This is a genomic window from Mesorhizobium sp. f-mel (assembly GCF_053850215.1).
This window is the reverse complement of the sequence record NZ_JBSPTO010000018.1, coordinates 1-55338: the sequence shown is the minus strand read 5'-3', so window position 1 is coordinate 55338 and position 55338 is coordinate 1. Positions and strand designations below refer to the sequence as shown.

The window sequence follows — 55338 nt, the reverse complement described above, 5'->3', positions numbered from 1 at the left end:
GGGATGCACGGCCCGTACCTGCCTGACGATCTCCGCCATCGGCACGACACAAAAGGCCTCGAAAGACACTTCGTCGAGCACGCCGGACCACGAGTCAAAAACCTGCACCACATCGGCGCCTGCTTCGATCTGGCGGATGAGATAGGCGGCCGAGTAATCGACAAGTACGTTCAGCAGCTGCAGGAAAGCCGCCGGCTCGCGATAGGCGAACAGCCGCGCCGGCGCTTGGTCTGAGGTGCCGTGGCCGGCGATCATATAGGTCGCCACCGTCCACGGCGCGCCGCAGAAGCCGATGAGCGTCGTTTCATCAGGCAGTTTTGTCCGCAGCCGTCTGACCGTCTCGTAGACCGGTTCGAGATTCACGTGAAACGTTTCGCCGTCGAGAGCCGCAATCTCCGCCGCCGAGATCGGCGTCAACAGCGGCCCGCGTCCCTCCTCGAAACGCACGTCGCGGCCCAGCGCATGCGGCACGACCAGAATGTCGGAAAACAGGATCGATGCATCGAAGCCAAAGCGTTCTATCGGCTGCAGCGTTACCTCCACAGCAAGATCGGGATCGTAGCAAAGATCGAGGAACGATCCGGCCCGCCTGCGTGTCTCCCGATATTCCGGCAGATAGCGGCCGGCCTGGCGCATCATCCAGAGCGGCGGCGGAAACGCAGCCTTGCCCTTCAACACGTCCAGCATGATCCGGTTTTCGGGCATTCAGCGCTCGCCTCTCCAGGCTTCTCTATAATTAAATATTCTATTTCTAGGAATCTTATGATTCTAAGAGTCTGTTGGTATCGGTGGTTGTCTCCTGTCCCGCTTTGCCCCGGAAAATGCCAGCCAGCATATTGTCGCGTGCTTCTTCTGCCGGGTAGGAGGGGATTGGGGACAGTTGGAAATTTCGGATTTGGGTCAATGCGTTATGGGCCGCGCAAAGAAAACGGGCCTGTGGATGAGGCAGAGTCAAAAAAGCCCGTCCCCGAACTTGTCCCCAGCCGCCCGACGAAGCCGACAGCGCAACGAATTGTGGACAAACTGGCATCTGATACAGTCGCCTCCGACCGGCCGATCTTTCCGACCGACCTTATCCACATCGGCCCACAGCTTGGAACGAACCCCTGTGAACAAACCCCAGAGCTTCTTTCACCTTCACCTGATTTCCGATGCCACCGGTGAAACGCTGCTGGCGGCCGGCCGCGCGGCCTCCGCGCAATATAAGGATGCGCGCGCCATCGAGCATATCTACCCGCTCATCCGCACCGAAAAGCAGGTGACGAAAGTGTTCGAGGACATCGAGGAGGAGCCGGGCATCATCCTCTATACGGTCGTCGACCAAAAGCTCGCCCGCGGTATCGACGAACGCTGCGCCGCCATGGGCCTGCCTTGCGTCTCCGTGCTGGAACCGGTGCTGACTGTGTTCCAGTCCTATCTCGGCACGCCGGCCGGCCGCCGCGTCGGCGCCCAGCATGTTCTCGACGCCGAATATTTTCGCCGCATCGACGCGCTCAATTTCACCATGGAGCATGACGACGGCCAGCTGCCCGCCAATATGGACGACGCCGACATCGTGCTCGTTGGCATTTCGCGCACCTCGAAGACGCCGACCAGCATCTATCTCGCCAATCGGGGCATCAAGACCGCCAACATCCCGATCGTGCTGGGCGTGCCGGTACCGGAAAGCCTGGTCAACGCCACGAAACCGCTGATCGTCGGGCTGATCGCCACCGCCGAGCGCATCTCTCAGGTCCGCCAGAACCGCATCCTCGGCAACACCAGCGCCTACGAGCCGACCGACTATGTCGACCGCGCCGCGATCGCCGAAGAGCTCGCCTATGCCCGCCAGATCTGCACCCGGCATGGCTGGCCGATGATCGACGTCAGCCGCCGCTCGATTGAAGAGACGGCGGCGGCTATCGTTGCCCTGCGCGGCAAGACGCGCTAGGGCGTGTGATATTCAGGTGATGCCGGCCTGCAAACGGCGGCTTCCTGCGCTTCCGGTGCTCACGTACGAAAAGTACGCTCCGCTCCGGTTCTCGGAAGCCACAATTTTCGACTCGGCCTGACCTGAATCTCGACACACGCTAGTGAGCGTCAGGACTCGGGCGATAAAAATGGCCGAAAAAATCATCCTTGCCTCGGGCAGCCCGTTCCGCAAGGCGCTGCTTGTCAATGCCGGCGTGGCGGTCGAGGCGGTTCCGGCGGAAGTCGACGAGCGCGCGCTTGAGGCGCCACTGAAAGACAGCGGTATCTCGCCTGAAGACGTCGCCTTGGTGCTTGCCGAGGCCAAGGCCACCGAGGTCAGCGAGCGAAAGCCCGGCGCCCTGGTGCTTGGCTGCGACCAGACGCTGTCGCTCGGCGACGAACTGTTCCACAAGCCGGTCGACATGGAAGGCGCGCGCCGCCATCTCTTGGCGCTGTCGGGAAAGACCCATCAGCTCAACAGCGCCGTGGTGCTGGCCCGCAACAGTGCGGTTCTGTGGCGGCATGTCGGCATTGCCAGCCTGACCATGCGAAAGCTCGATCCGGCCTTCATCGGCCGCCATCTGGCGCGGGTCGGCGCCAAGGCGCTGTCCAGCGTCGGCGCCTACCAGATCGAAGGCGAAGGCATCCAGCTGTTCGAAAGAATAGAAGGCGACTACTTCACCATCGTCGGCCTGCCGCTTCTGCCCGCTCTGGCCAAGCTGCGTGACCTCGGCGCCATCGATGGCTGAGGCTGCGAAAAAGGCATTCGTCACCGGCCACCCGGTCGCGCATTCCCGGTCGCCGAAGATCCATTCCTATTGGCTGGCGAAATACGGTATCGACGGCAGCTACCGGGCCATCGACGTCGCGCCGGAGGCTTTTGCCGAATTCGTGAGAACGCTCGAGGCGACTGGCTACCGTGGCGGCAACGTCACCATCCCGCACAAGGAAGCCGCCTTCGCGCTGGCGACGCACCGCGACGATGCGGCCGAACAGATCGGTGCCGTCAACACGCTGTGGTTCGAGGGCGGAAGTCTGTGCGGCGGCAACACCGACGCCCATGGCTTTGCCGCCAATCTCGACGAGCATGCGCCGGGCTGGGCCGCAAATAGCCCGGCCGTGGTGCTCGGTGCCGGCGGCGCCGCCCGCGCGGTCATCCATGCGTTGATGGAACGCGGCATCAGTGACATCCGCATCGTCAACCGAACGCTCGCCCGAGCCGAGGAATTGCGCCACCGCTTCGGCGCCGGCGTCTCGGCCCATGGCACGCACGCGACCGGCGAGCTGCTTGCCGATGCCGGCCTGCTGGTCAACACGTCAGCGCTCGGCATGCATGGCCATGGAGGCCTGTCCGCCGATCCCCGCAGGCTGCCGGACCATGCCATCGTCACCGACATTGTCTATGTGCCGCTGGAAACGCCGTTGCTGGCCGCAGCCAAAGCGCGGGGCCTGAAGACCGTAGACGGCCTCGGCATGCTGCTGCACCAGGCGGTGCCCGGCTTCGAGCGCTGGTTCGGCATCAGGCCGGAGGTCACTGCCGAATTGCGGCAGATGATCGTCGCCGATCTCGGTGCCCAAGGAATGACTTAGGAGTGAAAGGCATGATCGTGCTCGGCCTCACCGGATCGATCGGCATGGGCAAGTCGACTACGGCCAGGATGTTTGCCGAAGCCGGCGTGCCCGTCCACGATTCGGACGAGGCTGTGCATCGCCTCTACGCCGGCAAGGCGGCTCCGTTGGTGGAGGCAGCTTTTCCCGGAACCACAAAATCCGGGTCGGTCGATCGCACGAAGCTGGCCGAGCGAGTGCTCGGCGATGCCGCGGCCTTGAAACAGCTGGAAGCTATCATCCACCCGCTGGTCCGCGCCGACGCCGACGCCTTCCTGGCCCGGAACCGTGCCGCCAGCGCGCCGCTTGTCCTTCTCGACATCCCGCTGCTGTTCGAAACCGGTGGCCGCGACCGCGTCGACAAGGTCGTGGTCGTCACCGCCTCGGCCGAAATCCAGCGCGCCCGCGTGCTGGCGCGGCCGGGCATGAGCGAAAAGAAGCTGGCGTCGATCCTGGCCAGGCAGGTTCCCGACGCCGAAAAGCGCAAGCGCGCCGAATTCATCATCGACACTGGACAGGGCTTCGATGCGGCGCGCGCGGCGGTCAATGCGATCGTCGCCGAACTGGTGGGGGATAAGGCCGGCAAGCCTCCTTAACGCGCTTGCATCGGGCGGAATATGTTGCCAATTTGTTCCCATAATGATTCGGCTGGAATAACGCCGGACCCAACGGAATGATTCGATGCGCGAGATCATCTTCGACACGGAAACCACCGGTCTCGATTTCCGCGATGACCGCGTCATCGAGCTTGGCTGCATAGAGCTGGTCAATCGGTTCCCGACCGGCCGCACCTTCCACCATTACATCAATCCGCAAGGACGACCGATTCATGCGGAGGCGCAGGCCGTTCATGGCATCAGCGCCGCCGATCTCATGGGAAAGCCGACCTTCAGCGACATCGCCGAGGAGTTTCTTGCCTTCATCGACGGCGCCAAGCTGGTCGCCCACAATGCGACTTTCGATATCGCTTTTCTCAATGTCGAATTCGGCCGGCTTGGCCATCCGCTCGTTGACCCCGGACTTGTCGTCGACACCCTGGCGCTGGCGCGCCGCAAGCATCCGATGGGACCCAATTCGCTTGACGCGCTGTGCCGGCGCTACGGCATCGACAATGCCCGTCGCACCAAGCACGGCGCCTTGCTCGATTCGGAATTGCTGGCCGAGGTCTATATCGAGCTCATCGGCGGCAAACAGGCAGCCCTCATCCTCGACAGTGCCACGGCGCCCGCCGGCGGCAGGAGAAATGTCGACGATATCGACATCAGCATCGGCGCTCGGCCGATTGCACTGCCGTCTCGCCTGACCGCCGCAGAGCGTAGCGCGCACGCGAGCATGGTCGGCACATTAGGCGAAAAAGCGCTCTGGCTGCGCGTCGCCGCGGAAGCAAGTTCCGCGGCATAGCTATTTTGACGGGTAGGAAGGCGATCGGCAACGAACGTCGATTGTTCCGTTTCCGTGGCAATCTCAGTGGCAGGTCGCAAGCCGTCGAGATTAGCCGAAGCATCCCTCCCTTCGTCATCCCAGGGCGGAGCAGGAGCGAAGCGACGTCGCGCAGACCCTGGGATCCATGCCGTGACATCAGCCGAAGAATGCAGCGGCTCAGAACGGCGCTTGCATCCGCAACGGTGCGGGCTACCCTTCAACCATGACCGGCTATGCCTACATGACCGCGAGCCAGAAGCGTGGCACGATCTACATCGGTGTCACCAACGATCTCGGCCGCCGCATGCCAGAGCACAAATCCGGCCAAAGCTCGCGCTTCACCAGCCGCTACGGCGTGCAGCGTCTGGTCTGGTACGAAGAACATTTCGATATCCGCGATGCCATCCAGCGCGAGAAGTCGCTGAAGCGCTGGCCGCGCCAGTGGAAGATAGAACTGATCGAGAAGACCAATCCAGAGTGGTTCGAGCTTTTTCGCGGAACGGGGTGGTAGCGTTCGGTTCTGGTCCGCTGGAGCACTGCCGCGAGGTAACGGCATGGATCCCAGGGTCTGCGCCGCGTCGCTTCGCTCCTTGCTCCGCCCTGGGATGACGAACGGAGGGGTGTTTCGGCTAATCTCGAAGGCGACCTGCCATTGAGATTGGCCGCGGACAGTAACTATCGACGGTTGCTGCGGATCGGCTTCCGACCTGTCAGGATTGAGGAGCTCGTCTCAAAGCAAAAAAACCCGGCGCGAGGCCGGGTTCTTCAAAGGCTGCGCAACACCAGCCTCAGCTCACCTTAACCTTGCCGGCGGCCTGGTCCTCAGCCAGCTTCTGCTGGAACATCTGCGCGAAATCGATCGGATCGAGCATCAAGGGCGGGAAGCCGCCATTGCGCGTCGCCTCGGCGATGATCTGCCTGGCGAACGGAAACAGCAGCCGCGGGCATTCGATGAACAGCAGCGGCAGCATGTGCTCCTGCGGGAAGCCGCTGATGGCGAAAACGCCGCCATAGACCAGCTCGACGTTGAACAGCACTTCCTTGTCGAAGGACGCCTTGGCGTTCAGCGTCAGATTGACGTCGAACTGCTTGTCCGAAAGCGGGTTGGCGTTGACATTGACGTTGATGGCGATGCCAGGGGCCTTGTCGCGGCCGCGCAGCGAGTTCGGCGCGCCGGGGCTTTCGAAGGAAAGGTCCTTCACATATTGGGCAAGCACATTGAGCGAGGGCTGCGTCGCGTCGCCGTTGCCACTGGCCGCGCCGGTCGGCGCGTCGTCTTTGCTGGCCATAAGCCTTTGTCCTTTTGCCTGGGCAGCGTTGCTGACCGGATTGAAATCGGGCGTTCGCTACCATGGCCGGCATGACAAGACAAGGTTTGCCGACCTACTCGTCCCGGAGGCGTTTGCCGACCTACTCGTCCCGGAGGCGTTTGCCGACCCTACTCGTCCTCAAGGCGAGCTACTCGTCCTTGAGGCGGCGCCATGGAGAATCGTGATCCGGGCCGCGCTTGTAGTCGTCGCCGCGCGAATAGTCGCTGTCGTCAAGGTCGATGGTCTTGTCGCGTTGCCGGGCCCTGAACCCGCCGGTGCTGAAATTGGTCGCCAGCACGATGCGGCCTTTCAACAGGCGCCAGGCAAGGTCGCGAACCGGCGGCAGGAACAGCAGAATGCCGAAAATGTCAGTAATGAAGCCGGGAATGATGAGCAGGATCGCGGCCAGCACGATCATGGCGCCATGCGCGAGCTGGCGGCTTGGATCACGGCCGGCGTCCATCTCGGCCCGGACCCGGGTCATGACGCCGAAACCCTGGTATCGCAACAACAGCGCGCCGGCGATGCTCGAAGCCAGCACCAGGCCGACCGTCGCCAGGGCGCCGACCTGGCGGCCGACAACGACGAAACCAGCGATCTCCAGCAGCGGAAGCGCGAGGACGAACAGGGGAAGCAGCGAAATGCGCAAATCTTGACCGATCGTTTCCATGTTTTGCCGGCCTGCGGGCAATCGCCGCTGGCACTGGCTCTTTTAGATAGGTATGCCTGCCTTTAATTTGAATGATTGCACCTTGCGTTCTATATGCTTTGGATGTTGAACGCTATGCGACCGCAGCCATTGCCTGGCCGGGCGGTCCGGCCGGAGTAGGGACTGATTGGCGGAAGATATGGGATTCTTCGACTTCGGCACGATTTTCTTTCTGGTTGCGGCGGTTGTGATCTTTTTCCAGCTGCGCAATGTGCTCGGCCGCCGCACCGGCAGTGAGCGCCCGCCCTTCGATCCCTATACGGCGGGCCGGACGCGCGACGACACCCAGAAGCCGGAGAATGTGGTCTCGCTGCCGCGCAAGCGAGCGCCGGGAGAGCCGGCAATCGACGCCTATGCGGCGATCGACGCCTTCGCCAAGCCTGACACCGATCTCAACAAGGGACTGCGCGCGATCAAGGACAATGATCCGGCATTCGACCCGAAGACCTTCGTCGATGGCGCCAAGATGGCCTATGAAATGATCGTGATGGCCTATGCCGATGGCGACCGCAAGACGCTGAAGAACCTGTTGTCGCGCGAGGTCTATGACGGCTTTGTCGCGGCCATCGGCGACCGCGAGGCGAAATCGGAAAAGATCCAGTCCTCCTTCGTCGGCATCGACAAGGCCGACATCGTTTCCGCCGAGATGAAGGGCAGCGAGGCGCATATCACGCTGCGCATCGTCAGCGAGCTGATTTCGGCGACGCGCGACAAGGCCGGCGCCGTCATCGACGGCGATCCCGAAACCGTCGCCGAGGTCAAGGATGTCTGGACCTTCGCCCGCGATACGCGCTCGCGCGACCCGAACTGGAAGCTCGTTGCCACCGAAGAAGAAGACTGAGCCCGGACCACGGCGAGGCTCCGGTGTCGCTATCTCAGGCGTTCCGCGAAAAATCCTTTGACGATCTGCCCGGTTGGGACGAGGACGACCATCTGGCCGCGTTCGCGGCTTTCCGGCGCTCGGCTTTTCATGTCCTGACAAAACCCTATCGCTCCGGCGGGCTCGGCGTCGATTTCAATGCCTTCACCGAGGCCTACGCTGCAGCCCGCACCGTTTCGCCAACCGACCGGGCGCAAGCCCGCGCCTTCTTCGAGCATCATTTCATCCCGGCGCACATAGGGGGCGAAAGCGGCGGCACCGGCCTCGTCACCGGCTTCTATGAACCGGTGGTCGACGCTTCATCGGTGCGAACCGAACGATTTGCGGTGCCGCTGCTGTCGCGCCCGGCCGATCTCGTCGACATCGACGACGTCAACCGGCCGCCCGGCATGGATCCCTATCTCGCCTTCGGCCGCGCCACGCCGAACGGGCCGGTCGAGTATTTCGACCGCGGCGAGATCGAGCGCGGCGCGCTCGTCGGCAAGCGTTTGGCTGGCAAGGGTCTGGAAATCGCCTGGCTAGCCGACAAGATCGACGCCTTCTTCATTCACGTGCAAGGTGCAGCCAGGCTCACCATGACCGACGGCCGGTTTTGCCGCGTCACCTATGCCGCCAAATCCGGCCAGCGCTTTACCGGACCCGGCAAGATCCTGAGTGAATTAGACGAAATCCCGCTCGAAGCGGTGACCATGCAGTCGGTCCGCGCCTGGTTCAAGGCGCATCCGGATCGCATCGACGAGATCCTGTGGCGCAACCGGTCCTATATTTTCTTCCGCGAGGCGGCTGTCGACGACCCGGAACTCGGGCCGATCGCTGGCGCAAAAGTGCCGCTGACGCCGGGCCGCTCCGTCGCTGTCGACCGTCTGCTGCATACATTCGGCACGCCGTTCTACATCGATGGGCCGTCGCTGACCGCTTTCGACGACAAGCCGTTCCGGCGACTGATGATCGCGCAGGATACCGGCTCGGCCATTACCGGGCCGGCCCGCGGCGACCTGTTCGCCGGAACGGGACATGCGGCCGGCGAGATCGCCGGCGTTGTCCGCAACCCTGCCGATTTCTACGCGCTGATACCGCGCCCGCTTGTACCGGGAGCGGGGCGATGACACGGCGCATCGACAGGCTGAGCGAGGACGATCGGGTCCTGTGGAACCTGGTGGCGCGCACGGCCAAGCCGCTGAAGGGCAAGTCCGCCAGCGACATCCCGGCTATCGGCCCGGACGTCGGTGATGACACGAAGCCACCGCCGCGTGTCCAGGCGATGGCTCCTGCTGCGGCCACGAAAGCAAAGGCGCAGCATGTCTCGCATGTGATCGACGAACCGACGCTGGAAAAACTGTCGAAGGGCCGATTGCCGATCGAAGGCCGCGTCGACCTGCATGGCCTGAGCCAGGACGAAGCCTATTCGCTGCTGTTTTCCTTCCTGCACCGGGCGCATGCCGGGGGCATCCGTTATGTGCTGGTCATCACCGGCAAGGGTTCGTCGTCGGGCGGCGACGGCATCTTGCGGCGCGCCGTGCCCGCCTGGCTGTCGACACCCGCTTTCAGGCCGCTTGTCTCCAGTCACGACCATGCTGCCCGCAACCATGGCGGCTCGGGCGCGCTCTATGTCCGCCTGCGGCGTGGGCGCTAATGAGGATGCACCCCATGAGGATGCACTCGTGACCCCGTTCGGCGAAAAGCTTCGCGCCCTGCGAAGCCAACGCGGCGTCAGTCAGAAGGCCATGGCCGAGGCGATCGGCGTCAGCGCCGCCTATCTGTCGGCGCTGGAGCATGGTCGCCGCGGCGCGCCGACCTGGACGCTGATCCAGAAGATCATCGGCTATTTCAATGTCATATGGGACGATGCCGAAGAACTCGAGCGGCTGGCCGACACCTCGCACCCACGGGTGAAGCTCGACACGTCGGGCCTCAGCCCCGCCGCCACCGAGCTTGCCAATGTTCTGGCCGAAAACATCGAAAAACTCGACGAAGCGGAGCTTCGCCGCATCACCGCATCGATCCGCGCCGCGCTGAAGCAGCCAAAGTGACGGCCTGCTACTGAACCGCGCCGACCAGAACCGGCTGGCCATCACGGATCGAGACCCAGCGGCCGGTATTGTCGATCGCCTGCCGCTTGAGGAAGCGATAGCCGGTCCGGTCCCACGAGCGGACCTTTCCGTCCAGATTGTCGAGGACGTAGTCGCCCTTGCTTGTGCGCACGGTCAGCACGGCGTGGCCCTCACCGTCCGGCTTGCGCACGACGGTCATCAGAAGATTGGCGTAGGAAACGCCCAAGCGGTTCAATTCGCGGCGCTTTTCCAAGACATAGTCCTCACAGTCGCCAACGCCCTTGACGGGATAGGCCCAGACCTCGTCCTTGCCATAAATGTCGATGTCGCTTATCGGCTTGACGGCGGCGTTGACCCTGGCGTTGACGCTGAGCATCTTGCGCCAGAGCGCACCGCTCATGGTGGCCGGGGCGAGATTGCCCGGATGGATCGAGCATTCGGCCGGACTGGTCTTGCAGAAATCGTAATGGCCGATCGGCTGCGATGTCGGCCCGCCGGTTGCCATTGGTCCCGCCGAAGCCGCCGTAGACCAGCCTGCCGCAAGTGCCAGCCCTAACAGGGCGCACGCGCGCAGCCTTCTCGCCATTGGTGAGGAAATCATTGTCCCCCTCGTCCCTTGTTGTTAATGAAAGGTTAAGGGCGATCTACAGTCTCTGTCAATTATACCAACGGCCAGATTTGCGACATGGTTACCCGGGCGGCCGAAACAGCGGCTATTGTGCAACAGGTCGACTTGAACTGGGCTGCCATCCGGGACTCACAAGGCTATATCTTTACTTTTTGGCGGTGCGAACCAGCTTCGGCCTCACCGCAACGCGGGTCTGGCGGCCATAGCTGGTGATGAAGTCGACGATGCGCGGCACGATTTCGGAGCGGAAGCGCGAGCCGTTGAAGACGCCGTAATGGCCGACCGCCGGCTGCATGTAGTGAGCGTGCCTGTCCGCGGGGATGTTGATGCAGAGGTCGTGCGCGGCCTGGGTCTGGCCGAGACCGGAAATGTCGTCGTTCTCGCCCTCGACCGTGAACAGGGCGACATTGCGGATATCGGAGGGGTCGATGGCGACGCGGCGATGCATCATTTCGCCCTTGGGCAAAGCATGGCGGACAAACACGGTGTCGACCGTCTGCAGGTAGAACTCCGCCGTCAGATCCATTACCGCCATATATTCGTCATAGAAGTCGCGGTGCTTTTCAGCATTGTCGCCATCATGCTTCACCAGATGCATGAAGAAGTCCTTGTGGGCGGTGATGTGGCGGTCGAGATTCATGCTCATGAATCCCGAAAGCTGCAGGAAGCCGGGATAGACCTCACGGCCGAAGCCGGGCACCGGCCACGGCGCCTGCATGATGACGTTTTCGCGGAACCAGTCGATGCCCTTTTCCTCGGCCAGAAGGTTGACCGCGGTCGGATTGCGGCGGGTATCGATCGGCCCGCCCATCAGCGTCATTGTCGAGGGAACGAACGGGTCGCCGCGCGTTTCCATCAGCGCCACCGCCGCCAGCACCGGCACCGAAGGCTGGCATACAGCCATGACATGGGTATCGGGTCCCAGAGCATGCAGCATGTCGACGATGTAGTCGATGTAGTCGTCGAGGTCGAAACTGCCATCCGCCAGCGGCACCATGCGGGCGTCGACCCAGTCGGTGATGTGCACGTCGGCATGGGGCAGCATCGCCTCGACCGTGCCGCGCAGCAGCGTCGCATAGTGGCCCGACATCGGCGCCACGATCAGCAGCTTCGGATCGGGCCGGCGGCCGGCGGGAACCGCCCGCTCGAAACGGAGGAGATTGCAAAACGGCCGCGACCACACGGTCTTTTCGGTGACATCGACGCTTTTCCAGTCGACCACCGTCTTGGTCAGGCCGAATTGCGGCTTGCTGTAGCGGCGCGTCGTGCGCTCGAACAATTCGGCCGTTGCCGCGATCGAGCGGCCCCAGGACGTGTGCGTGAATGGATTGAGCGGATTGGTGTAGAACATACGCACCGCATCGGCATAGAGGCGGGCCGGTTGCACGGCGGCGTGGTTCAATTCGTAGAACTGGTAAAACATCGAGAACCCCGCTGCTGCGACCGAAGGGACGACAGCAGTGCCGAGCCTTGAATCTCGCGGGGGAGGTTAACAACAAACTGCTGCGATGCAATACGTCAAGTGCCGTGATTTATGCTGATACTTTCGTCTAAGCTGTTGAAAACCGGCTTGAACGGCGGCAGCCGGCTTATTGTGCGGTTGCGAAGGCGTAACGAGGCTGAGCGTGTCCGGCTTCTGGCCGGACACTACAAGCATCACACGCGGTCGGTGCACACGGAAGTATGGCCCGAACTGATGAAGCCGAGCCGCCTGGCGGCGCCCTTCGACAGATCGATCACGCGCCCCTTGATGAACGGGCCGCGGTCGTTGATGCGCACGACGACGCTGCGGCCGTTCTTGCGGTTGGTCACCTTCAGCTTTGTGCCAAAAGGCAAGGTACGGTGCGCGGCGGTCAGCGCCGACGGGTTCATCCGCTCGCCGGAAGCGGTCTTCGAGTACAGCGCGTACCAGGAGGCGCGGCCGCATTGCGCGGCGGCAGGGGAGGTGGATGCGCCGACCATCAGGCCAGCCGCGATCGTCGCCGCGACAAGCGCGGTCCGGTTTGGTTTCGTCATCTGTGGCAAGTGGCTCCGTTTGACAGACCCGGCCGTTAAGGATCGAATGTGGCACGAAATGCGGCAGTCATCTGGCGGTTCCATGACTACAGTACACGTTTGGAGTCGGCGGGAAACACTTTGTCAGAGGTTATTCGGCGTCGCCGCGTATCCCCGATGGTCTTTGTCCCGAAATCCGATGTCGATATACAAGCAGAAGCGAATACGATCGGGTCGCCCTCCTTTCGCTTTGCCATCGCGGTCATGGCTGAATTGAGGATCGACTTGGAAAGGAAGTTCCGGCGATGAGATTGATCAAGAATCTGCTGGCGTTGGTCGTGCTCGCCCTCGGCGCGCTGTGGTCGCTGCAGGGCAGCGGCCTCGTAGGCGGCAGCTTCATGACCGGCCAATCGCAATGGCTCTATATCAGTATCATCACTGCGCTGGTCGGCCTGGGCGGCCTGGTGTGGGCGAACCGTTCGCGCCCCTGACACTCTAACCACCTCAGGGCTTGGTGGCGTTCGGTCGACCGGCGAATGTGCGCCCGCCACAAACAAGCATCTCCTGTTTTGCGCCCACCTTGGGCAAATCAATGCTGCGAATGGCCGAGGATTTGAAAACCGGTCCCTGTATTCGGGGTTAGTATAGTAGTCTTATCAACATTGCCGGAGAACGATTAGCGATGTCCATATCGCGGCGATCGCCTGAGCATGATGTCGAGCGCTGGCTGTCCAATTGGCGTTCTCGCAGGAGGAAGAACGTCCGGCAAATAGCCTCAACGGCTGAAAACGAAGCAAATTCAACGGTGCCCGGCTTGTATATCATGTTACTAGAATTTATGTGTCATACAGGCTTGGACGCGGTGGGACGCACGCCAGGCGCTTCGCAACCGCTGCCCCTGCGCCATCGCACGACAGGAAAACGTTCGGTCTATGCTCACGAAAAAGGGCAAGTACGGCCTCAAGGCGCTCGTCCATCTTGCGCGGCTGCCGGTTGGACAGCTCGCCTTTGTTGGCGATATCGCCACCGCAAACAACATCCCGAAGAAATTTCTCGATGCCATCCTGGTCGAGCTGCGCAACGCCGGTTTCGTCCAGAGCCGCAAGGGCAAGGAGGGCGGCTATCGCCTGGCGCGGCCGGCGGATGAAATCAAGATCGGCCACGTCGTGCGCGTGCTCGACGGGCCGCTTGCCCCCATTCCCTGCGCCAGCCGCACCCGGTATCAGCGCTGTGAAGACTGCAACGAGGCGACATGCCAAGTCCGACATCTGATGCTCGAGGTCCGGCAAGCGATCGCCGAGGTGCTGGATCAGCGCAGCCTCGCCGAGATGCGCGATATCGCCGGCGACGAAGACCTTTCGGCTGCGTTGAAAATCCAGGCCTGAGCCGGAACCGACGGCTCCCGAGACAATTGGTGCGCTCATGACCGGGCGCGCAAATTCGACCGTCCCGAATTCTATCGTTATCGTTGGCGGCGGCGCCAGCGGCGTCGTCCTTGCCGCGCATCTGTTGAAATCGCCCAATCCGGATCTTCGTGTCACCCTGATCGAAAAGCGCCCGCATTTCGGCCAGGGCATCGCCTATTCCACGCTGCTGTCGGCGCATGTGCTGAATGTCAGCGCGGCCGGCATGAGCGCCTATGCCGACGATCCCGGCAATTTCTGGCGCTGGCTGCTTGAATGCGGCCTGGCAACCCCGGAGCAGGCGCCGGTCTACGCGCCGCGCAGCGTCTATGCCCGCTACCTGAAGGAGCTGCTGGACGAGCTCGAGGCTCGCGAGACGGGGCGTCTTCGCCTGGTCCGCGAGGAAAGCCTGTCGATCTCGCCGACCGGGTCCGGGGCCGAGGTGACGCTGGCCAACGGCACCAGCGTCGTCGCCCACCTTGCCGTGCTGGCGACCGGGCACGACGAGGAGCCGGGCGCCGGCCAGGGCCATGCAATCAGGATGGGATCGGAAGCCGACACCGCGCTCGACCCGGAAGCCCGAGTCCTGGTGCTGGGCACCGGCTTGAGCATGGTCGATGCGCTCCTGTCGCTCGAACAGCGCGGCCATCGCGGTGAGATTATTGCGGTGTCACGGCGCGGCCTGCTGCCTTCGCCGCACCGCAAGGGCAATCCGATCAAGCTCGACGTCGCCGACATTCCGCTCGGCACCCAGCTTTCTTATTTTGTCGGCTGGTTTCGCGACCTGATCCGGGAAAACCAGAAGGCCGGCATCGACTGGCGCGACGTCGTCGATGGGCTCAGGCCATTCAACCAGAAGATCTGGCAGAACTGGCCGTCTTCGGCCAAGCGCCGCTTTGTCGAGCACACCAAGGCATGGTGGGACATCCACCGCCATCGCATGGCGCCACAGGTCTACGCCCGCGTCAGCGAGGCGGTTCAATCGGGCCGCATCCGGCTTGTCGCCGGGCGTGTCGTCGGCATCGCGGCGGGCGACGAATTCACCGTGCAAATCCAGTCGCGCCACACGCAGCGTCTCGAAACATGCGACGTCGCCCGCATCTACGACTGCACCGGCATCGCCAGGGACATCTCGACCACCTCGAACAGCGTGGTGCGGTCGCTGGTAGACCGCGGGCTGGCCCGGCCGGATCCGCTGCGCCTTGGCCTCGACGTATCAGACAATTGCGAGGTCATCGCCAGCGACGGCACCGTATCGGCCAAGATCCTCGCGGTCGGGCCGCTGACGCGCGGCACCTTCTTCGAGATCGACGCCATTCCCGATATCCGCGTCCAGTGCGCGCGTCTGAGCAAGCGGTTGCTGGGGTGAGGCAGAATCTGTTGATGGCAGAGGGGATGGGAAGGATTGCTGCAGAAGGTGTTTGGGTTGAGACCACCAGCAGCTGAAGACTGGAATCCCATTCCCCGTCTGGCCAACGGATTGGCACGATCTATCTTCTTTCAGACTGCGAACGGCTGGAAAAGACGATAGGCTGACAGCCTGCCCAAGGCGGTCGCTTGACCATGGAGCATCTGATATGAGCAAGCATAAGATCGCCGCACCCGACAGTTCCCCCTCGGGCAGTGCCCATTCGGACAGTGCATCGTCTCGTCTGCGTCCGCCCTATGCATCGGTTCTCGACCTGATCGGGCAGACGCCGGTCATCGAGCTAACCAAATTCGACGTCGGCAAGTGCCGACTGTTCATCAAGCTCGAAAGCCAGAATCCCGGTGGCTCGATCAAGGACCGCATCGCGCTGTCGATGATTGCCGCCGCCGAAAAACAGGGCAAGCTGAAGCGCGGCGGCACCATCGTCGAGGCGACCGCCGGCAACACCGGTCTCGGCCTCGCCCAGGTCGGCATCCCCAAGGGCTACCGCATCATCCTGGTCGTGCCCGACAAGATGTCGCGCGAAAAAATCCAGCATTTGCGGGCGCTCGGCGCGGAAGTGCGCATGACCCGGTCCGATGTCGGCAAGGGTCACGCCGAATACTATCAGGACATGGCCGAAAAGATCGCCGCCGAGCTGCCCGGCGCCTTCTATGCCAACCAGTTCGCCAATCCGGCCAATCCGGACGCCCATGAAACCACGACCGGTCCCGAGATTTATTCGCAGCTCGACGGCGACGTCGACGCGGTGGTCGTCGGCGTCGGTTCGGGCGGCACGCTGACCGGGCTTGGCCGCTACTTCGCAAAGGTCTTGCCGAAGACCGAGATGATTCTCGCCGATCCGGTCGGCTCGGTGCTGGCGCCGTTGATCAAGACCGGCAAGATGCAAGAGGCCGGAAGCTGGACCGTGGAAGGCATCGGCGAGGATTTTGTGCCGCCCAATGCCGATCTGTCGCTGGTCAAGAAGGCTTACTCGATCACCGACAAGCAGAGCATGCTGGCGGTGCGCGACCTGCTGTCCAAGGAGGGCATCCTCGCCGGCTCGTCGTCCGGCACCCTGCTTTCGACGGCGCTTCGCTATTGCCGCGAGCAAACCGTGCCGAAGCGGGTCGTCACCTTCGTCTGCGACAGCGGCAACAAATATCTGTCGAAAGTGTTCGACGACTTCTGGCTGATCGAGCAGGGCCTCGCCGAGCACGAGCAGCATGGCGACCTGCGCGATCTGGTGATGCGCACGCACCGCACCGGCGACATCGTGTCTGTCGGCCCGGACGAAAGCCTGCTCAACGCCTATGGCCGCATGCGCCGCTCGGATGTCTCGCAATTGCCGGTGCTGGACGACGGCAAGCTGGTCGGCATCGTCGACGAAAGCGATATCCTCGCCCACGTCGAAGGCCCCTATGACAGCCGCTGGGACCGCTTCAAGGCCCCGGTGCGCACGGCCATGACCGCCAATTTGCACACGCTGCAGGCCAGCCAGACGCTGGACGCGCTGCTGCCGGTGTTTGACCGCAACGAGGTCGCGATCGTCTTCGACGGCGACGAATTCATCGGCCTGATAACCCGCATCGACCTGATCAACCATCTGAGGCGCCGCGCACGATGACCATCAAAGCCACCGTATCGGGCAGGAACCGTCTGGCCTTCTCGACGCGCACGATCCATGGCGGCCAGAGCCACGACCCGACGACGGGCGCGGTGATGGTGCCGATCTATGCGACCTCGACCTATGGCCAGCAGAGCCCGGGCGTGCACAAGGGTTTTGAATATGCCCGCAGCCAGAACCCGACCCGCTTCGCCTTCGAGCGCGCGGTGGCCGATCTCGAAAGCGGCGCAGCCGCCTTCGCTTTCGCCTCGGGTCTGGCGGCGATCGCCACCATTTTCGAACTGCTCGATTCCGGCGCCCATGTCGTCGCCACCGACGACATCTATGGCGGCACCTTCCGGCTGCTGGAGCGGGTGCGCAAACGCTCGGCCAACCTCCAGGTCGACTTCGTCGACTTCACCGATCTTGACGCGGTCGAAGCGGCGATCCGCCCGGAAACCAAACTGCTGTGGGTTGAGACGCCGACCAATCCACTGCTGCGCGTCGTCGATCTCGAAGCTGTCGCGGCACTGGCCAGGCGCAAAGGTGTGCTCTCGGTCGCCGACAACACCTTCTGCAGCCCCTATCTGCAGCGGCCGCTGGAGCTCGGCATCGACATATCAGTCCACTCGACGACGAAATACCTCAATGGCCATTCCGACATGGTCGGCGGCGTCGCCGTGGTCGGCGACAACAAGGATCTCGCCGACCGGCTGAAATTCCTGCAGAACGCCATCGGCGCCATTTCCGGGCCGTTCGACAGTTTTCTGGCGCTGCGCGGCCTCAAGACGCTGGCGCTGAGGATGGAGCGCCATTCGTCAAACGGCCAGAAGATCGCGCACTGGCTGGAAAGCCGCCCCGACATCCGCCGGGTCATCTATCCCGGTCTCACCAGCCACCCGCAGCATGCCATCGCCAGGCGCCAGATGCATGCCTTCGGCGGCATGATCACAGTCGAGCTCGACCGCGACCTTCTCGGGACAAAACGCTTCCTCGAACACACGCAGCTGTTCACCCTCGCCGAGAGCCTCGGCGGCGTCGAAAGCCTGATCGAGCACCCGGCGCTGATGACGCACGGCTCGATCCCGGCGCAAAAACGCGCCGAGATTGGAATTTCTGATTCGCTGGTGCGGTTGTCGGCGGGGATCGAGGATGGCGATGATCTGATTGCGGATCTTGATCAGGCGTTGGCGAGTTGAGCGGAAGCAGTCGTGTCGGAGGACTTGTGCTGAGACGGACAATTGTCGATATCGGCGCTGCCCCTCACCTGCCTGCCGGCAGAAATGCCCGGCAGGGCAATGAGGGCGGCGCCGACGCTCCGGAATAGGTAATTGACCTGAGCCGCATCTGGGCGGAATTGTAGCGCCACGATGCCTCAGTTCGCCTGACTCCGAAGCAATGAACAACCGACAGCACCACCAACCGACGGCTGCCGACCCCCTGACCTTCGCCGTGCTGGTCTTCCCCGGCTTTCCGATGATGGCGTTCAGTTCGGTCATCGAGCCGCTGCGCGCGGCGAATGTGCTGGCGAAGCGGGAATGCTACCGCTGGATCATCGTCGGCGCCGCCGAGGGGCCGGTCGAGGCCTCGAACGGCGTCGTCATTCAGCCCGGCTTCTTCGCCGAAAATGCGCCGAAGGTCGACCGCGTCGTCGTCTGCTCGGGCGGCAATGCCGATCATCTCGTCGCCGACAATGCCGTGAGCTGGATCCGCAGGAGCCTGCGCGGCGGCGCCCATATCGGTGCGGTGGCGGATGCCGCGTTCTTCCTTGCCCGCGCGGGCCTGCTCGACGGCCATGCCTGCACCCTGCACTGGACCAGCCAGGCCGCCTTCACCGAGGCCTTTCCGGATATCGAGCTCAGGCGCGATCTCTACGTCATCGACCGCAAGCGCTTCACCTCGGCCGGCGGCGTCGGCAGCCTCGACATGATGCTGGAGATCATCACATCAGACTATGGCGCCGAACTTGCCGCCGGCGTCGCCGAATGGTTCGTGCACAGCCCACTGCGCTCCAGCGTCGACCGCAAGCTGATGCCGCTGCGCTTACGCACCGGCGTCCAGAACGAACTGGTGCTGTCGGCCATCGCCATCATGGAGGATGCGGTGGAGGAGCGGCTCGGGATGGCGGAGCTGGCTGTGAAGCTGGGCGTCTCCTCCGACAAGCTCGAACGAAACTTCCGCTCAGAGCTCAGCATCTCGCCCAACGGCTATTACCGCCGCCTGCGGCTGAAGCGCGCCGCCGATCTCCTGGCGCATTCGACGCTGATGGTGCGCGACGTGGCGCTGGCCTGCGGCTTCGCCTCGATGTCGAGTTTTGCGCGGGCATTTCGGGAGGAGCATGGGCACGCGCCGAAGGTGGCGCGGAGGCTTTAGGTCTTGCGAGACGTTGGCGGGACAGGGGGCCTCGTAGAGCGCTACGGAACGACTTCAAGCGGCATCCGGCACAACATCTGCGGCATCCCGCACAGCCTCTGCGCGGCGCATGGCTCATCTTCTCCACCTCCAGGAGGCACCCGATGAGCATCGTCGTTTTCGACCCCGACAGCACCGAGGACGTTGACTTTAGGGATCGCATGCGCCACCCGGCGGCGGCCGACCCGGCCGGCGGCATGTGGCTGTCCGATACCGAGCCGTCCTTCATCGATGCGGACGCGCTGCGCAAGGGGCGGCTGGCCAGGCTGCGCGCCTGGATGCGCGAGGCCGGCTATGGCGCCGTCGTGCTGTTCGATCCCTACAACCAGCGCTACGCCACCGGCTCGCGCAACATGTTCGGCTATTTCCTGCGTAACTCGACGCGCTACTTCTTCATCCCTGCATCGGGGCCGATTGTGCTGTTCGAGTACCCGCAGAGCTACCATGTCTCGATGGTGCTCGACACGATAGACGAGGCGCGGCCGTCCAAGCTGGTGTGGTCTTCGGTGTCGGGCCGCGACGACGAAACCGCAGGTCCATTCGCCGACGAGATCGCCGAACTGCTCAAGGCGCATGGCGGCGGCTCGATGAAGCTCGGCCTCGACCGCTGCGGCCATCTGCAGGCGCTGGCGCTGGAAAAGCGCGGCTGCGAGGTCAGGGATTGCCAAGGTGAAATTCTCGCCGTGCGGGCAGTGAAGACGCCGGAGGAAGTAAAATGCCTGCAGGTGTCGATGGCCGGCGCCGAAGCCGCCGTCTACTCGGTGCGCGAGGCGATCAAGCCCGGTGTGTCCGAAAACGATCTGTTCGCCATCATGTATCACGAAGTGATCCGGCAAGGCGGCGAGTTCATCGAAACCCGCCTCTTGACCTCCGGCCAGCGCACCAACCCGTGGTTCAACGAAGCCAGCGGCCGCAAGATCAGGCCGGGCGAACTTTTGGCGCTGGATACCGATACGATCGGCTGTTACGGCTACTATTCGGACTTCTCGCGCACCTTCCGCTGCGGGCCGGGCAAGCCGACGGATTATCAGAAATCGCTCTATCGCATGGCCCACGACCAGGTTCAGCACAACATCTCGATCGTCAAGCCGGGCATGGCGTTTCGCGAGATTGCCGAAAAGGCCTGGAAGATACCGGACCGCTTCGTCGACCAGCGCTATACGTCTGTCATGCACGGCGTCGGCATGCATGGCGAGACGCCGTTCATCGCGCATGCCATGGACTACCACACCTATGGCCGCGACGGCTTTGTCGTGCCTGGCATGGTGGTGAGCGTCGAGAGCTATATCGGCGAGAAAGGCGGCCGCGAGGGCGTCAAGCTCGAGGACGAGATCCTGGTCACCGAAACGGGCACCGAGCTACTGTCGCGCTTTCCCTATGAAGACGATTTCCTGGAGAAACAGGTTTGACGCTCATTCCCTCGCGCAGAAGTTTTGATAGCCGGACGCGTTTGACCGGTCGCACGCTTTGGCGACTGTCGCAAACACCCTTCGCTTCGTCGTCCTGGGGCGGAGCAAGGAGCGCAGCGACGCGGCGCAGACCCCAGGATCCATGTCGTGACTTCAGAGCGCTGCTGCGGTGCGGAATTCTGTTCCGCCGCACTCCTCGACAGCCGTCACGGCATGGATCCCAGGGTCTCCGCGACGGAGCTTCGCTCCTGCTTCGCCCTAGGCGTCAGCCAATCTCCACGGCTTGCGGTAGCCCACCGAAAGGAACAGCGTTGGCCGGGAAGCCAGGCGCGGTCGCATGAAAACGCCCATTTCCATCGAACGCGGCACGGCGGCCGCGGTTTTCGTCGATCTCCAGGAGGAGCATCGGCAGGACAAGCGCTATCTGGTCGAGGGTTTTGGCGACATTCTCGCTAACGTCCAGCGCCTGCAGGCGACCGCGCGGGCCAATGATGTGCTGCTTTATCATTCGGCCTATATCGTCGATCTCACCAGGGAGGCGCGGCGGTTCCATCCAGTCGATGCGAATGGCAGGTCGGCTTTCTCCGACAAGGACGATCCGCTGACGGCGATCTGTCCGGAAGTGGCGCCGGTCGCCGGCGAGATGATGCTGGTCAAGACTGAGGCCAGCGCCTTCGGTGCGGGCCCTGCCGGCGGCCGGCTCAAGGCTAAAGGGATCGAGTGGCTGGTCGTTGCCGGCGTGTGGACCGAGGCCTGCATCGACGCCACCGTCAGGGATGCGGTATCGTCAGGCTTTCGCGTGCTTTTGGTCAAGGATGCTTGCGGCAGCGGCAGCACGGCGATGCACCAGACCGCGATCCTCAACCTTGCCAACCGGCTCTATGGCGGCGCCGTGACCACGACCGAAGGCGCTTGCCGATTGATGGCAGGCGAGACGGTCGATGCATGGCAGGTCGTGGGCTCGGTGCCTTTGCGCTTTACCTATGAAAACGCGGCCCAGCTCTACGAAGAGCTCTGACGCTTCCAGCGGATTTGGTGGGACCGGATGGCGATGGTCAGCGATGCCGCAAAGCCCGAGACAGCAAAGCGCGGAAAATACGCGACGCTGCTCGACCCGGCGCTGTGGACCTATATCGACCGGGTCAATGCATGGTATCCGCCCGGCATGGACCTGCCGGTCGACAAGCAGCGGTCGGTCTATGACGCGATGTGCCGGGCGTTCCACGCAGGCATTCCCGCAGGTGTCGAAGCCAGCGACGGCACGGTTGCCGCCGGCAGCCATGCGATCCCGATCCGGCGCTACCAGCTCGCGGGCAAGGCGCCGCAAGCGATGGTCGTCTATTATCACGGCGGCGGCTTCGTGCTTGGCGGGCTCGACAGCCATGACGACATCTGCGCCGAGATCTGCGCCGACACCGGCTTTGCCGTGCTGTCCGCCGACTACCGGTTGGCACCCGAACATCTGCATCCGGCCGCATTCGACGATGCGCTGGCGGTGTTCGAATGGGCGGCGGCGACAGCCGGCCTGCCGATCGTGCTGTGCGGCGAGAGCGCCGGCGGCAATCTTGCCGCTGGGGTGGCGCATGCGACGCGCCATCATATCCGCCCCGCAATCGGCCAGGTGCTGATCTATCCCGATCTGGGTGGTCCGGAGCCAGGCGGCAAAGAGAGCGCCGGCTCCTATGTCGAGCACGCCGAGGCGCCGCTGCTGACACTCAGCGACATCGAATTTTACAGGCAGGTCCGCTCCGGCAAGAACCAGTCACCAGCCGACCCGACCTTCCTGCCGCTGCGCGACAGTGATTTCTCTGGCCTGCCGCCGACGGTCGTCGTCACCGCGCAATTCGACCCGCTGTCGTCGGACGGCGAAGCCTATCGCGACCGCATCCTTGCCGCCGGCGGTAGCGCCTGGTGGTACGAAGAGCCGCGCCTCGTGCACAGCTTCATGCGCGCCCGCAAAACCGTGCCGCGGGCCAGCGAGGCGTTCACCCGCTTCGTCGCCGCCATCGCCACGCTTGGCAAGGGCGAGTGGTTGTAGTGACAAGGCTGGTGTGATTTGCCCCCTTCGCCGTCACCAGAGCGTTGGCGCTGCCCCTCACCCCCTTACCCTCTCCCCGTGAACAACGGGGAGAGGGGATCGCCATCGTTGCGGCCAAGCCCCTTCTCCCCGTCCTTTACGGGGAAAGGCCCCGGCAGGGGGTTGAGGGGCAGCGCCGAGATCGACAGTTGATCATTTCCAATATGAGTCGGATGCCCACTTTTGTGTGACTCAACTGCCTCATATTGACCCTCTCTGTTTCATTGCCCCTGCGGAACAGCGCACAACAACTGCGGAAACCCGAACACTTCTCCACTCAAGCCCGCACTATCATTGCCCATGGCCAAAGGCGCGCCGGGCCGACCGCATCCGCCCCGCGACGCGGTCGACCGGGCGCCGACAGGGAGGATTCGACAATGAAGTTCATGCTGACCGACAGAGCGTTGCATCCGCAGGCTGAGCCCGTCGCGGAGGGCTTCAAGAAGGGCGGCATGAACCGGCGCGAGTATCTCGCCACCATGGCCGCACTTGGCGTCAGCGCCGCCGGCGCGCTGGCGCTCGGCGGGCTTGCGCCCTCGCCTGCCAGGGCGGCCGAAGAGCCGAGGCGCGGCGGCGTCCTGCGCGTCGCCATGAACGTCAAGGGCTGGAAGGACCCGCGAACCTTCGACGGCGTCGAGATGTCCAACGTCGCCCGCCAGTGCAACGAATATCTGGTGCGCTGGAATCGCGATTTCACCTTCGAGCCGTGGCTGCTCGAGAGCTGGGAGACCAGCGACGACGCGCGTGTGCTCACGCTGCACATCCGCAAGGGCATCTCCTGGTCGAACGGCGACACCTTCAACGCCGACGATGTCGTCCACAATCTCACGCGCTGGTGCGATGCCGGCGTTGCCGGCAATTCGGTCGCCGAGCGCATGGGGGCGCTGGTCGACGCCGCCACCAAGAAGCCGGTCGACGGCGGCATCGAACGTGTCGACGACTTTACCGTCCGGCTCAATCTGCCGAAGCCCGACATATCGCTGATTGCCGGCATGACCGACTATCCGGCGCTGATCATGCATCGCAGCTACGACGGCGACGGCGATCCGCTGAAGGCGCTGGCGATCACCACTGGACCTTGCGAACTGGTGGCATGGGACGCCGAGGTCGGCGCCGAGGTCCGCCGCAAGGACAAGTCATGGTGGAAAGGCGACTTCTATCTCGACGGCATCCAATGGGTCGACTACGGCTCCGATCCCAATGCGATGTTCTCGGCATTTGAATCGGGCGAGATCGACACCAACCACGAAACCGCCGCCGACACTGTGTCGCAAACGGACGCCATGGATCTGAGCAATTCGGAACTTGCCACCGGCTCGACCATCGTCGCGCGTTTCAACGTCGGTAATCCGCCCTATGACGACATCAGGGTGCGGCGCGCCGCCCAGCTCGCCGTTGACAACAGCGCAATCCTGAAGATCGGCATGGACGACCGCGGCAAGCCGGCCGAGAACCACCATGTCGGGCCGATGCATGCCGAATACGCCGATATCGGCCCGGCCGTCCGCGATGTAGATCAAGCCAAGGAGTTGCTTGCCGAGGCCGGCAAGTCAGACCACGAATTCGAGCTCATCTCCGTCGATGTCGACTGGCAGAAGAACACCGGCGACGCCATCGCCGCGCAGATGCGCGACGCTGGGCTGAAGGTCAAACGCACCGTGCTGCCGGCGGCGACGTTCTGGAACGACTGGAGCAAATATCCCTTCTCCTGCACCGAGTGGCTCGGCCGACCGCTGGGCGTCCAGGTGCTGGCGCTGGCCTACAGATCCGGCGCCGCGTGGAACGAGACCGCCTACGCCAATCCGGAGTTCGACGCCTTGCTCGACAAGGCGCTGGCCACACCCGACGCCGGCGCCCGCAAGGAGATCATGGCCAAGATTGAACAGAATTTGCGCGACTCCGGCGTCATCATCCAGCCCTACTGGCGCTCGGTCTACCGGACCTATCGCAAGGGCGTGCATGGCTGCGAGCAGCACCAGTCGCTCGAGCAGCATTTTGAGAAGGTCTGGCTCGACGCCTGACCTCGTCGCCGGAGCGGAAAGCCCGGCGCCAACAACGGAATGCCGGCGTCAGCCGGCGATCCCAAGCCTCAGTATCTCGTTCCCAAGCCGCACTGTTTCCCGCACCAGCAGGTCCAAATCGTCGCGCCGGGTGCGGTGGTTGTTGATCGCCACCCGCAGGCAATGCTGGCCGTGCACCGTCGTATCCGAAAGGGCTGCGATGCCTTCTTCCTGCAGCCTCAGCATGATTTCGGTGTTGATCGCCTTTTGCCGCTCTCCCGTAATCCCGTCGCCACGATAGCGAAAACAGACGATGTTGATGCTCGGTGGCGCGACCAGTTCCAGCAGCGGCTCGGCCTCGATCAGCGTGCCGAGATAATGTCCCTGAGCGATGTTCTGGTCGATCAGGCGGCCGAATTTCTCGATGCCGTGCTCCTTCAGCGCCATCCACACTTTCAGCGCCCTGAAACCGCGTGACGTCTGTAGGCCAAAATCATGCAGCCATTGTCCGGAGGCGAGACCGCGCGGCGTCGATTCCAGATATTCCGGCGTCACCGCAAACGTATTGCGATGGGCCGAGGCATCCCTGATCAGGGCGCAGCCGACCTCGAATGGAGCGTGCAGCCATTTGTGCGGATCGAGCGCGATGGAGTGGGCGTGCTCGATGCCGGCAACACGATGGGAATTTTCCGGTGCGATGGCGATCAGGGCGCCGATGCAGCCGTCGACATGGAACCAGAGGTCCTCTTGCGCCGCCAGTCTTGCAAGTGCCTGCAGGTCGTCGATCGCTCCGGTGTTTACGGTGCCTGCCGTGCCGATCACGCAGGCCGGCCGAAAACCCGCCTTGCGGTCCTCGGCAATCGCCGACCGCAAGGCGTCGATGTCGATCCGCAGTCCGGCATCCGTTGGGATGCGCCGCAGCGCTCGGTTGCCAAGGCCGAGTTCTTCCACCGCCTTGCGGTGGCAGGAGTGAAGCTGATCCGAGCCATAGAAACGCAGCGGCTTCTCGATGGCGGCAACGCCATGCTCGCGCACGTCGATGCCCGCCTTGGTGTTTCGTGCCACCGTCAGGCCGATGATGTTGGCCATCGAGCCGCCGCTGACCAGCGTGCCGCTGGCCGATTGGGGAAAGCCCATCATCTGCTTGCACCAGTCGACGACCTGGCTGTCCATCAGGGCGGCGGCATGGTTGCCGCCGCCAAGGTTGGAGCCCTGGATCGCCGCCAGGAAATCACCGAGCGCCCCGGTGAAATTGCTCGATCCCATATACCAGGACCAGAAGCGCGGATGGATGTTGCCCATCGGATAGACCATCACCTTGTGGGTGACCTCGCCATAGACTTGGGCGAGCGGCTGAGGCGACCGCGGCAGCGGTGCCGCGAAGAATTCCCTCACCTCCGCCGGGATGTCCTGCCACACCGGGCGTTCCCGGACATCGCGCAGATAGTCGACGGCATCGTCGACGATCCGGTGCGACAGCGCCTGCACATCGGCCCAGTCGACCGGGTCGAGCGTTTCTTCGGCAACCATACCGGCAGTGCCGGCGGCCATCAGCATGGCGTCCATCCGCGTCGCTCCCGATTGCAATCATTCGGCCGGGAACTGGCATCCCGGCGTCGAACGCGACAGCGCGATCTCGTCGGCGTCCATCTCGGCTTCGATGCCGTCGAACAGCGGCGTCGTCATGTAGCGTTCGCCGGTGTCGGGAAGCATGCACAGGATCACCGAGCCGGGTGCGGCTTTCTCCGCGATCTGGCGCGCCACAGCAAAAGTCGCTCCGCCGGAGATGCCGGTGAAAATCCCTTCCTTTTGCGCCAGCGCCTTGGCCCATTTGATGCCCTCGGGCCCGGGGACAGGCACCACCTCGTCATAGAGGCTGGCATCGACCGCCTCCTGCAAGACGTCCGGGATGAAATCCGGCGTCCAGCCCTGGATCGGGTGCGGCTCGAACGCCGGATGGCTGGCGGCCGGCGCGCCGTCGGCGCCGCGCTCCTGCGCCTTGCCGCTGCCGATGAGCTGGGCGTTGGCGGGTTCGGCCAGCACGATCCGGGTTTCGGGACGCTCACGGCGCAGCACGCGCCCGACACCGACGACGGTGCCGCCGGTTCCGTAGCCGGTGACGAAGCAGTCGAGCCGCGATCCGGCGAAGTCGTTGATGATCTCTCGCGCCGTCGTCGCCTCGTGAATGGCGGCATTGGCCTTGGTCTCGAACTGGCGGGCCAGGAACCAGCCATTGGCCTCGGCGAGTTCCACCGCCTTGTTGTACATGCCAAAACCCTTCTGGGCGCGCGGCGTCAGCACCACCTTGGCTCCCAGCATGCGCATCAGCTTGCGGCGCTCGATGGAGAAACTGTCGGCCATCGTCACCACCAGCGGATAGCCTTTTTGCGCACAGACCATCGCCAGCCCGATGCCGGTGTTGCCACTGGTCGCCTCGACGACCGTCTGGCCCGGCTTCAGGGCGCCGCTGCGCTCGCCCTCCTCGATGATGTTGAGCGCCAGCCGGTCCTTCACCGACGCCGCCGGATTGAAGAACTCGGCCTTCACATAGATCGTCACATGATCGGGGCCGAGATTGTTGACCCTGATCACCGGCGTATCGCCGACCGTGTCGATAATGCTGTCGAACAGGCGGCCGCGCCCCGCCGTGGTTCTGATTTTCCGTTGCTGCAACATGTCTGCTCTCCTCTTTTTGTTGTCGTCACGAGCCGGTTACAAACCGGCGGCTTGGGCGGCGAGGTTTCGAGACCTTGCCGCGGTAAGGTGCCTGTGTCGGCAATGCGGCCGGGAAAGACGGCAATGCCGACGTCCGGCGCGGAAATTCGTTGCCGGATGCACTCTATCGCTTTCGATGGTAGAACAGAGGACAACTGGCCAGCGTGGGAGCAAGCGTGGAAAGGCACGTGGAATCCGCTCGATCGAGCCTGGACGGCGCAACGGCCGGGCTGTCCGTGCGGCTGCTCGGACCGCTGACGGTCATCCGCGACGGCGCCACCGTGCAACTGCCGGCATCGCGCAAGTTGCGCGCGCTCTTCGCCTATCTGGCGCTTGCGCCGCATGCCGTCGGCCGCAGCCGTCTGTGCGAGCTGCTGTGGGATGTGCCGAACGATCCGAGGGGAGAGCTTCGCTGGTGCCTCAGTAAGCTCAGGGGCATTCTCGACGAACCGGATCGCCGCAGGATCGAAACGCCTGGCGACACGATCGAGCTTGATCTGAAAGGGGTTTCCGTCGATGCCGTCGACATCGCTTCGGCCGCCGCTGGAGGAATCGAGACGCTCGATCTGCAGCGGCTGCAGGCCCTGTCCGGACTATTCGTCGGCGATTTCCTCGACGGGCTGGAGATCGACCGCAACCCGCATTTCAACGGCTGGCTGATCGCGCAACGCCGCCGCTTCCGCTCGTGGCATGCCGCCATTCTGGAACATCTCGTCAACAAGCTTCCGGCGGATGCCGACGAAATGTCAGCGCATCTGGAAAAGTGGGTGGAACTCGCTCCGTTCGACGGGCGTGCGCATGTGGCTCTTCTGGCAAGGTTGGCGCAGCGCGGCCAGATCGCCGCATGCGAGGAACATCTCGCTTCGGCGGCGAAGCTGTTTGCTTCGGAGGATCTGGATTTTGGACCCGTTCGTGAGGCATGGCGGACGATCCGCAGCGAGCGACCTGCCGCGACGCTCCGGGTGCGACCGGCAATTGTGCCCGCTGCCCCGCACGCGTCAATTGTGCTGCCCGATTCCGGTGTTGCTGCATCGTGCAAGGCCTCACTCGCGATAATGCCGTTTGTCGAGGAGGCGGCTGTCGGCGACCCTCGCGGCGGCCTCTCTCGCGGCGGCCCCTCTCGCGGCGGGTTGGCCGACGGCCTGACCCACGACATCATCACCCGTTTGGCGAAGCTCCGGGATTTCTTCGTCATCGCCCGCGGCTCGGTCTTTGCGCTGTCGGAAAAAAACATCGCGCCAGAAGATGCCGGCCGGCGGCTCAACGTCGATTATGTGACCACCGGCACGGTGCGCAGCCAGGCAGGCCGCGTCGTGGTCAGCGTCGAACTTGTCGAGGTGCGCACGGCCAGGATCGTTTGGGCCGAGACGTTCGAACGCAGGCCCGACGACATCTTTGCCATCCTCGACGATATCGGCAACAGCATCGTCTCGTCGATCTCGGCCGAGATCGAGATGGTCGAGCGCAACCGCGCCATGCTGAAAGCCCCCAACTCGCTGAACGCCTGGGAGGCCTACCATCGCGGCCTCTGGCATATGTATCGCTTCACCCGCACGGAAAACGAACAGGCCCGGCATTTCTTCGACATGGCCCTGAGGCTGGATCCGACCTTCGCCCGTGCCTATGCCGGCCTGTCGTTCACCCATTGGCAGAACGCCTTTCAGCGCTGGGGAGACCGCGACAGGGAAAGCGCGCTCGCGTTCGAGGCGGCCGGCCAAAGTCTTCTGGTCGACGATCACAATCCGGCCGCCCACTGGGCCATGGGCCGGGCGCTGTGGCTGCGCGGCGAGCAGGACGGATCCCTGGTCGAGCTGGAACGGGCCGTCGACCTCAGCCCGAATTTTGCGCTCGGCCACTACGCGCTTTCGTTTGTACACTCGCAGTCGGGCGATCCGAACGCCGCGATCGGTTCATCCGATCACTCGCGCCATCTGAGCCCGTTCGATCCGCTGCTGTTCGGCATGCTTGGCGCCAGGGCGATGGCGCATGTCCGCCTCGGCCAGTTCGACGAGGCTGCCGAATGGGCGCTGAAGGCAGCCGCCCGACCCAACGCCCATGCCATCATCTTGGCGATCGCCGCCCACTGCCTTGCGCTGGCGGGGCGGATCGACGAGGCGCGAAACTTTTCCGCCGCGCTGCGCAAGACGCTGCCGAACTACTGCGCCGACGATTTCATCGGCACCTTCCGCTTCGAGCCGGACGCCGAGGCCATGTTCCGTCAAGGCGCCAAGCGCATCGGGCTGGGCTGATCCAACCGGTCAAGGCCGCGATCCTCAGCGGCCGACAACCGAACAAAAGCCCGGCAATCGGCCAAGAAAATCGGCCAGGAAAGCCGCGTTGATCGCAGCTATATGCCGAGCATCGTCTTGGCTTGGTTGAGGGCAGCCTCTGATCCTGCGTGATCGCCGGCGGCGTGCAATTTCTCGCCCTGGGCGCGCAGTTCCTTGACTTTGGTCTTATCGGCCTCGGCTAGCGTCGCGGTCGGCAACGCCGCGTCGATCGCGGCCATAGTGGTCGGGCATGAATTTGCAAAGGCTGTCGCAGGAACGACCGCCAGGAAAACTGCAAGCGAAATTGATTGTAACATGGACGTTTCTCCCTCGCCGGAACACGCCACGTCGACGACCGGCGTAGGAATGGTACAGCTAACACCCGAATGTGCCAATCACGATGATGGCGTTGGTTGAGGCAAGCTGCGGTCGGCCGGACTTTCCTCGGAGCTTCTGAATCAGGCTGATCGCCACCATGTCGTCCCTTCCGGCACCAGTCTCGCGGCAATCGTCAGATTGCCGCAAATCCTTCGACCAGAGCGGATCAGATAGGCTGAACGGATCTGACATTGCCTTCCGTATCGACAAGGCAGCTTGTCTTCTTGCCGCTGGCATCGAGTTCGACCTGATAGGTGTTGGAATCGAGCTTGCTCGATGAAACCGGAAGTATCTTCGTGCTGTCGACGCCGCTAGCCTTGGCGGCTGCGTCGGCGCAAAGAAGCTGAAGGTCCGCCGGGGCCGTCTCGACTTTGGTCTTGGACATCTGGTCCTGAGGCGGTGGTGGCGGCGCGCTGGCGCAAGCGCTCAAGGCCCCCGCCGAGTATCCAATTGCCGTTGCCCGGATCGAAGTTCTCACCGCACGTTTTGCCGACATTGCTTGGTCCCTCTCCGAATGCCGCTTCACACCCCCGGCTTCACACACCCTTGTAAAGTGCCGCCCCTGCATGAGAACGCATGGCCCGCTGACCCGGCTGTACAAGGTAGAGAAAATGCTGGTTGCCATCGATGATGATCCTACCGGGCACTTCCGCGGTGCGGAACCTGACGCTTCAGGTGACCTTGAGAATGTTTGCCGTCGCCTGGCCCGACGGCCAGTTCGGCATTTGCAATGACGAGATCAGCCGCGTGCACCGGGACCGCCAGCATCGTCAATGCCGCCAACATTTTCCGCAGGCACTGCCGAAATCGGTTGTGCATTTTCTTCCCCCGCGATTCGGTGCCGAAATGAACCGGGACGGGAACAATCTGTCACGGCAAGCACCGGGTTGCGACAATGCATTCGCCAAAGAGAGCGCCGTCACATGCCGCCCCGCACGCTACTCGATGACATTCCGTTTGGGAGATGCTCATAACGCGGGCCGCCGCGCCCAACTTTGAAGATGTTCGCAGGCACACGCCTTACGAACTGTAGGGCGTATTAGGACGCCTTGTTGGGTGAGGTCATTCGCAAGGCAATGTACAACCGACATCCCGGAAACCGCAGTTTCCGGGAATCAAGAACTTACAAAGGGATTTGGTGCCCAGAAGAGGACTCGAACCTCCACTCCTTGCGGAACACGGACCTGAACCGTGCGCGTCTACCAATTCCGCCATCTGGGCTGGTGCGGGCTCTTTAGGCGGGCAAGGGGTGAGTGTCAACGCGCTTTTTTGAAACCCGCTCGCCGACTCAGTCCTCCAGCACTTCCTTCGAAGCCACCGTGGAATCGGCGTTGAGCTTATAGATGACCGGGACGCCGGTGCCGAGCTCCAGTCTGACGATCTCCTCGCCCGACTTGCCGTCCAGCGCCATGATCAGCGCGCGCAGCGAATTGCCGTGCGCCGCCACCAGCACGGTGCCGCCGCGCAGCACATGCGGCTGCAGGTCGTGCAGATAATAGGGCCAGACGCGCGCGCCGGTGTCCTTCAGGCTTTCGCCGCCGGGCGGCGGCACGTCGTAGGAGCGGCGCCAGACATGCACCTGCTCCTCGCCCCATTTCTTGCGCGCGTCGTCCTTGTTGAGGCCGGAGAGGTCGCCATAGTCGCGCTCGTTCAGCGCCTGGTCGCGGATGGTCTCGAGATCGCTCTGGCCGACCGCGTCGAGAATATGCTGGCAGGTCTTCTGCGCCCTGATCAGCGACGACGTGAAGGCGATGTCGAATTCCATGCCGCGCGCCTTCAGCTTGGCGCCCGCCGCCTTGGCCTCGGCGTGGCCCAGTTCGGTCAGGTCGACGTCGCGCCAGCCGGTGAAAAGGTTCTTCAGGTTCCATTCGCTCTGGCCATGGCGCACGAGCACGAGAGTTCCCGACATTTTTGCTCCTTCAGTTTGTGGATCAGATCGTCTCAGGCGAGTCCGAGCACGTCGCGCATCGAATACAGTCCCGGCTTCCTGCCGCGCGCCCAAAGTGCGGCCTTGATCGCACCGCGGGCGAAGATCGTCCGGTCCTCGGCGTGATGGGCGAGCGTGATGCGCTCGCCGGTGCCGGCCAGCACCACGGAGTGGTCGCCGACCACCGAGCCGCCGCGCAGCGTGGCGAAGCCAATCGAGCCTGTCTTTCGCACGCCGGTGTGGCCATCGCGCGACCGCACGCTGTTCCCGTCAAGGTCGATGCCGCGCCCGGTGGCGGCGGCTTCGCCGAGCAGCAGCGCCGTGCCCGAGGGTGCGTCGACCTTGTGCCGGTGATGCATTTCCAGGATCTCGACATCGAAATCGTCGGCATCGAGCGCACGCGCCGCCTGCTCGACCAGCACCGCCAGCAGATTGACGCCGAGGCTCATATTACCTGACTTGACCACCGTCGCGTGGCGCGCCGCCGCCGCGATCTTGGCATTGTCGTCCGCCGAGCAGCCGGTGGTGCCAATGACATGGGCGATGCGCGCCTGCGCCGCATAGCCGGCGAATTCGACCGTCGCTGCCGGGCTCGTGAAATCGAGCACGCCGTCGGCCTTGGCGAAGGCCGGCAGCGGATCGTCGCCGATCGTCACGCCGATATTGCCGATGCCGGCAAGCTCGCCGGCATCCTTGCCGAGATGCGGCGAGCCGGCCCGCTCGATCGCGCCGGCGACGCGGGCGCCCGGGATGGTGTGGATAGCGCGGATCAGCGCCTGGCCCATCCGGCCGGCCGCGCCGACCACCACCAGGCCCATTTCATTGACGTGGGGGTCGTTTGTGGCCGTACCGCTCATAAATTTCTCCCAACCGCTTTCTTCGCGCGCCGCAGCGGAGTTTGGATTGGCTTGCCGTCGTCGACAAGCCCCAGCCCATTGTTGCCCTGCACCCGGTGGAACCGGGCATATACGCTGTGCGGGTCGGCCATCAGCGAGGCATGCGTGCCTTGTTCGACCAGCCGGCCCTGTTCCAGCACGATGATGTGGTCGGCATTGACCACGGTCGACAGCCGGTGCGCGATGACGATGGTCGTGCGCCCTTGCATCACCTGGGTCAGCGCCTGCTGGACGCGCGCTTCCGCCTCGTTGTCGAGCGCCGAGGTCGCCTCGTCTAGCAGAAGGATCGGCGCCTGCCGCACGATCGCTCGGGCGATCGACAGGCGCTGGCGCTGGCCGCCCGACAGCGTCAGGCCGCCTTCACCGACAGGGGTGTCATAGCCTAGCGGCTGCTGGCGGATGAAGCCGTCGGCCTCGGCCTGTTGTGCGGCCAGCTCGATCTCGGCGTCGCTGGCGCTCAGCCGCCCGTAGCGGATATTGTCACGAATGGTGCCTTCGAACAGATAGGGCTGCTGCGAGACATAGGCGATAGAGCGGCGCAGCGACTGCTTGGTCACCTCTAAAATGTCCTGGCCGTCGACCTCGATGCTGCCCGCCTCGACATCGTGGAAACGCTGCAGAAGCGCCACCAGCGTCGACTTGCCGGCGCCCGAGGCGCCGACGATGGCGGTCATCTTGCCGGCGGCGGCGACGAAGCTGAGATCCTGCAGCACCCGAGCGCCGGCGACATAGCCGAACGACACATTGTTGAAGCGCACCTCGCCCCTGCTGATCTTCGCTTCCGCCGCTCCTGGAGCGTCGCCCTGCTGCGGCTCGAGGTCGAGCAGTTCGTAGATCATGCGGGCATTGACTAGCGCCCGTTCCATGCCGACCTGCATGCGTGCCAGCCGCCGGGCCGGATCGTAGGCGAACATCAGTGCGGTGATGAAGGAAAAGACCGCGCCAGGCGGCTGGCCGCCGACGGCTGCCCGGTAGCCGGAATAGGCGATGACGCCGGCGACGGCGAAGCCGGCCAGCATTTCGGAGATCGGCGTCAATCGTTCCGAGACGCGGGCGATGCGGTTTGCCCGCTGCTCGGCGCCGGCGACAAGACCGCTGATGCGGCGCGACAGCTCGTCCTCCAGCGTGAAGGCCTTGACGATAGCGATGCCTTGCGTTGCTTCCTGCATGGCGCCGATAAGCCGCGAGTTGATCTGCACCGCTTCGCGCGTGGCGCGCCTTATTCTGCGGGTCAGATAGACGACGGTGTAGATCAGCGGCGGCCCGATCAGCAGCGACATCAGGGACAGCATCGGATCCTGCCAGATCATGACCCCGATCAGCGCGATCAGCGATACGGCGTCGCGTGCCACGGATGTCAGCGTCATCGACAGCAGGTCGCGGATGCCGTTGACGTTCTCGTTGATCTGGGCGGCCAGCCGTCCCGAGCGCGTGTCGTTGAAGAAACCGATGCCGAGCTTCATCAGATGAGCGAAGATGCGGCGCTGGTAGCGCGCCACCAGATTGTTGCCGATTCTGGCCAGTGTCACGGCCTGGCCGTAGGTGGCCAGCCCGCGCAGCATGAAGGCGCCCAGGATCGACACGCAGATCAGCGCGATGAGATCGCCGCGCTGCTCGTAGAAGATCTGGTCGACGACATCCTTCATGATCCAGGCGGTGAAGGCGGTCGTGGCGGCAACCGTCACCAGGCACAGAACGGCCAGAACATAATACCAGCGATAGTCGCGGCTGTTCTCGGCGATGATGCGGCGGATCACAGCCACGATCTCGCCGGGCCGGGCTTTGGCTTGGTGGTTTGGCGACTGGTTCAAGTCGGGATCGTTCCGTGATGTCGGTTCGGCTCCGCGGCCGGGCTAATTCGGCAATCCTCTTAGCGCCCTAGTGGCGGCTTGCCTATGGCAGAGGCCGGCAAAACTTCGCCGCGGCTTCGGTCGTCATCTAAGCCCGCCAGCGCCGCCCTGCCGTCTGGACGCCGAACAGGGACGGGTTCCTGGCATAGGCGGCAAGGCCGGAAAGCGCTGCCAGCGGATGGGTGATCACATAGACGGGCATGGTGCGCATCAGCTCGCTGTGCGGCGCCTTGTCCTCGAAGGCGGCGCGGAAATTGCCGGTTTTCAGCGCCGGCAGGATTTTCTGCGCAATGCCGCCGGTCAGGAAGACGCCGCCGCGGCTCATGAACACCAGCGCAAGGTCGCCGGCGGTGCGTCCGAGGCAGGTGACGAACATCGCCAGCGCTTCCTCGGCCACTGGATCTGACTTCGCCAATGCCGCAGCGGTGACCTCGGCCGGCGTGGTGAATGGGGCCGGCTTGCCGTCCGCCTTGGCGACCGCCCGATAGGCATTGACCAGGCCGCGGCCGGACAGGATCTGTTCCCCGGAGATGCGGCCGTCGAGTTTCTCGATATGCACAAAGACCTCGAAATCGCGCGGCGAGCGCGGCCCGATATCCATGTGTCCCCCCTCCCCGGGCACCGGTATCCAGTGGTTCAGCGCGTGGACCAGGCCGGCGACGCCAAGCCCGGTTCCGGGACCGAGCACAACCCGTCCGGCATTGGGCTCCGGCGCATCGCCGCCGATCTTTTCCATATGCTCTTCGCCGAGCGCCACCACGGCCAGCGCCTGCGCCTCGAAATCATTGAGCACCACGACGTCGCTGAGGCCGAGGCTGGCAAACATCTTTCTCGGCTTGACGATCCACGGGCAGTTGGTGAGCGGGATCTCGTCGCTGTCGACCGGGCCGGCCACCGCCAGTACAGCGGAGTTGGGCCGGACCGACGAGCGGTCGAGAACCGCCGCCTGGATCGCCTCGTCGATCGTGTTGAAATTGGCGGTCTGGACGATCTGTGGTTCGGTTGGTTCCGAGTTCGCGTCGAGCACGATTGAAAAGCGCGCGTTGGTGCCGCCAATGTCACCGATCAGAACCGGAAACTGCAGCGCTGTGTCGTCGTCGCCTGGCATGCTCTCGTCCGTCCCGGTTCCCAGTGGCGTTCCGCCGTCCTTTCGTTGACTAGCGCATGACCCGGGAAAGGGAAATCGGTTTTCGAAATGAGGCGGCCAGGATTCGGAGCAGGATGGGGTCGGATGTGGCCTCAGGTCAGGCCGAACCGGGACGAAGGCATGCCTGCGGGCAACCCGGATCGCTGCACTCCTCGACCACTGTATCGGCATGGATCCTAGGGCGGAGCAGGAGCGAAGCGACGTCGCGGAGACCCTAGTATCCATGCCGCGATCTTCGAGCGCTGCTGCGTTGAACGCCTTTAGAGCAGGATTCCAGAAGATCGATCAAGCGCCTTTCCCTAATATCGGTCAGTTCCCCGGTCGCGGCCGCGGCAGCGGAATGCCGATCTCGGGCGTTGCCGCGAAGGCGCTGACCGAGGCCGGGAGCGCTGCCGCGCCGCTTGCGGATGCCCGCGCCGGCGACGGAGCCTTTGTGAGAACGGGTGCAACCGCGACCGGCACGCCGTCGCCATAATAGGTAACCGCCTCCGCCGAAGCCGGATCTGGCCCATCGAGCACCGCCTGACATGCTGCGGGCAGGCTCGCCATGGTCATCACGTCGCGCGCTTTCGGTCTATCCGGGTTCTTGTTGGGACGCCACGGTTCCTCGGTGAACCACCATGCCAGCGACTGGTCGCAACCGTCGCCGGGCGCCGTGTTTTCCTGCGCTTTGCAATTGGGCGAGCCGGGCTGGCAGCCGATGCGGATGTGGAAGTGATAGTCGTGGCCCCAGAACGGCCTGACCTTGCGCAGCCATGCGCGGTCGCCTTTCACCGTGTCGCAGAGCTTCTTCTTGATGCCCGGATTGACCAGGATGCGCTCGACTTCCGCATAGCTTGCCGCGCGCTTCAGGAGCCGCATATGCGCCGGAACCCAGAGCGCATCTTTCACCAGATGGGTCTTTTCGTCGACAAGCAAGGTGGCGCTCATGTTTTCGCGCTGCTCGATCGAAAGCTTGCGGTCGGGCATTGGCGTCAGCCAGATGTCGGCGTCGAGGCCGATCTGGTGCGAGGCGTGGCCGGTCAGCATCGGGCCGCCGCGCGGCTGTGAAATGTCGCCGACCAGCAGGCCGGGCCAGCCATCGGCCGCGGCGTCGCGCGACAGTTTCTTGATCAGCGCGATCATTGTCGGATGGCCCCAGCGGCGGTTGCGCGAAGGCCGCATAACCTCCCATTTGGGGCCGTCCAGGGGAATGGCGACGCCGCCGGCAAAGCAGCCCTTGGAATAGAAGCCGATCGACTGCGGCGCAGCCACGGCCGGCAGTTTTTTGGCGCCGAACAGGTTCTTTGCCAGTTCCTCGGCCGCTGCAGGTCGCAGTGCAAGCCCCGCTATGGCGAGAACGGCGAGTGCTGCGGTCAGCAGCAGCGTTCTACCGGGCAATGATCGCTTCAACGTTTTCATGAGGCAGAACCCCTCTGCGAATTAAGTCGAATCATATCACGCCCGGCGCGACGTTTCGATCACGACCGCTTCATCCGACTGCGCGCCTCGCCGTCGCGCCAGCTACCCTCAGCCCACATATGGTCGAAGGCCGTCCGGTAGTCGGGAAAGCGGAAGCGATAGCCGGCCGCCTTGATCGCTGTGTTGGCGACACGCTTGTTCTCGCCATAGAAGGACCGCGCCATGGGCGAAAGTTGGGCGCTCTCGAACGAAATCTCGGGCGGCGGTGTGACGCCCATCAGCCCCGCGGCATAGGCGACGACGTCCTGCGGCGGCGCCGGCAGATCGTCGGTGACGTTGAAGATGCCGCCGCGATTGCCTTCGGCGAGATGCCAGAGCGCGCCGGCAATATCATCGCAATGGATGCGGTTGAACACCTGCCCCGGCTTGACCAGCCGCCGCGCGGTGCCGTTTTCCAGATTGACCAGGGCATTGCGGCCCGGCCCGTAAATGCCGGAAAGCCGCAGGATCGCCACCGGCCGGCCGATGTCCTGACCCAGTTTCAGCCAGTCCCGCTCGGCGGCGACACGCAGCATCGAGCGCTTCGACAGCGGCCGGCACTCGGCGGTCTCGTCCACCCAGCCGCCGCCATGGTCGCCGTAGACGCCGACGGTGGAGAGATAGGCGATCCATTCGAGCGCCGGCATCTCTGTCGCGATTGTCCCGCGCGCCGCATTCAGCACCGGGTCGCCGGCCTCTTCCGGCGCCACCGAGACGACGAGATGGGTTGTTTTCTTCAGCGCGTCGCCGATTTCGGGTGTCAGCGCGCCATCGAAAAGCAGCGGCTGGATTCCGGCTTGCCGCAGCGCTTCGAATTTCTCCGCTGCGCGTGTCGTCCCAAGGATTGTGCCGGCATCCCTGTTGGCGCGGGCAAATGCCTTGCCCGAATAGCCGGCGCCGAAAATGAAGATCTGCTTCTCGCTCATGCATGCGCCTCGATTTGATTTGCCAGCGCCAAGCGCCATTCGCGTTGCACGGCCTCGTCGCTTTCTGCTTTCATTGCAGCGGTGGCACGTTTGGCAAATTCGGTCTCGGGCACAAGCCGTGACAGCGCCCATACCGCCGCCCCGCGCACCAGGGGCGAGGCATCGCCGAGCAGTGCACGCACCGCGTTGCCGAGCGAGGAATCGCCTGAATTGCCGGCAGCGATCAGCACATTGCGGACAAAGCGGTCGCGACCGATGCGCTTGATTGGCGAACCGACAAAGAGTGCACGGAAGGCAGCGTCGTCGAGCGTCAAGAGATCGGCGAGCGGCGGCTCGCGCAAATCCGCGCGGGCGACGAGCTTCGCTTCCGAGGCAACCTGGGCAAACTTGTTCCACGGGCAGGCGGCCAGGCAGTCGTCGCAGCCATAGATGCGGTTGCCGATTTTTTCCCGGAACTCATGCGGGATCGGTCCCTTGTTCTCGATGGTGAGGTAGGAGATGCAGCGTCGCGCATCGAGCCGGTAGGGCGCCGGAAAGGCGTCGGTCGGGCAAACGTCGAGACAGGCGCGGCACGAGCCGCAATGATCGTCCTCGGGCGTATCGGGCGCAAGCTCGGCCGTCGTGAAGATGGTGCCGAGGAACAGCCAGGAGCCATGCGCGCGGCTGACCAGGTTGGTGTGCTTGCCTTGCCAGCCAAGGCCGGCGGCTTCAGCCAGCGGCTTTTCCATCACCGGGGCGGTATCGACGAACACCTTTACGTCGCTCCCCGAGCGCGCCACGATCTTGGCGGCGATCTCTTTCAGCCGGCCTTTCATCACGTCGTGATAATCGCGGTTCTGCGCATAGACGGAGATCGCACCACAACCGGGCTTCTCCAGCATCGCGCGCGGATCATGGTCCGGGCCGTAGTTCATGGCCAGCACGATGATCGAGCGAACCTCAGGCCAAAGTGCTGTCGGCTCGCCGCGGCGCTCGAGCGTCTCAGCGATCCAGCCCATTGAGCCTTGAAAGCCGTCGGCGACGAACTCGGCCAGCCGTGCCGGCGCCAGCGGGATGGCATTTGGCGTGGTGACGGCAACAGCATCGAAACCGGCGCGCCGTGCCTCGCGGTCGATCAGCGCGCGCAGGTTTTGCGCTCTAGAAATCGAGGTCCGCATAATGTGACACCGGCGACAGGCCGCGCACCCGGTCGGACAAAAGCGGCCGGAACGATGGCCGTGATTTCACCCGTGCGTACCATTCGCGCGCGGCAGCGTGTTCGCGCCAGTCGATCTCGCCGAGATAGTCGAGCACGGACAGCGCAGCCGCAGCCGCGAGGTCGGCATAGGTGACCTTGTTGCCGGCCAGCCAATGGCGGGTGCCGGCCAGCCAGTTGGTGTATTTCATGTGCTGGCGGATATTGGCGCGCGCGGCGCGGATCGCCGCCGAATCGGGCGAACCGCCGCCCACCGTTTCCGGCATGACCGGCTTCAGCACGCGCTCGCGCACCAGATGCCGGGTAACCTCGCCCTCGGCCTTGTTGAGATACCAGTCGGTCAGCCGGCGGATTTCGGCGCGCTCCATCGGGTCTTCGGCGAACAGCCGCTTGTCGCGCTTCAAGACGCCGCGCGTCTCGTCGAGATATTCCGCGATGACGACCGCGCCGACAATCGGCACGTCGCCCTCGGCAAGCAGGATCGGCAGCGTGCCGGCCGGGTTCAGCGCCAGGAATTCCTTGCGCCGCATCCACGGCTTTTCCTCGATCAGCGCCAGCTCCTCGCCATACTCGCCGAAAGCGAGGCGAACGAAGCGGCAGGTGGCGAACATCGGGTGGTGGAAAAGCGTCAGCATGGTCCCGCGATAATAGAGCGCACTGGCAAATCGCCGGCTGCGCCGGTAAGTCTTGGCCGCCCCGATTCAGGTGGCCGTCAGGGTGCTGCGACCTATAGGAGGAGTTCCGCGCCATGACAAGCAAGCCGTTCTTCAAAGCCCTCACTCGAACGCCGAGGTTTCCATGGAAAGCCAGACCATCGTCGAAGCGTTGCTGCTCGGCATGATCGAGGGCATGACCGAGTTCATTCCGGTCTCGTCGACTGGCCATATCCTGCTTGCCGGCCATTTTCTCGGCTTCCATTCGACCGGCAAGGCCTTCGAGATTCTGATCCAGCTCGGCGCCATACTGGCTATCCTCAGCGTCTATTTCCATCGTCTGTGGCAGATGCTGGTCGATCTGCCGCGTGATCGGGTGACGCGGCATTTCGTCCTCGGCATCCTCGTCGCCTTCCTGCCGGCCGCCGTCATCGGCGCGCTGGCGCATGGCTTCATCAAGACGGTGCTGTTTGAATCGCCGAGGCTGATCTGCATCATGCTGATCATCGGCGGCGTGGTCCTGCTGTGGGTGGATCGCTTCAAGCCGAAGCCGCTCTACCATGACGTCGAGCGGTTTCCGCTCAGGCTCTATCTGCAGATCGGACTGTTCCAGTGCCTTTCGCTGATCCCCGGCACGTCGCGCTCCGGCTCGACGATCGTCGGCGCGCTGCTTCTGGGCGTCGACAAACGCGCGGCTGCAGAATTCTCCTTCTTCCTCGCCATGCCGACGATGGTCGGCGCCTTCGCCTTCGACCTCTTCAAGAACCGCAACGTGCTGACCAGCGCAGATCTGCCGGTCATCACCGCCGGTTTCATCGCCGCCTTCGTCGCGGCGCTTATCGTCGTGCGCTTCCTGCTCAACTACGTCTCGCGCCACGGCTATTCGCTGTTCGGCTGGTGGCGGCTGGTCATCGGCACCGTCGGGCTGGCGGCGCTGTTCGTCTGGGGGTAAGGCGGCACAGTTAATTTGGAACGGTCGCCCTAGGTCGGACCAATCACTCTGAACGACCGAGCTCAACCCTTCCTGGACGTTTACCCCACCACAATTCCGGAGGGAACTTCGCATCTGAGCAGACACCGGTGGTGTGGCATGGTACCGTTGCTAACAGGCGATATCTTGCAGGTGCGCAATGTCAGGGCACGAGCATTGGCAACTCGATGGCAGCGCGCCCGAGCTTTACCAGCGCTACCTGGTACCGGCGATCACTTCGATATGGGCAGCCGATCTTATCGATCGCGTGCAGCCAAAGCACGGAGAAGCCGTACTCGACGTTGCTTGCGGAACTGGCGTGGTGACGCGCCTGGCTGCCGAACGGGTCACGACGGGACGTGTCGTCGGGCTTGATTTGAATGAGGGTACGCTCACCGTCGCGCGGTCCGTGCCGCACACAGGTGTGCCAATTGAATGGCTGCAAGGCAGTGCCCTCGCACTCCCGGTTAATGACGGCGCGATCGACCTCGTTCTTTGCCAACTCGGTCTCCAGTTCTTCCCGGATCGAGCCTGCGCTGTCCGCGAGATGAAGCGGGTGCTGGTATCTTCGGGCAGGGTTGCGCTCAGCGTCTATAGCGCCATCGAACGCACACCCGGCGCAGAGGCCTTTGCAAGTGCTCTCGATGAGTGGCTAGGACCGGACGCGTCGAAGATCAAACGTGCCGAGCATATTTTTGCTGACGCGAATGAGGTCGGCGATCTGTTGAGGAAAGAGGGGCTGGATGACGTCGAACTCTACACCGTCACGAAAAGGATTAGCTTTCCATCTGTTCTCGACTATGTACGTTTTCAGCTGATCGCTACACCCATGGCTGGCCTCTTGGCCGATTACCAGGCGTCCGAGCGCGACAGCGTGATAGAGGCGGTCGCCTCCGCCACTCGGTTGCGCCTTGATCCGAGCATGATGGTCGATGGGCGCTTCTCGTTCCCACAGGAGGCGCATATCGCGATCGCAAGCAAACTCTGACGTAGATTTAGCTGCAGTTTCGGCTATTGGCACTGCTTGCCCGTTCCCGATGGACGAGACGATGATAACATCCACCTATCTCGGCCATTTGCGGCAGGGCATGGTCTAGTTTCGCCCGTAGAAAACATTCTTGACATGCACCGGCCAGCGCCACGGCAGCACCGCGACCATGTCGAAACGCACCGACAATCGTCCATAGTCGGACTGTCGCGACAGCCAGAGATCGGCGGCGCTTTCGATGCGACGCTCCGATTCGTGGCGAACAGCCTCCATGGCTTCCATCAGTGTGCGGCGCGTCTTCACCTCGACGATCAGCACCAGGTCGCCGCGGCGCGCGATCAGGTCGATCTCGCCGAACCGCGTGCGGTGGCGGCGCGCCAGGATCCGGTAGCCCTTCACCATCAATGCCGCAGCCGCCAGCCACTCGCTGTGGTGGCCGCGCCGATAGGCCCGTTGGCGGCTGGCGACCGGGCGTTCAGCCATCGCCGTCTTTCCCGGTGTCCAGGTTCATTCCAGTATCCTTGAGTTCGAGCAGCCGCCGATAAAGCGCCTGCTTCTGGCCGCCGGTCATCTTGGCGGCTTCCGCAGCCGCCTTGGAGGCCGGCATCTCGGCGGCAAGCGAAAGCAGCAGCCGGTCGATGTCGGCTGGTTCGTCGGCCGTTGCTTCCGACGGGCCGACGCAGATGACGATCTCACCCTTCGGCGTGTCGGCCGCCTCATAGTGATCGGCGAGCGACTCTAAGGTGCCGGTCCGCATCTCCTCGAAGGTCTTGGTCAGCTCGCGGCCGATCGCGGCCTTGCGGGCGCCGCCCAGCGCCTCGACCATGGCACTGAGCGTCTCGGCCAGCCGACGCGGCGATTCAAAGAAGATCAGCGTCGCCGGCACCATTTTGAGCGCTTCCAGCCGCGCCAGCCGCTGCGCGGTCTTTACTGGCAGGAAGCCGGCAAACAGAAAGGCATCCGAAGGCAGGCCGGACGCCGTCAGTGCCGCTAGGGCCGCTGAGGGGCCGGGGATCGGCACGACGCGAATGCCCTGGTCGAGCGCTTCGCCGACCAGCCGATAACCGGGATCGGAGATCAGCGGCGTGCCGGCGTCCGAGATCAGCGCCACGCTCTGCCCGGCCAGCAAGGCTGCGATCAGTTTTGGGCCGGCCTCGCCGGCATTGTGCTCGTGATAGGCTGACGTGCGGCGGCGGATGCCGTAGCGGTCGAGCAGCACACGGCTGACCCGCGTGTCCTCGCAGGCGACGATATCGGCGGCGGCGAGCGTCTCAAGGGCGCGTAATGTGATGTCGGCGAGGTTGCCGATCGGCGTCGCCACCAGGTAGAGCGCCGGCTCGAGCGGCCGGACAGGTATCTCGGTCTGGCCGATCACGTAGCTGCGTTTTGCCAACTCGCCGATCACCGGTGTTCCCCGTCAGGCTCTGACCTTGAATGCATTCGGCCCTGTTTGGCACGGCTCACGCCCGGTTGCAAAACCCATGCCGAAGTGAAGCGGCTGTCATGTCTTTGCCACAGTACGGAACGAAACCGTGCCCGGCGGATTAATGCCTGATCTCGGGAGGAGCAGGATGGACAGCCTCAAGATACAGGACGTTTTCGAACCTTACTATGAAGGGCGCAAGCGCTTTGCCGCGCGAAAGGACAAGAGCCTGCCTACCAAAGTCGGCGCCGGCTTGGCTAAAAGGCCCCGAAAGCGCCGTCCGTCAAAGGCAACCAAGCTGAAAATCGAGCCCTCGACCGGCACCGGCAGCACGATGGAGCACTGACCAGACGATGCCCAATCGCTTCGACATTTTCGTCACCCGCCTTGAAACGAAAAGCTCCCGCAATGGAGCGCCCCCACACCCGATGAGCGATCAACACCGCGCCCGCCGCGACAAGGGCGACGCCAAGCCGGCTCGCTCCGGTGAGGCGGACGCCGAGAAAGACCACGCCAAGCGCCGCCACAAGCATGACGCCTGACTACAACCTTCGCGATTGGCCGAGACACTTTTCTCTAAAGCGTGGGGGGAAACGCTCGGCCACATTATTCAACCCAGATACTTCGCGACGCGCGCTTCCAGCAGACGCACCAGACCTGGGTCCATGAACTCATAGTCGTCCGGAATGTCGAGGCAGATCACGCGAGCCTTCTTCAGGCTGGCCTTGAATTTCTTCTGCAGTTTGGCGCGGTGCGCCTTTTCCATCACGAAGATGATGTCGGCCCAAGAAACGAGGTCGTGCGTCAACGGGTTGTCGGCATCGTGGTTGGTGCCGCCAGATGCGACCTCGATATCCCTTCGGCCAGAAAACACCTGCTCCGCGGTCGGGCTTCGCAAGCGATTCTGGCTGCAGACGAAGAGGACGTTCTTCACCAGCTTCGATCTCTGGTTTGGCTATTCCCCTGGCCGGGAAACCAAATCGCGCTCCGCCGAAGGCGATTATTCATCCCACATCTCGCGTATCTTTTTTGGTAAAGGGATGTACTGATCAAGCGTAAGTCCAAATAGATCGAATTCTATCGAATCGTCCTTGGCGATCGCTCTAAGGTTTATCCCCACATAAGTCATAAAATTGCGCACTACGTCGAACTCGCTTAGGCCTGACATCCTAATTTTCTGGATTTCTGGTTTTTTATGAATATCGCCTCTGCTTCATAAAAGTCTTCATCCTCTTGAGATCTCGATATCTCAGTTAATCCAAACTCGAAAACATCATCCGTGTTCAGTGTTCGCAGAGTCTCGTGGATCAGGAACTTCATGGCAGGCCCATATTAGAAACGGCGTGACGACCTTCAAAGTAAGCCGAACACCTTGCATTCTTGCTCAATCCGATAAATTGCAATCACAGTCCAATCACTTGGCACTCTGCGCTTACCGCGCCAGATCCGCCACCACCGCGTCGAGCACGATCATGCCGGCCGGCGTGGCGCGCAGGCGGGCATTGCCGATCGGCGCCACCAGCCCCTCACCCTGCAGCACCGACAGCCGCGCCGTCGACAAGCCGCGCCCGGAAAACGCCTCGTAGCGCGAGAGATCGATGCCCTCGGTCAGCCTCAGCCCCATCAGCAGGAACTCGTCGGCCTCTTCAGAGCGCGTCAGGGTCTCGCCGCCGGTGACGCCATGGCCCTTGGCCTCGACCAGATTGGCCCAGGTTTCCGGCATTCTTTCGGCGATCGTCACCACGCGGCGACCGTTTTCGATGAAGCGGCCATGGGCGCCGGGACCGACGCCGACATATTCGCCATAGCGCCAGTAGGTGAGATTGTGCCGGCTTTCGGCACCTGATCTGGCGTGGTTGGAAATCTCGTAGGCCGGCAGCCCATGTGCGGCGGTGATCTTCTGCGTCAGCGCATAGAGATCGGCGGCATGGTCATTGTCGGGAATAGCGAATTTCCTGGCCGCATGCAGCGCGTGGAACGGCGTGCCTTCCTCGATGGTCAGCTGGTAGAGCGACAGATGGTCGGCGGCGTGGCCGATAGCCTGTTCGAGCTCCGCCTGCCACGCCTCAGGTGTCTGGCCGGGCCGTGCGTAGATCAGGTCGAACGACAGCCGCGGAAAAATCTCACGCGCCAGGCCGATCGCATGCAGCGCTTCATCGACATTGTGCAGCCGGCCGAGGAAGCGCAGATCCTTGTCGTTCAGCGCCTGCACGCCGAGCGATACGCGGTTGACACCCGCCGCCCGGTAGCCGCGAAAGCGCTCGGCCTCGACCGAGGAGGGGTTGGCTTCCAGCGTCACCTCGATGCCGGCGGGCACCGTCCAGTTCTTCGCGACCGCGTCCAGCACCGTCGCGACGGTTTCCGGCTTCATCAGCGATGGCGTGCCGCCGCCGAGAAAAATGCTGGTCACCTCGCGCGGTCCGGTGCGGTGGCGCATCGTCGCAAGCTCGGTCTCGAAGGCGCGCGCAAAACGCTCCTCGTCGACCGGCTGGTGGCGGACATGGCTGTTGAAGTCGCAATAGGGGCATTTGGCCGCGCAGAACGGCCAGTGGATGTAGACGCCGAAGCCGGGGCTGCGGTCGAGCAGCATGGTCATTTCACGCCCGATCGTGCCAAATCCAGTCTGGCGTGCGCGAATTTCTGAAAGGCGCGGGCGCGGTGCGACAATGCCGTCGGCTGGCCGGGCTTCCAGCCATGTTTTTCCTCTGTGGTCATCTCGCCGAAGGTCTTTTCGAAACCGTCCGGCACGAACACCGGGTCGTAGCCGAAGCCGAGTTCGCCGCGCGGCGGCCATACCAGCGTGCCCTCGACCTCGCCTCGGAAATATTCGGCCGCGCCGTCGGGAAAGGCCAGGCAGATGACGGCGACGAAGCGACCCTTGCGCTGCGCAGGCGCGGCCGCGCCGACTTCCTGCAACGCCACTTCCGCCCGCTGCATCGCCATGCCGAAATCGCGGGACCCGTCCGGCGCCTCGGCCCAATTGGCGGTATAGACGCCGGGCGCTCCGCCTAGCGCATCGACACACAGGCCAGAATCGTCCGACAATGCCGGCAGGCCTGTCGCCTTGGCGGCGGCAAAAGCCTTGAGATAGGCGTTCTCCTCGAAGGTGGTGCCGGTCTCCTCCGGCTCCGGCAGGCCGTATTCCTTGGCCGACTTCGCTTCTATGCCGAATGGCGCCATCAGATCGGCGAACTCGCGCAGTTTGCCGGCATTGTGGCTGGCTACGACAATTCTGTGCCCATCAAGCGAATGCATCAGAGGCCCCAGATTCTTGGCTCGGCGAATTCGATCGAATTGCCGGAAGGGTCGCGAATGTAGATCGAGCGGCCGCCTTGCGGCCATTCGAACTCGCTTTCGATGGCAATCTTCTTCGCTTCCAGATGCGCTCTCCAGCGCACGATCTCGTCCGCGCTTGCTGCAAAGCAGAGATGGCCGTCGCCGACAGCGCCGTGCGGCGGCACTTTCAGCCTGGCATCGGGCGCCGGCGGCACCTTGGTCGCCTCGGCGTTGAAGACGAGCAGCACGCCGTCGCCGCAACGGAAGAAAAGATGCCTGCCGTCGACCTTGCCCAGCAGATCGAGCCCAAGCACGCCGGAATAGAATTCTTCCGCGGCATTGAGGTCGGTCACGTAGAGGGCTGATTCGAGGATGGCGGAAGGGGTCATGACAGGGTTAAGCTACAGCCATCTGTTGCAGGCTGACCAGTCGCTGGATGCCTTTCTTGGCCATTTCCATTAGCGCCGTGAACTGCTCTTCTGAGAAAGGCTCGCCCTCGGCCGTGCCCTGGATCTCGACGATGCCGCCCTTGCCGGTCATGACGAAGTTGGCGTCGGTGCCGGCCGAGGAATCCTCGAGATAGTCGAGATCGATGACCGGCTGGCCGTCATGGATGCCGCATGAGATAGCCGCGACATGATCCTTCAGCACCTTGGCGACGCTGGCCATCTGCCGGGCTTCCATCCAGCGCAGGCAATCGTAAAGCGCCACCCAACCGCCGGTGATCGAGGCTGTGCGCGTGCCGCCATCGGCCTGAATCACGTCGCAGTCGACGGTGATCTGCTGCTCGCCGAGCGCCTGCAGATCGACCACGGCGCGCAGCGAACGCCCGATCAGCCGCTGGATTTCCAGCGTGCGGCCGCCTTGCTTGCCGGCCGAAGCTTCGCGGCGCATGCGCTCGCCGGTCGAGCGCGGCAGCATGCCGTATTCCGCCGTCACCCAGCCCTTGCCGGAATTGCGCATCCAGCCCGGCACCTTTTCCTCGAGGCTGGCCGTGCACAGCACATGCGTGTCGCCGAACTTCACCAGGCACGAACCTTCCGCGTGCTTGGAGACGCCGCGTTCGAAGGAGATGGCGCGCATTTCGTCGAATTGGCGTTTGGAAGGGCGCATTCAGGCTTTTATCCTATTTTTCGGAATCGTGGCCGGCTTGTAGCCGCACGCGACGAGAGGCGCAAAGGAAAATGGACCAGTTGCGCCGGCGTGGCCGAAGTCTATATCTTTGGGCCGGAGGTGTTTGGCTCGAAATGACCAAGGCAGTCGATCCCAATTCCCAGTCGGCGGCAGTGCTCCAGTCCCCTGCGCTTCAATCGCCCGCACTCCAGTCGCCCGCACTCCAGTCGCTCGACATGCGCTCGCGCGACATCTTTCGGCGCATTGTCGATTCCTATCTGAAGGACGGCGAGCCGGTCGGCTCACGTAGCCTGTCGCGTATCCTGCCGTCTTCGCTGTCGCCCGCCACCATCCGCAACGTGATGAGTGATCTCGAGCATCTCGGTCTGATCTATGCGCCGCATATATCGGCCGGCCGGCTGCCGACCCAAGCCGGGCTGCGCTTCTTCGTCGATGCTTTCATGGAGCTTGGCGATCTCTCCGACGAGGAGCGCCGCACCATCGAGGCGCAGGTGCGCGCCTCCGGCTCTGGCGCGACGCTGGAGCACATGCTCACCGAGGCCAGCCAGATGCTGTCCGGCATGTCGCGCGGCGCCGGCCTCGTGCTTGCCGCCAAGAACGAGGTGGCGCTCAAGCACATCGAATTCATCCAACTCGAGCCGACCAAGGCGCTGGCCGTGCTGGTGTCGCAGAACGGCGACGTCGAAAATCGCGTCGTCGACCTGCCGGCCGGCATCACCGTCTCGCAATTGCATGAAGCCTCGAACTTCCTCAATGCCCACATCCGTGGCCGCACGCTGGCCGAGGCGCGGATCGAGATCGCCCGCATCAAGGAAGAGACCAAGGCTGCCCTCGACACGCTGTCGCAGGATCTGGTGGAGAAGGGCCTTGCGGTCTGGGCGGGCGCCGAGAGCGGCCTGCCGGCGCGTCTCATCGTGCGCGGCCGCGCCAACCTGCTGGAAAATGTCACCGCGCAGGCCGACATCGAGCTGCTGCGGCATTTGTTCGAGGATCTGGAGACGCAGAACGGGCTGATCCAGCTTCTCGACCTCGCCGAGGAAGGCTCCGGCGTGCGCATCTTCATCGGCTCGGAAAACAAGCTGTTTTCGCTGTCGGGCTCGTCGCTGGTCGTGGCGCCCTATCGCGACAAGGACGCCCGCGTCATCGGCGCGCTCGGCGTCATCGGCCCGACGCGGCTGAACTACGCACGCATCGTGCCGATGGTCGACTATACCGCGCAGCTTATTTCGCGCATGCTGCGGTAATACACGTCGCCCAAAACCAAAGCGCGTCGCACGAATCCCTTCAAACGCGACACGCTTTCGGGGACCTCAAGGAGAAAAAAATGGCGCTGGAATCATTCAAAGCCCAGATCAGCCTATTGCTCGAGCAGATGATCAACCAGCCCGAGGATCAGCATGAAGTGCAGGAACAACTGCGCGAAAAGCTGAGGGAGATGCGCGCCATGGGCCTGCCGCTGCCGGCCGATCTCGTCGCGCTGGAAAAGCGCCTCGACGACGATTTCTACGCAGCCGGAAACTGAGCCCGAAAAACCATACGGTCGATTTGCCGGCGCGTCACTTACGGCAAAGCCCGTCTTGATCGGCGCGTTCGCCTGGCCGGGCGGCGCTGGTGCAATCGAAACCGTCCCTCAGGGAGTACACGCCTGCCCACCTTTGTGCGACAAGGCCCCAGTCTTAAACGGCTCAGTCTAAAAGGTCGATCCCGTTTTTTGGGGTCATGCGCTAAGGCCGAAACCATGACCCTCACCGGATTCCTCGCTTATAGCGCGGCCCTCGGCATCGCCGCTGCCATCCCCGGCCCGGGGCTCACCGCGCTTATTGCGCGTGCGCTTGGCTCCGGCTTTCGCTCGGCGCTCGCCATGTCCTTCGGGCTGATGCTCGGCGATCTCACCTACCTCACCGCCGTGGTGCTCGGCCTCGCGCTCGTCGCGCAGACCTTCGGCATGGCCTTCCTGGCGATCAAATGGCTGGGCGTCGCCTATCTCGCTTTCCTGGGCTGGCGCTTTTGGACGAGCGGCATCGCGCCCGAAACGGTGGCGGCGAAGAAAGGCAGGGGCGGGCTGGTGTCGAGCTTTATTGCCGGCCTCGCCGTCACGCTCGGCAATCCGAAGACGATGATCTTCTATCTCGCCATCACGCCGACCATCGTCGATCTGAAGACCATTACGCTCGCCGACTACGGCATCCTCGTCGCGCTGACGCTCGTCGTGTTGCTGGTGGTGCTGGTGCCCTATCTGGCGCTGGCGGCCAAGGCGCGCGGGCTTCTGAAGTCGCCGCGCGCGCTGAGGGCGTTGAACCGCACCGCCGCCGCCTTCATGGTCGGGGCGGCGGCTGCGATCGCCGCCCGGCAATAGGCCAGTTTTGGCCACGCCTGAATGCTTTTCCCGGGCGAGGGTGTTTTCAGAATGCGTTCCAGTCGGATATTTTCAAACGGCAGACTATCTTGCGCGGCCGAAGGCTTTATCCTGCCTTGTCGAGACTTATGCCCATCTGACTCTTGCCCGCCTAACTCTTGGGAGCGAAACCAATGAACAAGCCCGCCACCACCGAGCACGCGCCGGGCCGCGGCCGCATCTACAATTCGATCACCGAGACGATCGGCGACACGCCGCTGGTACGGCTCGACAAATTCGCCAATGAAAAGGGCGTCGTTGCCAATCTGCTGGCCAAGCTCGAATTCTTCAACCCGATCGCCTCGGTCAAGGACCGCATCGGCGTCTCGATGATCGAGGCGCTGGAGGCATCGGGCAGGATTGCACCCGGCAGGACGACGCTGATCGAGCCGACCTCGGGCAACACCGGCATCGCGCTCGCCTTTGCCGCTGCCGCCAAGGGCTACAAACTGATCCTGACGATGCCGGAAACCATGTCGGTCGAGCGCCGCAAGATGCTGGCGCTGCTCGGCGCCGAACTGGTGCTGACCGAAGGGCCGAAAGGCATGAAGGGCGCCATCGCCAAGGCCGACGAGCTGGCCGCGACGCTGCCCGACGCCATTATTCCGCAGCAGTTCGAAAATCCGGCCAACCCGGAGATCCACCGCCGCACCACGGCCGAGGAAATCTGGAACGACACCCATGGCGAGGTCGACATCTTCGTGGCCGGCATCGGCACCGGTGGCACCATCACCGGCGTCGGCCAGGTGCTGAAGCAGCGCAAGCCCTCCGTGCATGTCGTCGCCGTCGAGCCGGAAGCCTCGCCGGTGCTGTCGGGCGGCCAGCCCGGTCCGCACAAGATCCAGGGCATCGGCGCCGGCTTCGCGCCGAAGATACTCGACACGACGATTTATGACGAGATCGTCAAAGTCTCCAACGAGGATTCGGTCGCCAATGCGCGGCTCGTCGCGCGCCTCGAAGGCGTGCCGGTCGGCATCTCGTCGGGCGCTGCCCTGCAGGCGGCGATCGTCGTCGGCTCGCGGCCGGAGAACAATGGCAAGAACCTCGTGGTGGTCGTCCCGTCCTTCGCCGAGCGCTACCTGTCGACGATCCTGTTCGAAGGGCTGGGGGCTTAGGTCCCTCGACGAAGGTAGGTTGGGCCTCAGCTAATCTCGAAAGTTGCGCTAGTCCACCTAAGGAGCGACAGGCTCCAGCCGTGCGCCGAGGACCCAGATGGCAGCGCTGGACCGCTGAAAAAACACCTGTGGCGGCCGTTGCTCGCTTGAGTGGAGCGGCGCTTCCGGTTCAGATCGTCGCCGGCCTTGCACCGGCTGGCGGAGGATTTCATGTACAAGCTCTATACCCGTGCCAATACCGGCGGCGTTGTCGTCGAGGCGGCGCTGATACTGGCGGGTGCGCCTTTCGACCAGATCGATGTTCCGAAGTCGAACCCGCCCGACCAGGCCTTCCTCGACATCAGCCCCTTGAACCAGGTGCCAGTCCTGATCTTGCCGGACGGAAGTTCGATGACCGAATCGGCGGCGATCTGCATCCTGCTTGCCGAGCGCCACCCGGAAGCGAACTTGGCGCCGGCAGCGAACTCGCCTGACCGCGCCGACTTCCTGCGCTGGATGACGTTCATGTCGTCGGTCATCTATCAGGCTGACCTGCGGTTCTTCTATGCTCATCGCTACACAGCCGATCCCGGCGGCGTTGACGCGGTCAAGCAGGCGGCGATCTCGGAATTGGATCGCGGCTTGGCCATTCTCGATGCTGCCTTCGAAGGCCGCGACTGGCTGGTCGGCGACCAGCTCTCGCTGGCCGACATCTATCTCGTCATGCTGGTGGCCTGGCATCCCGAGGTCGGAAAAGTCCGCACCGCCTGGCCGAACATCGAACGCCTGTGGGCCAAATGCGGGAGCATCAGGTGATGAGGAAGCTGAACGCCTCCCACGCCATGTGGCCGGCCTGAACCGATCGCCTTGTCTCAGTCTGCTTCCGCGCGGCCGAACCCCGCCCGTCGTTCCTGCAGGAACCGGCGCACAGCCGGGTCGCGTTCGAGGCCGATCGCCCGGTCATAGGCTGCGGCCGCTTCCCGGGTTTTGCCGATCCTGGCCAGAAGGCCCGCGCGCGCGGCCCAATAAGGCTGATAATCATGCAGCCGTTTGTCGTCGCCAAGCTGATCAAGTGCACTCAATCCCGCCGCGGCGCCGTCGGCCTCGGCAATGGCCACCGCGCGGTTGATCGAAATCACCGGCGAGCCGGCAACCATCGACAGCGCGTCGTAGAGATGTTTGATCGCAATCCAGTCGGTCCGGCCGGTCAGCCGCCGGGTCGTATGGGCGGATTGCACGGCCGCCTCGAGCTGGTAGCGACCGACAACGCCCTTGGCCGCGGCGCGCCTGAGCAGCGTCTCCGCTTCGTCGATCAAGGCGCCGTCCCACAGCGCAAGCTCCTGCTCGGCCAATGGCACATAGTCTCCGGCGGCGTTGCGCCGCGCCGCACGCCGCGCCTCGGCAAACAGCATCAGCGCCAGGAGGCCGAGCGCTTCCGGCTCATCCGGCATCAACGACGCCACCAGCCGGCCGAGCCAGATGCCTTCGGTCGCGAGATTGCGCCGCCGGGTTTCGGTGCCGGCCGGGTCGGACCAGCCTTCGGCGAACGCGGCGTAGATCGCTTCCAGCACCGCATCCAGCCGCTCGCCGAGCTCGGCCCGCTCCGGCACACGGAACGGAATGCCGGTCTCGCGGATGCGGTTTTTGGCGCGCACCAGGCGCTGGCCCATCGTTGCCGGCGACACCAGGAAGGCAGAGGCGATCGTCGCGGCGTCGAAGCCCAGAATGGCTTGCAGAATCAGCGGCGCGCGCACGCCGGCCTCGATCGCCGGATGGGCGCAGGCAAACATCAGCCGCAGCCGTTCGTCGGGCAGGTCTTCATCGGCCATGCGGGCCTCGATCTCCTCGGCGATCAACCTGAGATGGTCGCGGCCCGCCTCGCTGGTCAGCCGCCGCCGGATCGCGTCGACGCTACGTCTTCGTGCCACCGCCAGCAGCCAGGCTTCCGGCTTCTCAGGCACGCCGGTTTGCGGCCAGCGTTCGAGCGCCGCCGCAAAGGCGTCGGCCAGCGCGTCCTCGGCGCCGGCCACGTCGCGGATGCGCGCAGCCAGATAGGCGACCAGCTTGCCGTAGCTTTGGCGGGCGGCTGCATCCGCCGCCGCCCGTGCGATCTCCGGACGACTGTCCATTACATGGTCATTTCTCAGATAAGTACTCCGTCAGTTCCCAGATCGGCCGCACCTCCACCGTGCCGGTGCTGGCACCCGGGCAGCGCGCCGCCCAGGCAATCGCCGCGTCGGCGTCCTCCGCCTCGATCATGTAGAAACCGGCAAGCTGTTCCTTGGTATCGGCATAGGGGCCGTCGAGCACGTTGGTCTTGCCATCGGCTATCCGCACCGAGGTGGCGGATTGCGTCGGCTTCAACCGGTCGCCGGCGAGCCAGGCGCCGGATTTCTTCAACGCTTCCGTGTAGCTGACATAGGCGCTCGACATCTGGGTCACCGCATCCGCCGGCGCTGCCGCCATCCCGGCTTCGTTTGCGTAGATCAAAAGCATGTATCGCATGGTCTTCTCCCGTGGTTCGAAGGCCGCGTCATTGCCGGCCCGAGCCAATGTCGCGCGTCCCCGCCCGATTTCGACAGGCGCTGCAAAAATCTTTCGGCCCGGATGGCATCTCGCGCAAGCCTGCATGTCCAGCGGCATCGACCGTTGGTCTAATCGGCGCAATTGCGGGTTGGCATTTCCCGCCCGCTGTCTAAACTCGCCTCGGGTCGTGCGGTGGCAAATATTTCAGGGAGGAAATCAGATGCTCAATTTCAGGACGAAGTTTGTTGCCGCCGGCGCGCTGGCGCTGTCGCTGGGCATTGGCGCGGTTTCGGCCAAGGCGCAGGAATTCATCAACGTGCTGACTGGCGGCACGTCGGGCGTCTACTATCCGCTCGGCGTCGCGCTGTCGGAAATCTACGGCAAGGGCATCGAAGGCGCCCGCACCCAGGTGCAGGCGACGAAAGCTTCGGTCGAGAACCTCAACCTGCTGCAGCAGGGCAAAGGCGAGATCGCCTTCGCACTCGGCGATGCCGTCAAACTGGCCGCCGAGGGCAATACCGAAGCCGGCTATCCGGGCAAGCTCGACAAGCTGCGCGGCATCGCCGCCATCTATCCCAACTACATCCAGATCGTTGCCAGCAAGGAGTCCGGCATCAAGACGCTTGCCGACCTCAAGGGCAAGAGCCTGTCTGTCGGCGCGCCGGCCTCCGGCACCGAGCTCAACGCCCGCGCCATCTTCGCGGCCGCCGGGCTGAAATACGAGGACCTTGGACGGGTCGAGTATCTGCCCTTCGCCGAATCGGTCGAGCTCATCAAGAACCGCCAGCTCGACGCCACGCTGCAATCGGCCGGCCTCGGCGTCGCATCGATCCGCGACCTCGCCACCTCGGTGCCGATCAACGTCGTTGCAGTACCGGCGGAGGACGTCGCCAAGATCGGCTCGCCCTATCTTTCGGTAGCCATTCCCAAGGGCACCTATGAAGGCCAGACCGAGGATGTCGCGACCGCCGCCGTCGGTAATTTCCTCATCACCCATGCCGACGTCTCCGACGAGACCGCCTATCAGATGACCAAGCTGCTGTTCGAAAATCTCGACCAACTCGCCGCCGCCCACGCCGCCGCCAAGGCGATCGACATGGCCAAGGCGCTCGACGGCATGCCGGTGCCGCTGCATCCCGGCGCCGAGCGGTACTACAAGGAAAAGGGGCTGGTGAAGTAGGGCACTCCCTCCCCCTCAAGGGCAGGGCTATCGCATATGAGTGATGGCATTGATGAGATAGTCGTCATTCCAGGCGCATTTCTTGAT

57 protein-coding genes, 1 tRNA gene and 2 pseudogenes (1 of these 60 only partly in view) are annotated in these 55338 nt (G+C 63.7%); 31 read left to right on the top strand and 29 right to left on the bottom strand.

Annotated features, from left to right (window positions below):
* Window positions 1–705: the 5' portion of a uroporphyrinogen decarboxylase gene (gene hemE, locus ACWUKX_RS20805; protein WP_456008712.1), read on the bottom strand. The gene continues 324 nt to the left of window position 1, outside the view; only the first 705 of its 1029 coding nucleotides appear in the window; it begins with the start codon at window positions 703–705; the stop codon falls past the left edge of the window.
* 403 nt (window positions 706–1108) lie between these two features.
* On the opposite strand from hemE, the gene ACWUKX_RS20800 reads away from it, so the two are divergent.
* From ACWUKX_RS20800 to ACWUKX_RS20775, 6 genes are all read left to right on the top strand, one after another.
* Window positions 1109–1930 (top strand): pyruvate, water dikinase regulatory protein, encoded by an 822-nt coding sequence (locus ACWUKX_RS20800; protein WP_029348035.1) that lies wholly within the window; start codon window positions 1109–1111, stop codon window positions 1928–1930.
* Between the two features lie 169 nt (window positions 1931–2099).
* A complete protein-coding gene (locus tag ACWUKX_RS20795) occupies window positions 2100–2699 on the top strand; it encodes a Maf-like protein (RefSeq protein WP_456008710.1) in 600 nt (199 codons plus the stop codon).
* A complete protein-coding gene (locus ACWUKX_RS20790; RefSeq protein WP_455839213.1) occupies window positions 2692–3540 on the top strand; it encodes a shikimate dehydrogenase in 849 nt (282 codons plus the stop codon). Before ACWUKX_RS20795 ends, ACWUKX_RS20790 begins: the two co-directional genes overlap by 8 nt.
* Before the next feature lie 11 nt (window positions 3541–3551).
* Entirely contained in the window at window positions 3552–4154 is a 603-nt protein-coding gene (coaE, locus tag ACWUKX_RS20785) for a dephospho-CoA kinase (protein ID WP_456008708.1), read from the top strand.
* 85 nt (window positions 4155–4239) lie between these two features.
* Window positions 4240–4959, top strand: a complete 720-nt coding sequence (gene dnaQ, locus ACWUKX_RS20780; protein ID WP_456008707.1) for a DNA polymerase III subunit epsilon — start codon at window positions 4240–4242, stop codon at window positions 4957–4959.
* A 244-nt stretch (window positions 4960–5203) separates the two neighbouring features.
* Window positions 5204–5491 (top strand): GIY-YIG nuclease family protein, encoded by a 288-nt coding sequence (locus ACWUKX_RS20775; protein ID WP_456007914.1) that lies wholly within the window; start codon window positions 5204–5206, stop codon window positions 5489–5491.
* A gap of 277 nt (window positions 5492–5768) precedes the next feature.
* Here the strand turns inward: ACWUKX_RS20775 and secB are convergent, their stop codons facing one another.
* Both secB and ACWUKX_RS20765 read right to left on the bottom strand, forming a co-directional pair.
* A complete protein-coding gene (secB, locus tag ACWUKX_RS20770; RefSeq protein ID WP_029348040.1) occupies window positions 5769–6269 on the bottom strand; it encodes a protein-export chaperone SecB in 501 nt (166 codons plus the stop codon).
* A 169-nt stretch (window positions 6270–6438) separates the two neighbouring features.
* A complete protein-coding gene (locus ACWUKX_RS20765) occupies window positions 6439–6939 on the bottom strand; it encodes an FxsA family protein (RefSeq protein WP_456008762.1) in 501 nt (166 codons plus the stop codon).
* 199 nt (window positions 6940–7138) lie between these two features.
* Between ACWUKX_RS20765 and ACWUKX_RS20760 the strand changes: the two genes are divergently transcribed.
* The 4 genes from ACWUKX_RS20760 to ACWUKX_RS20745 are packed head-to-tail and all read left to right on the top strand — an operon-like array spanning window position 7139 to window position 9909.
* Complete coding sequence (locus tag ACWUKX_RS20760; protein WP_065006492.1) at window positions 7139–7840, top strand: Tim44/TimA family putative adaptor protein; 702 nt, start codon at window positions 7139–7141, stop codon at window positions 7838–7840.
* Between the two features lie 23 nt (window positions 7841–7863).
* Window positions 7864–8985 carry a murein transglycosylase A gene (gene mltA, locus ACWUKX_RS20755; RefSeq protein WP_456008706.1) on the top strand — a complete coding sequence of 374 codons (1122 nt, stop codon included), beginning with the start codon at window positions 7864–7866 and terminating at the stop codon, window positions 8983–8985.
* Window positions 8982–9512: a Smr/MutS family protein gene (locus tag ACWUKX_RS20750; protein WP_029348044.1), complete on the top strand. Its 531-nt coding sequence runs from the start codon at window positions 8982–8984 to the stop codon at window positions 9510–9512. The genes mltA and ACWUKX_RS20750 overlap by 4 nt, the downstream gene beginning before the upstream one ends.
* Before the next feature lie 28 nt (window positions 9513–9540).
* A complete protein-coding gene (locus ACWUKX_RS20745; protein WP_095520159.1) occupies window positions 9541–9909 on the top strand; it encodes a helix-turn-helix domain-containing protein in 369 nt (122 codons plus the stop codon).
* Window positions 9910–9916: 7 nt separating this feature from the next.
* On the opposite strand, the gene ACWUKX_RS20740 is transcribed toward ACWUKX_RS20745, so the two are convergent.
* The 3 genes from ACWUKX_RS20740 to ACWUKX_RS20730 form a co-directional block, all read right to left on the bottom strand.
* Window positions 9917–10531, bottom strand: a complete 615-nt coding sequence (locus tag ACWUKX_RS20740) for a transglutaminase-like cysteine peptidase (RefSeq protein ID WP_127314014.1) — start codon at window positions 10529–10531, stop codon at window positions 9917–9919.
* A gap of 172 nt (window positions 10532–10703) precedes the next feature.
* Window positions 10704–11981 (bottom strand): polyhydroxyalkanoate depolymerase, encoded by a 1278-nt coding sequence (locus tag ACWUKX_RS20735; RefSeq protein WP_456008705.1) that lies wholly within the window; start codon window positions 11979–11981, stop codon window positions 10704–10706.
* Window positions 11982–12214: 233 nt separating this feature from the next.
* On the bottom strand, window positions 12215–12574 hold the full coding sequence (locus tag ACWUKX_RS20730) for a septal ring lytic transglycosylase RlpA family protein (protein ID WP_029348050.1): 360 nt from the start codon (window positions 12572–12574) through the stop codon (window positions 12215–12217).
* A gap of 284 nt (window positions 12575–12858) precedes the next feature.
* On the opposite strand from ACWUKX_RS20730, the gene ACWUKX_RS20725 reads away from it, so the two are divergent.
* The 10 genes from ACWUKX_RS20725 (at window position 12859) to ACWUKX_RS20680 (ending at window position 24889) form a co-directional block, all read left to right on the top strand.
* Window positions 12859–13044, top strand: a complete 186-nt coding sequence (locus ACWUKX_RS20725) for a hypothetical protein (RefSeq protein WP_456008703.1) — start codon at window positions 12859–12861, stop codon at window positions 13042–13044.
* 441 nt (window positions 13045–13485) lie between these two features.
* Complete coding sequence (locus ACWUKX_RS20720; RefSeq protein WP_456008702.1) at window positions 13486–13938, top strand: RrF2 family transcriptional regulator; 453 nt, start codon at window positions 13486–13488, stop codon at window positions 13936–13938.
* Window positions 13939–13975: 37 nt separating this feature from the next.
* The gene (locus tag ACWUKX_RS20715; RefSeq protein WP_456008701.1) at window positions 13976–15325 is read left to right on the top strand and encodes an FAD/NAD(P)-binding protein; all 1350 of its coding nucleotides are present in this window, start codon (window positions 13976–13978) and stop codon (window positions 15323–15325) included.
* A 208-nt stretch (window positions 15326–15533) separates the two neighbouring features.
* Window positions 15534–16991: a pyridoxal-phosphate dependent enzyme gene (locus ACWUKX_RS20710; protein ID WP_456008700.1), complete on the top strand. Its 1458-nt coding sequence runs from the start codon at window positions 15534–15536 to the stop codon at window positions 16989–16991.
* Window positions 16988–18169: a cystathionine gamma-synthase gene (locus tag ACWUKX_RS20705; protein ID WP_456008699.1), complete on the top strand. Its 1182-nt coding sequence runs from the start codon at window positions 16988–16990 to the stop codon at window positions 18167–18169. The genes ACWUKX_RS20710 and ACWUKX_RS20705 overlap by 4 nt, the downstream gene beginning before the upstream one ends.
* Before the next feature lie 199 nt (window positions 18170–18368).
* Window positions 18369–19343, top strand: a complete 975-nt coding sequence (locus ACWUKX_RS20700) for a GlxA family transcriptional regulator (RefSeq protein ID WP_456008698.1) — start codon at window positions 18369–18371, stop codon at window positions 19341–19343.
* 143 nt (window positions 19344–19486) lie between these two features.
* The gene (locus ACWUKX_RS20695) at window positions 19487–20791 is read left to right on the top strand and encodes a M24 family metallopeptidase (protein WP_456008696.1); all 1305 of its coding nucleotides are present in this window, start codon (window positions 19487–19489) and stop codon (window positions 20789–20791) included.
* Between the two features lie 337 nt (window positions 20792–21128).
* Complete coding sequence (locus ACWUKX_RS20690; RefSeq protein ID WP_287331090.1) at window positions 21129–21809, top strand: isochorismatase family protein; 681 nt, start codon at window positions 21129–21131, stop codon at window positions 21807–21809.
* Between the two features lie 27 nt (window positions 21810–21836).
* Window positions 21837–22829, top strand: a complete 993-nt coding sequence (locus ACWUKX_RS20685; RefSeq protein WP_456008695.1) for an alpha/beta hydrolase — start codon at window positions 21837–21839, stop codon at window positions 22827–22829.
* A 416-nt stretch (window positions 22830–23245) separates the two neighbouring features.
* Window positions 23246–24889: an ABC transporter substrate-binding protein gene (locus tag ACWUKX_RS20680; RefSeq protein ID WP_456008693.1), complete on the top strand. Its 1644-nt coding sequence runs from the start codon at window positions 23246–23248 to the stop codon at window positions 24887–24889.
* Between the two features lie 48 nt (window positions 24890–24937).
* Here ACWUKX_RS20680 and ACWUKX_RS20675 read toward each other — a convergent pair whose 3' ends face one another.
* Window positions 24938–26434: a pyridoxal phosphate-dependent decarboxylase family protein gene (locus tag ACWUKX_RS20675; RefSeq protein WP_456008692.1), complete on the bottom strand. Its 1497-nt coding sequence runs from the start codon at window positions 26432–26434 to the stop codon at window positions 24938–24940.
* A 21-nt stretch (window positions 26435–26455) separates the two neighbouring features.
* Entirely contained in the window at window positions 26456–27544 is a 1089-nt protein-coding gene (locus ACWUKX_RS20670; RefSeq protein WP_456008691.1) for a PLP-dependent cysteine synthase family protein, read from the bottom strand.
* A gap of 227 nt (window positions 27545–27771) precedes the next feature.
* Between ACWUKX_RS20670 and ACWUKX_RS20665 the strand changes: the two genes are divergently transcribed.
* A complete protein-coding gene (locus ACWUKX_RS20665) occupies window positions 27772–29832 on the top strand; it encodes a transcriptional regulator (RefSeq protein ID WP_456008690.1) in 2061 nt (686 codons plus the stop codon).
* Window positions 29833–29930: 98 nt separating this feature from the next.
* Here ACWUKX_RS20665 and ACWUKX_RS20660 read toward each other — a convergent pair whose 3' ends face one another.
* The 3 genes and pseudogenes from ACWUKX_RS20660 to ACWUKX_RS20650 all read right to left on the bottom strand — a co-directional run.
* The gene (locus ACWUKX_RS20660) at window positions 29931–30170 is read right to left on the bottom strand and encodes a hypothetical protein (protein ID WP_127208630.1); all 240 of its coding nucleotides are present in this window, start codon (window positions 30168–30170) and stop codon (window positions 29931–29933) included.
* Window positions 30171–30397: 227 nt separating this feature from the next.
* Window positions 30398–30616: a hypothetical protein gene (locus ACWUKX_RS20655; RefSeq protein WP_456008689.1), complete on the bottom strand. Its 219-nt coding sequence runs from the start codon at window positions 30614–30616 to the stop codon at window positions 30398–30400.
* Between the two features lie 175 nt (window positions 30617–30791).
* Window positions 30792–30899 (bottom strand): annotated as a pseudogene (locus ACWUKX_RS20650) (L,D-transpeptidase); the annotation flags it as partial.
* Between ACWUKX_RS20650 and ACWUKX_RS20645 the strand changes: the two are divergent.
* Entirely contained in the window at window positions 30859–31230 is a 372-nt protein-coding gene (locus ACWUKX_RS20645; protein WP_456008688.1) for a hypothetical protein, read from the top strand. The pseudogene ACWUKX_RS20650 and the gene ACWUKX_RS20645 sit on opposite strands and share 41 nt — an antisense overlap.
* 137 nt (window positions 31231–31367) lie before the next feature.
* Here the strand turns inward: ACWUKX_RS20645 and ACWUKX_RS20640 are convergent.
* The 9 genes from ACWUKX_RS20640 to ACWUKX_RS20600 all read right to left on the bottom strand — a co-directional run bounded on the left by ACWUKX_RS20640 (window position 31368) and on the right by ACWUKX_RS20600 (window position 40247).
* A tRNA-Leu gene (locus ACWUKX_RS20640) sits at window positions 31368–31452 on the bottom strand.
* A 67-nt stretch (window positions 31453–31519) separates the two neighbouring features.
* A complete protein-coding gene (locus ACWUKX_RS20635) occupies window positions 31520–32140 on the bottom strand; it encodes a 2,3-bisphosphoglycerate-dependent phosphoglycerate mutase (RefSeq protein WP_127208631.1) in 621 nt (206 codons plus the stop codon).
* A 32-nt stretch (window positions 32141–32172) separates the two neighbouring features.
* The gene (gene dapB / locus ACWUKX_RS20630) at window positions 32173–33015 is read right to left on the bottom strand and encodes a 4-hydroxy-tetrahydrodipicolinate reductase (protein WP_456008687.1); all 843 of its coding nucleotides are present in this window, start codon (window positions 33013–33015) and stop codon (window positions 32173–32175) included.
* Window positions 33012–34865, bottom strand: a complete 1854-nt coding sequence (locus ACWUKX_RS20625) for an ABC transporter ATP-binding protein (RefSeq protein WP_456008686.1) — start codon at window positions 34863–34865, stop codon at window positions 33012–33014. Before ACWUKX_RS20625 ends, dapB begins: the two co-directional genes overlap by 4 nt.
* Window positions 34866–34992: 127 nt before the next feature.
* Window positions 34993–36012: a glucokinase gene (locus ACWUKX_RS20620; RefSeq protein ID WP_456008685.1), complete on the bottom strand. Its 1020-nt coding sequence runs from the start codon at window positions 36010–36012 to the stop codon at window positions 34993–34995.
* Between the two features lie 348 nt (window positions 36013–36360).
* Window positions 36361–37452, bottom strand: a complete 1092-nt coding sequence (gene mepA, locus ACWUKX_RS20615) for a penicillin-insensitive murein endopeptidase (protein WP_456008684.1) — start codon at window positions 37450–37452, stop codon at window positions 36361–36363.
* A 59-nt stretch (window positions 37453–37511) separates the two neighbouring features.
* Window positions 37512–38417, bottom strand: coding sequence for an SDR family oxidoreductase (locus tag ACWUKX_RS20610; RefSeq protein ID WP_456008682.1), 906 nt, complete (start codon window positions 38415–38417; stop codon window positions 37512–37514).
* Window positions 38414–39574 (bottom strand): tRNA epoxyqueuosine(34) reductase QueG, encoded by a 1161-nt coding sequence (gene queG / locus ACWUKX_RS20605; protein WP_456008681.1) that lies wholly within the window; start codon window positions 39572–39574, stop codon window positions 38414–38416. Before queG ends, ACWUKX_RS20610 begins: the two co-directional genes overlap by 4 nt.
* Window positions 39555–40247 (bottom strand): glutathione S-transferase family protein, encoded by a 693-nt coding sequence (locus tag ACWUKX_RS20600; RefSeq protein WP_456008680.1) that lies wholly within the window; start codon window positions 40245–40247, stop codon window positions 39555–39557. Before ACWUKX_RS20600 ends, queG begins: the two co-directional genes overlap by 20 nt.
* Window positions 40248–40410: 163 nt before the next feature.
* Between ACWUKX_RS20600 and ACWUKX_RS20595 the strand changes: the two genes are divergently transcribed.
* The gene (locus ACWUKX_RS20595) at window positions 40411–41217 is read left to right on the top strand and encodes an undecaprenyl-diphosphate phosphatase (RefSeq protein WP_095517671.1); all 807 of its coding nucleotides are present in this window, start codon (window positions 40411–40413) and stop codon (window positions 41215–41217) included.
* Between the two features lie 178 nt (window positions 41218–41395).
* Window positions 41396–42223: a class I SAM-dependent methyltransferase gene (locus ACWUKX_RS20590; protein ID WP_456008678.1), complete on the top strand. Its 828-nt coding sequence runs from the start codon at window positions 41396–41398 to the stop codon at window positions 42221–42223.
* Window positions 42224–42328: 105 nt separating this feature from the next.
* Here ACWUKX_RS20590 and ACWUKX_RS20585 read toward each other — a convergent pair whose 3' ends face one another.
* Both ACWUKX_RS20585 and rsmI read right to left on the bottom strand, forming a co-directional pair.
* Window positions 42329–42706, bottom strand: coding sequence for a YraN family protein (locus tag ACWUKX_RS20585; RefSeq protein WP_456008677.1), 378 nt, complete (start codon window positions 42704–42706; stop codon window positions 42329–42331).
* Complete coding sequence (gene rsmI / locus ACWUKX_RS20580) at window positions 42699–43628, bottom strand: 16S rRNA (cytidine(1402)-2'-O)-methyltransferase (RefSeq protein WP_456008676.1); 930 nt, start codon at window positions 43626–43628, stop codon at window positions 42699–42701. The genes ACWUKX_RS20585 and rsmI overlap by 8 nt, the downstream gene beginning before the upstream one ends.
* Window positions 43629–43794: 166 nt before the next feature.
* On the opposite strand from rsmI, the gene ACWUKX_RS20575 reads away from it, so the two are divergent.
* Window positions 43795–43992: a hypothetical protein gene (locus tag ACWUKX_RS20575; RefSeq protein WP_456008675.1), complete on the top strand. Its 198-nt coding sequence runs from the start codon at window positions 43795–43797 to the stop codon at window positions 43990–43992.
* A gap of 264 nt (window positions 43993–44256) precedes the next feature.
* Here the strand turns inward: ACWUKX_RS20575 and ACWUKX_RS20570 are convergent, their stop codons facing one another.
* From ACWUKX_RS20570 to rph, 5 genes are all read right to left on the bottom strand, one after another.
* Window positions 44257–44580 carry a low molecular weight protein tyrosine phosphatase family protein gene (locus ACWUKX_RS20570; RefSeq protein ID WP_456008674.1) on the bottom strand — a complete coding sequence of 108 codons (324 nt, stop codon included), beginning with the start codon at window positions 44578–44580 and terminating at the stop codon, window positions 44257–44259.
* A 498-nt stretch (window positions 44581–45078) separates the two neighbouring features.
* Window positions 45079–46242: a radical SAM family heme chaperone HemW gene (hemW, locus tag ACWUKX_RS20565; protein ID WP_456008673.1), complete on the bottom strand. Its 1164-nt coding sequence runs from the start codon at window positions 46240–46242 to the stop codon at window positions 45079–45081.
* Window positions 46239–46901, bottom strand: a complete 663-nt coding sequence (gene rdgB / locus ACWUKX_RS20560; protein ID WP_456008672.1) for an RdgB/HAM1 family non-canonical purine NTP pyrophosphatase — start codon at window positions 46899–46901, stop codon at window positions 46239–46241. Before rdgB ends, hemW begins: the two co-directional genes overlap by 4 nt.
* The gene (locus ACWUKX_RS20555; protein ID WP_287337543.1) at window positions 46901–47311 is read right to left on the bottom strand and encodes a VOC family protein; all 411 of its coding nucleotides are present in this window, start codon (window positions 47309–47311) and stop codon (window positions 46901–46903) included. The genes rdgB and ACWUKX_RS20555 overlap by 1 nt, the downstream gene beginning before the upstream one ends.
* Before the next feature lie 7 nt (window positions 47312–47318).
* The gene (rph, locus tag ACWUKX_RS20550) at window positions 47319–48035 is read right to left on the bottom strand and encodes a ribonuclease PH (RefSeq protein ID WP_456008671.1); all 717 of its coding nucleotides are present in this window, start codon (window positions 48033–48035) and stop codon (window positions 47319–47321) included.
* Window positions 48036–48169: 134 nt separating this feature from the next.
* On the opposite strand from rph, the gene hrcA reads away from it, so the two are divergent.
* From hrcA to ACWUKX_RS20525, 5 genes and pseudogenes are all read left to right on the top strand, one after another.
* Window positions 48170–49300, top strand: a complete 1131-nt coding sequence (hrcA, locus tag ACWUKX_RS20545; RefSeq protein WP_456008670.1) for an HrcA family transcriptional regulator — start codon at window positions 48170–48172, stop codon at window positions 49298–49300.
* 80 nt (window positions 49301–49380) lie between these two features.
* Entirely contained in the window at window positions 49381–49578 is a 198-nt protein-coding gene (locus tag ACWUKX_RS20540; RefSeq protein ID WP_029347942.1) for a hypothetical protein, read from the top strand.
* Between the two features lie 216 nt (window positions 49579–49794).
* Entirely contained in the window at window positions 49795–50412 is a 618-nt protein-coding gene (locus ACWUKX_RS20535) for a LysE family translocator (protein ID WP_455848822.1), read from the top strand.
* Window positions 50413–50585: 173 nt separating this feature from the next.
* Window positions 50586–51566, top strand: a complete 981-nt coding sequence (cysK, locus tag ACWUKX_RS20530) for a cysteine synthase A (protein ID WP_095517658.1) — start codon at window positions 50586–50588, stop codon at window positions 51564–51566.
* Window positions 51567–51776: 210 nt separating this feature from the next.
* Window positions 51777–52402, top strand: a pseudogene (locus ACWUKX_RS20525) (glutathione S-transferase family protein).
* A gap of 15 nt (window positions 52403–52417) precedes the next feature.
* On the opposite strand, the gene ACWUKX_RS20520 reads toward ACWUKX_RS20525, so the two are convergent.
* Entirely contained in the window at window positions 52418–53674 is a 1257-nt protein-coding gene (locus tag ACWUKX_RS20520) for an RNA polymerase sigma factor (protein ID WP_456008669.1), read from the bottom strand.
* Between the two features lie 7 nt (window positions 53675–53681).
* Complete coding sequence (locus ACWUKX_RS20515; RefSeq protein ID WP_456008668.1) at window positions 53682–54050, bottom strand: YciI family protein; 369 nt, start codon at window positions 54048–54050, stop codon at window positions 53682–53684.
* 241 nt (window positions 54051–54291) lie between these two features.
* Here ACWUKX_RS20515 and ACWUKX_RS20510 point away from each other — a divergent pair, with 241 nt between their 5' ends.
* Complete coding sequence (locus tag ACWUKX_RS20510) at window positions 54292–55251, top strand: TAXI family TRAP transporter solute-binding subunit (RefSeq protein WP_127313976.1); 960 nt, start codon at window positions 54292–54294, stop codon at window positions 55249–55251.
* Window positions 55252–55338 lie beyond the last annotated feature (87 nt).

Coding starts and splice junctions, on each gene's coding strand:
- ACWUKX_RS20750 (WP_029348044.1), top strand. CDS start 8,982: ATGACACGGCGCATCGACAGGCTGAGCGAGGACGATCGGGTCCTGTGG.
- rdgB (WP_456008672.1), bottom strand. CDS start 46,901: ATGCATTCGCTTGATGGGCACAGAATTGTCGTAGCCAGCCACAATGCC.
- ACWUKX_RS20535 (WP_455848822.1), top strand. CDS start 49,795: ATGACCCTCACCGGATTCCTCGCTTATAGCGCGGCCCTCGGCATCGCC.
- cysK (WP_095517658.1), top strand. CDS start 50,586: ATGAACAAGCCCGCCACCACCGAGCACGCGCCGGGCCGCGGCCGCATC.
- ACWUKX_RS20700 (WP_456008698.1), top strand. CDS start 18,369: ATGAACAACCGACAGCACCACCAACCGACGGCTGCCGACCCCCTGACC.
- ACWUKX_RS20760 (WP_065006492.1), top strand. CDS start 7,139: ATGGGATTCTTCGACTTCGGCACGATTTTCTTTCTGGTTGCGGCGGTT.
- ACWUKX_RS20675 (WP_456008692.1), bottom strand. CDS start 26,434: ATGGACGCCATGCTGATGGCCGCCGGCACTGCCGGTATGGTTGCCGAA.
- ACWUKX_RS20720 (WP_456008702.1), top strand. CDS start 13,486: ATGCTCACGAAAAAGGGCAAGTACGGCCTCAAGGCGCTCGTCCATCTT.
- ACWUKX_RS20645 (WP_456008688.1), top strand. CDS start 30,859: ATGATGATCCTACCGGGCACTTCCGCGGTGCGGAACCTGACGCTTCAG.
- mepA (WP_456008684.1), bottom strand. CDS start 37,452: ATGAAAACGTTGAAGCGATCATTGCCCGGTAGAACGCTGCTGCTGACC.
- dapB (WP_456008687.1), bottom strand. CDS start 33,015: ATGAGCGGTACGGCCACAAACGACCCCCACGTCAATGAAATGGGCCTG.
- ACWUKX_RS20710 (WP_456008700.1), top strand. CDS start 15,534: ATGAGCAAGCATAAGATCGCCGCACCCGACAGTTCCCCCTCGGGCAGT.
- ACWUKX_RS20740 (WP_127314014.1), bottom strand. CDS start 10,531: ATGATTTCCTCACCAATGGCGAGAAGGCTGCGCGCGTGCGCCCTGTTA.
- ACWUKX_RS20725 (WP_456008703.1), top strand. CDS start 12,859: ATGAGATTGATCAAGAATCTGCTGGCGTTGGTCGTGCTCGCCCTCGGC.
- hemW (WP_456008673.1), bottom strand. CDS start 46,242: ATGACCATGCTGCTCGACCGCAGCCCCGGCTTCGGCGTCTACATCCAC.
- ACWUKX_RS20585 (WP_456008677.1), bottom strand. CDS start 42,706: ATGGCTGAACGCCCGGTCGCCAGCCGCCAACGGGCCTATCGGCGCGGC.
- rph (WP_456008671.1), bottom strand. CDS start 48,035: ATGCGCCCTTCCAAACGCCAATTCGACGAAATGCGCGCCATCTCCTTC.
- ACWUKX_RS20715 (WP_456008701.1), top strand. CDS start 13,976: ATGACCGGGCGCGCAAATTCGACCGTCCCGAATTCTATCGTTATCGTT.
- ACWUKX_RS20600 (WP_456008680.1), bottom strand. CDS start 40,247: ATGCTGACGCTTTTCCACCACCCGATGTTCGCCACCTGCCGCTTCGTT.
- ACWUKX_RS20520 (WP_456008669.1), bottom strand. CDS start 53,674: ATGGACAGTCGTCCGGAGATCGCACGGGCGGCGGCGGATGCAGCCGCC.
- queG (WP_456008681.1), bottom strand. CDS start 39,574: ATGCGGACCTCGATTTCTAGAGCGCAAAACCTGCGCGCGCTGATCGAC.
- ACWUKX_RS20575 (WP_456008675.1), top strand. CDS start 43,795: ATGGACAGCCTCAAGATACAGGACGTTTTCGAACCTTACTATGAAGGG.
- ACWUKX_RS20515 (WP_456008668.1), bottom strand. CDS start 54,050: ATGCGATACATGCTTTTGATCTACGCAAACGAAGCCGGGATGGCGGCA.
- ACWUKX_RS20540 (WP_029347942.1), top strand. CDS start 49,381: ATGGCGCTGGAATCATTCAAAGCCCAGATCAGCCTATTGCTCGAGCAG.
- ACWUKX_RS20730 (WP_029348050.1), bottom strand. CDS start 12,574: ATGACGAAACCAAACCGGACCGCGCTTGTCGCGGCGACGATCGCGGCT.
- ACWUKX_RS20690 (WP_287331090.1), top strand. CDS start 21,129: ATGAAAACGCCCATTTCCATCGAACGCGGCACGGCGGCCGCGGTTTTC.
- ACWUKX_RS20610 (WP_456008682.1), bottom strand. CDS start 38,417: ATGAGCGAGAAGCAGATCTTCATTTTCGGCGCCGGCTATTCGGGCAAG.
- ACWUKX_RS20795 (WP_456008710.1), top strand. CDS start 2,100: ATGGCCGAAAAAATCATCCTTGCCTCGGGCAGCCCGTTCCGCAAGGCG.
- ACWUKX_RS20595 (WP_095517671.1), top strand. CDS start 40,411: ATGGAAAGCCAGACCATCGTCGAAGCGTTGCTGCTCGGCATGATCGAG.
- ACWUKX_RS20660 (WP_127208630.1), bottom strand. CDS start 30,170: ATGTTACAATCAATTTCGCTTGCAGTTTTCCTGGCGGTCGTTCCTGCG.
- ACWUKX_RS20685 (WP_456008695.1), top strand. CDS start 21,837: ATGGCGATGGTCAGCGATGCCGCAAAGCCCGAGACAGCAAAGCGCGGA.
- ACWUKX_RS20655 (WP_456008689.1), bottom strand. CDS start 30,616: ATGTCCAAGACCAAAGTCGAGACGGCCCCGGCGGACCTTCAGCTTCTT.
- hrcA (WP_456008670.1), top strand. CDS start 48,170: ATGACCAAGGCAGTCGATCCCAATTCCCAGTCGGCGGCAGTGCTCCAG.
- ACWUKX_RS20635 (WP_127208631.1), bottom strand. CDS start 32,140: ATGTCGGGAACTCTCGTGCTCGTGCGCCATGGCCAGAGCGAATGGAAC.
- secB (WP_029348040.1), bottom strand. CDS start 6,269: ATGGCCAGCAAAGACGACGCGCCGACCGGCGCGGCCAGTGGCAACGGC.
- ACWUKX_RS20735 (WP_456008705.1), bottom strand. CDS start 11,981: ATGTTTTACCAGTTCTACGAATTGAACCACGCCGCCGTGCAACCGGCC.
- ACWUKX_RS20510 (WP_127313976.1), top strand. CDS start 54,292: ATGCTCAATTTCAGGACGAAGTTTGTTGCCGCCGGCGCGCTGGCGCTG.
- ACWUKX_RS20695 (WP_456008696.1), top strand. CDS start 19,487: ATGAGCATCGTCGTTTTCGACCCCGACAGCACCGAGGACGTTGACTTT.
- dnaQ (WP_456008707.1), top strand. CDS start 4,240: ATGCGCGAGATCATCTTCGACACGGAAACCACCGGTCTCGATTTCCGC.
- ACWUKX_RS20680 (WP_456008693.1), top strand. CDS start 23,246: ATGAAGTTCATGCTGACCGACAGAGCGTTGCATCCGCAGGCTGAGCCC.
- ACWUKX_RS20555 (WP_287337543.1), bottom strand. CDS start 47,311: ATGACCCCTTCCGCCATCCTCGAATCAGCCCTCTACGTGACCGACCTC.
- ACWUKX_RS20790 (WP_455839213.1), top strand. CDS start 2,692: ATGGCTGAGGCTGCGAAAAAGGCATTCGTCACCGGCCACCCGGTCGCG.
- ACWUKX_RS20705 (WP_456008699.1), top strand. CDS start 16,988: ATGACCATCAAAGCCACCGTATCGGGCAGGAACCGTCTGGCCTTCTCG.
- ACWUKX_RS20670 (WP_456008691.1), bottom strand. CDS start 27,544: ATGTTGCAGCAACGGAAAATCAGAACCACGGCGGGGCGCGGCCGCCTG.
- ACWUKX_RS20590 (WP_456008678.1), top strand. CDS start 41,396: ATGTCAGGGCACGAGCATTGGCAACTCGATGGCAGCGCGCCCGAGCTT.
- coaE (WP_456008708.1), top strand. CDS start 3,552: ATGATCGTGCTCGGCCTCACCGGATCGATCGGCATGGGCAAGTCGACT.
- ACWUKX_RS20620 (WP_456008685.1), bottom strand. CDS start 36,012: ATGCCAGGCGACGACGACACAGCGCTGCAGTTTCCGGTTCTGATCGGT.
- ACWUKX_RS20775 (WP_456007914.1), top strand. CDS start 5,204: ATGACCGGCTATGCCTACATGACCGCGAGCCAGAAGCGTGGCACGATC.